Source organism: Pseudomonas sp. GW823-FHT02C05, from assembly GCF_058797595.1.
On the sequence record NZ_JBXAJU010000004.1, the window covers coordinates 505,470 to 553,636 of the forward strand.

Annotated in this window: 42 protein-coding genes (1 of these 42 only partly in view); 18 read left to right on the forward strand and 24 right to left on the reverse strand. The window is 65.1% G+C overall.

Annotation, left to right across the window (positions count from 1 at the left end):
* Window positions 1–433, forward strand: partial view of an aminoacyl-tRNA deacylase and HDOD domain-containing protein gene (locus AC1RGE_RS23765; RefSeq protein WP_011064240.1) — the final stretch only. 968 nt of this gene lie to the left of the window's left edge; only the last 433 of its 1,401 coding nucleotides appear in the window; the start codon falls outside the window, past its left edge; its stop codon occupies window positions 431–433.
* A 58-nt stretch (window positions 434–491) separates the two neighbouring features.
* Here the strand turns inward: AC1RGE_RS23765 and AC1RGE_RS23770 are convergent, their stop codons facing one another.
* The 13 genes from AC1RGE_RS23770 to tagH all read right to left on the reverse strand — a co-directional run bounded on the left by AC1RGE_RS23770 (window position 492) and on the right by tagH (window position 18,363).
* Window positions 492–875, reverse strand: a complete 384-nt coding sequence (locus AC1RGE_RS23770) for a hypothetical protein (RefSeq protein WP_015637475.1) — start codon at window positions 873–875, stop codon at window positions 492–494.
* 140 nt (window positions 876–1,015) lie between these two features.
* Complete coding sequence (tagQ, locus tag AC1RGE_RS23775) at window positions 1,016–1,945, reverse strand: type VI secretion system-associated lipoprotein TagQ (RefSeq protein WP_011064242.1); 930 nt, start codon at window positions 1,943–1,945, stop codon at window positions 1,016–1,018.
* An 83-nt stretch (window positions 1,946–2,028) separates the two neighbouring features.
* The gene (locus AC1RGE_RS23780; protein ID WP_230493612.1) at window positions 2,029–3,711 is read right to left on the reverse strand and encodes a formylglycine-generating enzyme family protein; all 1,683 of its coding nucleotides are present in this window, start codon (window positions 3,709–3,711) and stop codon (window positions 2,029–2,031) included.
* A gap of 22 nt (window positions 3,712–3,733) precedes the next feature.
* Window positions 3,734–4,936 carry an ABC transporter permease gene (locus AC1RGE_RS23785; RefSeq protein WP_015637478.1) on the reverse strand — a complete coding sequence of 401 codons (1,203 nt, stop codon included), beginning with the start codon at window positions 4,934–4,936 and terminating at the stop codon, window positions 3,734–3,736.
* The gene (locus AC1RGE_RS23790; protein ID WP_011064245.1) at window positions 4,936–5,652 is read right to left on the reverse strand and encodes an ABC transporter ATP-binding protein; all 717 of its coding nucleotides are present in this window, start codon (window positions 5,650–5,652) and stop codon (window positions 4,936–4,938) included. The genes AC1RGE_RS23785 and AC1RGE_RS23790 overlap by 1 nt, the downstream gene beginning before the upstream one ends.
* The gene (locus AC1RGE_RS23795; RefSeq protein WP_053160442.1) at window positions 5,652–8,735 is read right to left on the reverse strand and encodes a serine/threonine-protein kinase; all 3,084 of its coding nucleotides are present in this window, start codon (window positions 8,733–8,735) and stop codon (window positions 5,652–5,654) included. Before AC1RGE_RS23795 ends, AC1RGE_RS23790 begins: the two co-directional genes overlap by 1 nt.
* A 2-nt stretch (window positions 8,736–8,737) precedes the next feature.
* On the reverse strand, window positions 8,738–9,472 hold the full coding sequence (locus tag AC1RGE_RS23800; RefSeq protein ID WP_053160444.1) for a PP2C family protein-serine/threonine phosphatase: 735 nt from the start codon (window positions 9,470–9,472) through the stop codon (window positions 8,738–8,740).
* Entirely contained in the window at window positions 9,473–10,126 is a 654-nt protein-coding gene (gene tagF / locus AC1RGE_RS23805; protein WP_011064248.1) for a type VI secretion system-associated protein TagF, read from the reverse strand.
* The gene (gene tssM / locus AC1RGE_RS23810) at window positions 10,123–13,629 is read right to left on the reverse strand and encodes a type VI secretion system membrane subunit TssM (protein WP_053160448.1); all 3,507 of its coding nucleotides are present in this window, start codon (window positions 13,627–13,629) and stop codon (window positions 10,123–10,125) included. Before tssM ends, tagF begins: the two co-directional genes overlap by 4 nt.
* Entirely contained in the window at window positions 13,626–14,951 is a 1,326-nt protein-coding gene (locus AC1RGE_RS23815) for a DotU family type VI secretion system protein (protein ID WP_011064250.1), read from the reverse strand. The genes tssM and AC1RGE_RS23815 overlap by 4 nt, the downstream gene beginning before the upstream one ends.
* 6 nt (window positions 14,952–14,957) lie before the next feature.
* Window positions 14,958–16,292, reverse strand: a complete 1,335-nt coding sequence (tssK, locus tag AC1RGE_RS23820; protein ID WP_011064251.1) for a type VI secretion system baseplate subunit TssK — start codon at window positions 16,290–16,292, stop codon at window positions 14,958–14,960.
* 15 nt (window positions 16,293–16,307) lie between these two features.
* On the reverse strand, window positions 16,308–16,814 hold the full coding sequence (gene tssJ / locus AC1RGE_RS23825) for a type VI secretion system lipoprotein TssJ (protein WP_011064252.1): 507 nt from the start codon (window positions 16,812–16,814) through the stop codon (window positions 16,308–16,310).
* Between the two features lie 64 nt (window positions 16,815–16,878).
* Window positions 16,879–18,363 carry a type VI secretion system-associated FHA domain protein TagH gene (gene tagH, locus AC1RGE_RS23830; protein ID WP_011064253.1) on the reverse strand — a complete coding sequence of 495 codons (1,485 nt, stop codon included), beginning with the start codon at window positions 18,361–18,363 and terminating at the stop codon, window positions 16,879–16,881.
* A 392-nt stretch (window positions 18,364–18,755) separates the two neighbouring features.
* Between tagH and tssA the strand changes: the two genes are divergently transcribed.
* The 12 genes from tssA (at window position 18,756) to AC1RGE_RS23890 (ending at window position 36,329) form a co-directional block, all read left to right on the forward strand.
* Window positions 18,756–19,775, forward strand: coding sequence for a type VI secretion system protein TssA (gene tssA / locus AC1RGE_RS23835; RefSeq protein ID WP_041752688.1), 1,020 nt, complete (start codon window positions 18,756–18,758; stop codon window positions 19,773–19,775).
* A gap of 81 nt (window positions 19,776–19,856) precedes the next feature.
* Window positions 19,857–20,372: a type VI secretion system contractile sheath small subunit gene (gene tssB, locus AC1RGE_RS23840; RefSeq protein WP_011064255.1), complete on the forward strand. Its 516-nt coding sequence runs from the start codon at window positions 19,857–19,859 to the stop codon at window positions 20,370–20,372.
* Window positions 20,373–20,388: 16 nt separating this feature from the next.
* Window positions 20,389–21,882 carry a type VI secretion system contractile sheath large subunit gene (gene tssC / locus AC1RGE_RS23845; protein WP_011064256.1) on the forward strand — a complete coding sequence of 498 codons (1,494 nt, stop codon included), beginning with the start codon at window positions 20,389–20,391 and terminating at the stop codon, window positions 21,880–21,882.
* Between the two features lie 118 nt (window positions 21,883–22,000).
* Window positions 22,001–22,489 carry an Hcp family type VI secretion system effector gene (locus tag AC1RGE_RS23850; protein ID WP_011064257.1) on the forward strand — a complete coding sequence of 163 codons (489 nt, stop codon included), beginning with the start codon at window positions 22,001–22,003 and terminating at the stop codon, window positions 22,487–22,489.
* Window positions 22,490–22,649: 160 nt separating this feature from the next.
* Window positions 22,650–23,165 carry a type VI secretion system baseplate subunit TssE gene (tssE, locus tag AC1RGE_RS23855; RefSeq protein ID WP_011064258.1) on the forward strand — a complete coding sequence of 172 codons (516 nt, stop codon included), beginning with the start codon at window positions 22,650–22,652 and terminating at the stop codon, window positions 23,163–23,165.
* Entirely contained in the window at window positions 23,162–25,021 is a 1,860-nt protein-coding gene (gene tssF / locus AC1RGE_RS23860) for a type VI secretion system baseplate subunit TssF (protein ID WP_011064259.1), read from the forward strand. The genes tssE and tssF overlap by 4 nt, the downstream gene beginning before the upstream one ends.
* Complete coding sequence (gene tssG, locus AC1RGE_RS23865) at window positions 24,985–26,037, forward strand: type VI secretion system baseplate subunit TssG (RefSeq protein WP_011064260.1); 1,053 nt, start codon at window positions 24,985–24,987, stop codon at window positions 26,035–26,037. Before tssF ends, tssG begins: the two co-directional genes overlap by 37 nt.
* Complete coding sequence (gene tssH, locus AC1RGE_RS23870) at window positions 26,030–28,705, forward strand: type VI secretion system ATPase TssH (protein WP_011064261.1); 2,676 nt, start codon at window positions 26,030–26,032, stop codon at window positions 28,703–28,705. Before tssG ends, tssH begins: the two co-directional genes overlap by 8 nt.
* 130 nt (window positions 28,706–28,835) lie before the next feature.
* Window positions 28,836–30,773: a type VI secretion system Vgr family protein gene (locus AC1RGE_RS23875; RefSeq protein WP_011064262.1), complete on the forward strand. Its 1,938-nt coding sequence runs from the start codon at window positions 28,836–28,838 to the stop codon at window positions 30,771–30,773.
* 18 nt (window positions 30,774–30,791) lie between these two features.
* The gene (locus AC1RGE_RS23880) at window positions 30,792–31,217 is read left to right on the forward strand and encodes a DcrB-related protein (RefSeq protein WP_011064263.1); all 426 of its coding nucleotides are present in this window, start codon (window positions 30,792–30,794) and stop codon (window positions 31,215–31,217) included.
* Window positions 31,218–31,226: 9 nt separating this feature from the next.
* On the forward strand, window positions 31,227–35,687 hold the full coding sequence (locus tag AC1RGE_RS23885; RefSeq protein ID WP_492585113.1) for an RHS repeat-associated core domain-containing protein: 4,461 nt from the start codon (window positions 31,227–31,229) through the stop codon (window positions 35,685–35,687).
* A gap of 15 nt (window positions 35,688–35,702) precedes the next feature.
* Complete coding sequence (locus AC1RGE_RS23890) at window positions 35,703–36,329, forward strand: hypothetical protein (RefSeq protein WP_019093145.1); 627 nt, start codon at window positions 35,703–35,705, stop codon at window positions 36,327–36,329.
* Between the two features lie 19 nt (window positions 36,330–36,348).
* Here the strand turns inward: AC1RGE_RS23890 and AC1RGE_RS23895 are convergent, their stop codons facing one another.
* From AC1RGE_RS23895 to AC1RGE_RS23925, 7 genes are all read right to left on the reverse strand, one after another.
* Window positions 36,349–36,612, reverse strand: coding sequence for a hypothetical protein (locus AC1RGE_RS23895; RefSeq protein ID WP_072443441.1), 264 nt, complete (start codon window positions 36,610–36,612; stop codon window positions 36,349–36,351).
* A 53-nt stretch (window positions 36,613–36,665) separates the two neighbouring features.
* A complete protein-coding gene (locus AC1RGE_RS23900) occupies window positions 36,666–37,100 on the reverse strand; it encodes a DcrB-related protein (RefSeq protein WP_011064267.1) in 435 nt (144 codons plus the stop codon).
* Window positions 37,101–37,211: 111 nt separating this feature from the next.
* The gene (locus AC1RGE_RS23905; RefSeq protein WP_041120416.1) at window positions 37,212–37,583 is read right to left on the reverse strand and encodes a hypothetical protein; all 372 of its coding nucleotides are present in this window, start codon (window positions 37,581–37,583) and stop codon (window positions 37,212–37,214) included.
* On the reverse strand, window positions 37,571–38,095 hold the full coding sequence (locus AC1RGE_RS23910; RefSeq protein WP_123397702.1) for a hypothetical protein: 525 nt from the start codon (window positions 38,093–38,095) through the stop codon (window positions 37,571–37,573). Before AC1RGE_RS23910 ends, AC1RGE_RS23905 begins: the two co-directional genes overlap by 13 nt.
* Window positions 38,096–38,259: 164 nt before the next feature.
* Complete coding sequence (locus tag AC1RGE_RS23915; protein WP_011064269.1) at window positions 38,260–38,535, reverse strand: HU family DNA-binding protein; 276 nt, start codon at window positions 38,533–38,535, stop codon at window positions 38,260–38,262.
* Window positions 38,536–38,724: 189 nt separating this feature from the next.
* Entirely contained in the window at window positions 38,725–39,873 is a 1,149-nt protein-coding gene (locus tag AC1RGE_RS23920; protein ID WP_492585115.1) for an NAD(P)/FAD-dependent oxidoreductase, read from the reverse strand.
* A 42-nt stretch (window positions 39,874–39,915) separates the two neighbouring features.
* Window positions 39,916–40,083: a rubredoxin gene (locus tag AC1RGE_RS23925; RefSeq protein ID WP_011064271.1), complete on the reverse strand. Its 168-nt coding sequence runs from the start codon at window positions 40,081–40,083 to the stop codon at window positions 39,916–39,918.
* A gap of 215 nt (window positions 40,084–40,298) precedes the next feature.
* Between AC1RGE_RS23925 and AC1RGE_RS23930 the strand changes: the two genes are divergently transcribed.
* Window positions 40,299–40,862: a chorismate--pyruvate lyase family protein gene (locus AC1RGE_RS23930; RefSeq protein WP_041120419.1), complete on the forward strand. Its 564-nt coding sequence runs from the start codon at window positions 40,299–40,301 to the stop codon at window positions 40,860–40,862.
* On the forward strand, window positions 40,862–41,752 hold the full coding sequence (gene ubiA, locus AC1RGE_RS23935; protein WP_492585117.1) for a 4-hydroxybenzoate octaprenyltransferase: 891 nt from the start codon (window positions 40,862–40,864) through the stop codon (window positions 41,750–41,752). Before AC1RGE_RS23930 ends, ubiA begins: the two co-directional genes overlap by 1 nt.
* A 116-nt stretch (window positions 41,753–41,868) precedes the next feature.
* Here the strand turns inward: ubiA and AC1RGE_RS23940 are convergent, their stop codons facing one another.
* Window positions 41,869–42,252: a COG4315 family predicted lipoprotein gene (locus AC1RGE_RS23940; protein ID WP_011064274.1), complete on the reverse strand. Its 384-nt coding sequence runs from the start codon at window positions 42,250–42,252 to the stop codon at window positions 41,869–41,871.
* 151 nt (window positions 42,253–42,403) lie between these two features.
* Between AC1RGE_RS23940 and phoB the strand changes: the two genes are divergently transcribed.
* The 3 genes from phoB to AC1RGE_RS23955 all read left to right on the forward strand — a co-directional run bounded on the left by phoB (window position 42,404) and on the right by AC1RGE_RS23955 (window position 45,972).
* Window positions 42,404–43,093, forward strand: coding sequence for a phosphate regulon transcriptional regulator PhoB (gene phoB / locus AC1RGE_RS23945; RefSeq protein WP_003177195.1), 690 nt, complete (start codon window positions 42,404–42,406; stop codon window positions 43,091–43,093).
* A 128-nt stretch (window positions 43,094–43,221) separates the two neighbouring features.
* Window positions 43,222–44,514, forward strand: a complete 1,293-nt coding sequence (gene phoR / locus AC1RGE_RS23950; RefSeq protein ID WP_186355251.1) for a phosphate regulon sensor histidine kinase PhoR — start codon at window positions 43,222–43,224, stop codon at window positions 44,512–44,514.
* Between the two features lie 117 nt (window positions 44,515–44,631).
* The gene (locus tag AC1RGE_RS23955; protein WP_011064276.1) at window positions 44,632–45,972 is read left to right on the forward strand and encodes a hemolysin family protein; all 1,341 of its coding nucleotides are present in this window, start codon (window positions 44,632–44,634) and stop codon (window positions 45,970–45,972) included.
* Window positions 45,973–46,009: 37 nt separating this feature from the next.
* On the opposite strand, the gene AC1RGE_RS23960 is transcribed toward AC1RGE_RS23955, so the two are convergent.
* From AC1RGE_RS23960 to AC1RGE_RS23970, 3 genes are all read right to left on the reverse strand, one after another.
* Entirely contained in the window at window positions 46,010–46,906 is an 897-nt protein-coding gene (locus AC1RGE_RS23960; protein WP_492585118.1) for a peptidoglycan DD-metalloendopeptidase family protein, read from the reverse strand.
* Window positions 46,907–46,967: 61 nt separating this feature from the next.
* The gene (locus AC1RGE_RS23965) at window positions 46,968–47,282 is read right to left on the reverse strand and encodes a helix-turn-helix domain-containing protein (RefSeq protein ID WP_011064278.1); all 315 of its coding nucleotides are present in this window, start codon (window positions 47,280–47,282) and stop codon (window positions 46,968–46,970) included.
* Window positions 47,275–47,610, reverse strand: coding sequence for a type II toxin-antitoxin system RelE/ParE family toxin (locus AC1RGE_RS23970; RefSeq protein WP_011064279.1), 336 nt, complete (start codon window positions 47,608–47,610; stop codon window positions 47,275–47,277). The genes AC1RGE_RS23965 and AC1RGE_RS23970 overlap by 8 nt, the downstream gene beginning before the upstream one ends.
* Window positions 47,611–48,167 lie beyond the last annotated feature (557 nt).

Consider the following 48,167-nt stretch of genomic DNA (forward strand, 5'->3'; position numbering starts at 1 on the left):
GCTGCACAACTTCGGCTACCTGCTGCTGGCCCACGTGTTCCCGCCGCACTTCTCGCTGATCTGCCGGCATTTGGAGGTCAACCCGCACCTGTGCCACAGCTATGTCGAACAGCACCTGCTGGGTATCAGCCGCGAACAGATCGGCGCCTGGCTGATGCGCTACTGGGACATGCCGGAAGAGCTGTGCACCGCCCTGCGCTTCCAGCACGACCCGAGCTACGACGGCGCCTATGCCGAGTACCCGAACCTGGTGTGCCTGGCCGTGCGCCTGCTGCGCAGCCGGGGCATCGGCTCCGGGCCCCACGAGGATATCCCCGACGCCCTGCTGGAACGCCTGGGCCTGACCCGGGACAAGGCGGACGACGTGGTGAGCAAGGTGTTGGAAGCCGAAGTACTGCTGCGGGAACTGGCTTCGCAGTTCAGCCAGGCCTGAGCCCATTCGCCGGCCAGCCCACTCCTGCAGGAGGCGGCTTGCCGGCGAAGTTTCCCGGTCAAGCCTTGGGCTTGGCCTTTTTCGGTTTCAGGTACTTGGTCAGCCCCTGGAACCAGATCACCAGGGCCGGGTTGCCCTTGATCTGGATCGACTTGTCCTGAATACCGGTCATGAATGCCAACTGCTTGTTCTTCGCCTGCAGGGTGGCGAAGCCGTAGGCGGCATCCTTGAAGGCGATGGCGAATGCCGGCTCGGGATAGAACCCCGAACGGCTGGTGACGCGCTGATCCTTGACGAAAAAATGCCGAGCAACCTTGCCGTCGAGCGTCTGCAGCTGGAACACCAGCTCCTTGTCACCCAACTGTTGCTGGAAAGCAGGATTGTTGCGGCTGGCTTTGCCCATCAACAGGCCAAGCACCCAGAGAAGAAAACGGAATTTCATGCACGGCGCCTCAGTGGAATTATTGGATGGCCGGCGCAGTTTAACCTGTAACTCGAAGAGCGCCAGCCGATCTGTTCGATTGCTCGGAGATCGGCTGGCGTTCAACGCTTATCGCGACATCTTGTCAGACAATCGCCAACTCAGACGTTAGGGCAAGGCACCGGTGCCCAGTCACCCAGGTCCGGGTTCTTGCACATGCTGTTGACCTGGGTCTGGCCGGTGGTCGCGACCTTGTTGCTCTCGGCCTGCTTGATCTTGGCATCCTGGATCGACCTCTCGGTGCTCACCGCTTCCTGAGGCACGGTCGGCAGCTTGGGCTGCTTGACCTTCTGTGGCTGTTTTCTCTTGCCACCGGTGGTCACCGTGGTGGTATCGGCGGTGGCGACTTTCACCACGTCGGTACGCTGCACGCCCACTTGCTGCAGATCCTGCTCGTAGGCCTGGTTGTACTTGCTCAGGTCTTCGCTGGCACGGCCGTTCACCGCGGTGATCAGGTCGTTGGACTCCTTCAGGCCGCTGACGATTTCCGCCAGGCGCTTGCGCCCTTCCACGTCATTGATGGTGTTGGCCTTGCGGGAGCTGATCAGGCTGTCGAAGGCGCGCTGGTAGCAGGTCTGGGAAGCGCGGGCATAGGCCGTGCTGCGGTCGATGTCGGCCGCGCTCTTGTTGACGTCGGCAGCGTAGGAAGCGATGCGCTGGTTGTCGTCGGCGATCTGCTTCTGGCGCTCGGTGTAGTAACCGGCTGCGCCACCGGCCAGGGCACCGCCTGCGGCACCGATGGCGGCGTTGCGGCCACGGTGGTCGCCGTCACCGGTCAGGGCACCGAGCAAAGCGCCGCCGGCAGCGCCCAGGGCAGCACCGGTGACCACCGACTTGGTCATGTCCGAATCCGTGGCGCGCAGGTGCTGCACCGGCTCGTAGCAGCTCGGGTAGTACTCGACCTTGGTGGTCGAGGCGACCTTGGACACCGGAGAGGTCGCGCAACCGGTCAATACGGTGCTGAACCCGGCGGCAACCAACAGCAGGTGACGCTTGGACGTTGAAGCAAATGGGTTGCGGGAAAAAAGCATGTTCGTGATCTCGATTAAGTTTGACCAACTCGGCGCGACGCAATGTCGTCCGAGATCCTCCAGGCTCGACAGACAGCGGCCGGTCATGACTTCTGACCGGTCGATGCGAGCAGTTCCTTCAAAATCGTCGCCGGGTCGGCTCGCCGTTGCTGGCGATAATTCCCGACATGGCGAACGAATAACGTAGCGCGCGTCACCAGGCTCTTGCCGAGCACCGGCTTGCGATTGAGCTCTTCCTTGATTCGTTGAAATTGCGCCTGGATCACCGCGTCGGTGTAACGGGTGCCCGTGGCCAGGTTGTCGATGTAGATCGCCACCGCCCCGTCCAGCGCGCTGCGGCCGTTGTCGATGGCTTCGGCGAACAGCTTGGCGCTGGGCTCGTCCTTGGCATCGATGGCCTGCTGCTGGCTCTTCTTCAGGTTGGTCAGGCGGATGTTGTAGTTGTTGATGGTCTCGGCCACCAGGGCCGACGACTGGATCAGGTTGCCGGCCGCCTCCTCGCGCTGCTGGGCGATCAGCGAGACGTTGCGCTTGAGCTCTTCGTTGACCAGCCCCAGCTCCGCCTGCAGGCGCGGGTCGACGCTGGCGGCGATGATGGCGTCCAGGCGCTTGGTGGGGTCCTGGGCGTCGTCGATGGCATCGGTCAGGGACGCCAGGCGGCCTTCCTTCTGCCACTGGGCGAACAGCTCCTTGTAGCGCGAACGGGGCGCCGACAGCGCGCCGATGGCCACCCGGAAACCGGTGGTTTCGTTGCTCTGCTCAGTGCCGTCGGCGCCAAACAGCGGGTACTCGCGGCGCATCCCGGTGAACAGCGTGCCTTCGCCTTCCAGGTAGTTGCCGCCCTTGACCACGAAACCGCCGTAGGTGCCCTGGCGGCGCCCGGCGCGCACCAGCTGGAAGGACTCCTGGACCATCTCGGCGGCGTTGCCGATCACGTCGAACATGCCGATGGGGTTGGGCAGCTTGGTGCCGATGGGCATCAGGCGCGCGGCCTGGCCGGTGCCGCCGGCCACCTGGTTGAACACCGCCCAGTCCGCCAGCGGGCCGTCGTCTTCGCTGCCCTCCACGCGCCGCGGGAACAGGCGGCCTTCCAGCTCCTGGCGGCTGACCGCCTGGCCACCGCGGGCGGCGTATTCCCACTCCACCTCGGTGGGCAGGCGCACAAAGCCCAGGCCACCGTCTTCCGAGGAACTGCCACGGCCGCTGACCGGCAGCAGGTCGCGGTGGTTCTTCATCAGCCAGGCGCTGTACACCGCGGCAAAGCGCTCGGCCTCGAAGCGCGACAGCTTGACCTTGGGCAGGCGCCCCTGCAGGCCCTCCGGCGCCTCACAGGCCGGGGCCGGATCACCGCTGGCCAGGGACTGGGCCTGGGCCATGACCTGAGCGTACTGGCGGGCAGTGACCTCGTACTTGCCGATGAAATACAGCATTGGCTTGAGGGGCACCCCGGCGCCACTTTTCGGCAGCGCCGGGCCAATGGTCTTGCCCCAGGCGCCAGGCAGGTCCTTGAGGGTGAACTGGCCGTTGATGTAGTCCCGGCGATAGCCGGAAATGAACGACTGCTGGTAACCGCTCTCGCCCTCGCTGAAGGGGTAGCCGAGGTTCACCTCACGGTCGTCCAGGGTGCCCTGGGCCAGCACGTAGACGTAGCGGAACACCATCTCGCCGTCGCAGGGCAGCGGCAGACTGACGTCGTCCGGCAACGGCTTGGGGTTGTCCATCTTGTTCGCCGGTTCTTCGGCCCACACGGCCCCGGCCAGGGTCATGGCCAGCACGGTGCTGATCAACTTATACATCGCGAATTCCTTCACAGGCTTCTATGCGCGACACCCGCCAGCCGCCCAGCGCGGCGGCCAGGGTACTGACGCCCAGCGTCGCCAACAGGGCCAGCCCGTAATGGGCCGGCAGCAGGTGGCTGGCGTATTCGCCGGGCGCCTGCATGAACAAATGATTCAGCCCGGCCTGGGCCAGGCCATACAGGGCGCCGCTCAACAGCGCGGCAAAACCGGCGCTGTACAGCGCCTGGGCCACCACGAACAGCAGCAGCGCACCGGTGGAAAACCCCAGCAGGCGCAACACCGACAGCTCCCGGCGCTTGCGCTCCACCGCCGCCAGGGCCCCGGCGAAGATCGCCGCAAAGGCACCCGCCAGGGCCAGCCCGGCGATCACCCAGAAGACGATGGCCAGGTTGCGGCTCAAGGACTGCACCTGGGCTATGGTCTGGGCCTGGGTCGACACCAGCAGGCCGCGCTCGGCGAAATACAGACGCAATGGCTCGACATCCCCCAGGTCGCGGGCATACAGGCGAAACGCCGGGTAAACCCGCTGCCCGGCAGTTGCCTGGGCATCGCCGAGCCAGCCCAGGGCCGCCACAGCGCGTCCGTCGCGGTAGTCCTCGGCGGCCTCCAGCAGCGCCAGCGGGGCGAACAGCGCGTCCCGGGCAAAGGCCTCCAGAGGCAGAACGCCCTCCACCTGGACCCGGGTCCGCTGTACCTCGCTGCGCCCCGCCACCTGCCGGCCAAAGGTCGCCTGCAACCAGTCCCCCGGCTGCACCCCAAGCTTCTCGGCGGCGGTGCGGCTGAGCAGCACGCCACTCATGCCCCGGGGCGCCGGCAAGCGCCCGAGCAAGGGGTCGCCGGCCGCGGTGGGGAGCATTTCCACGGTCAGGCCGATATCCCCCGTGCCCCGGGACAGGTCCGCGGTGGCGGCGATCTGCCGGGTACGCGGCAAGGCAAAGGCCACGTCCGGACGCTGCCCCAACTGGGCGATGAAGTCGGCGCTGAAGCGCCCGCCGCCCAGGGGAATGATCTCGCGCACCGCCGGGTCCTTTTCCAGGCGCTCGGTGAGGCTGCTCACCAGCCCGAACTTGAGCCCGAACAGCACCAGCAAGGGGGCGATCACCGCCACCAGGGCCAGCACCGAACAGGCCGACAGCCAGCTGTCGGCCCGGTAGTCCTGCCAGGCCAGTGCCGCGGTCAGGGAGGCGCGCATCAGCAGGCCTCCCCAAGCGTGGCAGTGACTCCGCCATCGGCGTCGCGCTGGCAGGCGATGCGTCGTACCTGCAAGCCGTTGGCCCGGGCCAGGGGTTCGTCGTGGGTGGCGATCACACAGCACACCCCCTGGTCCCGCGACTGCTGCACCAGCAGTTGCATCACCCGCTGAGCGTTCAAGGGGTCCAGGGCCGCTGTCGGCTCGTCCGCCAGCAATACCTGAGGGTTGTGGGCCAGGGCCCGGGCGCAGCTGACCCGCTGGCGCTGGCCCACCGACAGCGCGGCGGGTTTCTTGTGCAACTGGTCGGCGATCTCCAGGCGCTCGGCCAGGCGCCGGGGAATGCCCTCGTCCGCCAGCCCCAACAACTGCCGGGGCAGGCTGATATTCGCGCGCACGTCGAGAAAGCCCAGCAGGCCGCCGGTCTGCAGCACATAACCCAGGTGCCGGCTGCGCAACTGCGCCAGCGCGCTGTGGCCGTCGCCGCGCCAGATCCCGGCAATGTCGATGGCATCCCTGGCCGGGGAGAACTCGAAGCGCGCCGCCGAATCCGGGGCCAGCACCAGCGCCAGCAGGTCCAGCAGCGTGCTCTTGCCGCAACCGCTGGGGCCGACCACCGCCAGTTGATCACCGGCACGCAGTTGCAGCCTGGGGATCACCAGGCTGTAGCGTTGGCGACCCTCGCCGCGGCTCTTGTGCACCTGCGCCAGATTGAGCATCACGGCAGGGTCGACAACGGAACGCGGTACAGGGCATCACCCGGCTCGGCATCACCGAAGCGCACCCAGTTGGCCAGATCGTTATGGAAGGTTTCGTAGAGGCGGATCTTCGAATCCAGCTCGTCGATGAAGTCTTCCTGCTCGGCCACGCTCAGGGACAGCCACAGGTCCTGGGTCATGTTCAGCGACTTGCTGCGGTACGGCAGGCCTTCCAGGTATTCCCCCAGCACGCCGCCGTCGGCCAGGTTGCCGCCCTTGCGCAGGGCCGACGGGTCGCGGCTCATGTAGGCACTGGCGCTGGCGATTTCCTGGAAGAAATCCTTGGGCGAGGTCTGGGTCTTGCGCGCCGCGTCGACGATCAGTTTCAGCGACTGCTGCAAGTCGTTGAGTTGCAGCTTGGTGAGCATCACACAGACCTGGAACGCCGGCAGCGCCGGGTTGGTCAGGTCGCGGTCGGCGGTCCAGGCGCTGACCAGCTGGGGCGCCTGGCTGGCGGACTTGCGGCCGAGGAAATCCATGTGCATGGCGTAGCCGATGGCCGCCGACTTCTGCGCGATGCTCGGCGCCGCCGCCAGCACCGGGACTTCCTGGCTCTGGTTGCTGCGCACCTGATGCACCAGGTCGGCGAACACCGTGCCGATCTCGTCGACCCGCTCGCCGAACTTGCCCACATCGCCGCCGGGCACCGGAATGTACAGGTCGCCGATCTTCGGGTTGGCGTCGGCGGTCAGCACCCGGTACTGGGTTTCCGCCTGGGCGTGGTTCTTCTTGCCGGCATCGGTACGCAGGTGCAGGGCGTAGATCTTGATCTGCTTGCCCAGGGCTGCCTGGCGCACTTCCGCCTCGTTCATCTGGGTGCGGCTGTAAGGGTCGTTCTTGCGCAGCGCCCCGGCATCGCTGACCAGCAGGATCAGGCGGCCGCCATAGCCCTTCCAGTCCATGCCCTCCACGGCCTGCATCACGCCGGCAAAGGCGTCTTCGTTGAACGAATGGCTGGAGACGCTGGTGGCCTTGACCTGGCTCACCAGCTCCTGGAAGCGCTGGGGATCGCGACCCTGGTCCAGGGTCACCAGGGTCTTGGTCACGTACTCCAGGCCCGGGGTCTTGCTGGTGTTGTTGCGAAAGCCCACCAGGCCGAAGCTGACGCTGTCCAGCTCGCCGCGCTGGGCGATCTTGCTTTGCAGCTCGTGCACCACATCGCGCACCTGGTCGATGTAGGGCTGCATCGACACCGAGGTGTCCACCACCAGCACCACCGCAGTGCGGAAGGCATCGCCGGCCGCCGGAGGAGTATTGGCCGGCAGGCGCTTGCCGCTACTGTCACTGATGCTCTGCGGGCTGTTGCCCGGGTCGATGGAAGCCACATTGAGCAACTGCACCGGCTGGCCGTTGTCGTCGAAACTCTCCTTGGAATCGAAGATCGGCAGCAGGTAGAACTGGTCCTGTGGCACCGCGCTGGCGTTGGGTTCCAGGGCCAGCACCTGCTGTTCGTCCTGGGGATTCTTCTGTGCCTTGAGCAGCAGGTTCTTGGCCGCCGCAGGGTCCGCCAACAAACGCTCCAGCTCGCTGGCCTGACGCACGAACATCACCGGTGCACGACCGGAACGCTCGGTGAATTTCAGCACCAGGCTCTGCTTCCAGTCGCTGACCTGTTCGGCCGGCAACCAGCCGGCGCTGCGACCGTCACTGGCGGCCCCCAGGCGCAGCCAGGAGTGGCCGTCGAGGTTCTTGCGCTGATACACGTAGAGCACCGAGAACGCCGGCACCGCCTGGCCCGGCGCAGCCCCAGGCTCACTGGAGAAACTCGCCCCTGGCTTGCTCAGCACCCGCTGGAACAGGGTTTTCTTGCCCGGCATCAGCAGCGGTCGCTGGCCGCCGTCGACATCCGCGGCCACCGGCTGACTGGCCGGGGGCGCCACCACCGCAGGCGTGGTGCCGGCTGTCGAGGCGGTCTTGGGTTCTGGCGCCGGGCTGTCGCCCGACAGCCACCAATAACCGGCGCCCGCCACTGCCAGGGCCACCGCCACGGCGACCCCAGCCAGGGCCAGCACCGGGCCGCGCCGCTGTTCGGAAGGCCCGCTGCCGGCTGGCGGCAGATTGGCCGTGCGCGGCGGCGCGGGCGGCTCCTCGGGCGGCTCGCGGCGCGGCGCCGGTCGGGGCGCCTGCTGCGGGATCTCGATGGACACCGGGGTCAGCCCGGCCAGGTCGTTGCCCTGAGGTACAGGCTGCGACGCAGCCTGGGGTGGCAGCGGCAAGGGCTGGATCAGCGTCGCTTCCACCTCGGCGGTGGCGGCCGGCAGGTTGTCCAGGGCCGCCAGCAAGGCGGCGGCATCCGGGTAGCGCTCGGCCGGGTCCTTGGCCAGCAGCTTGCGCAGGATGTGCTGGTAGCGACCGTGGTGCAGCGGCAGCTCCGGCAGCGGCTCGGTCAGGTGGGCCAGGGCCGTGGACAGCGCGTCGGTGCCGTTGTAAGGCAGCTCGCCCACCAGGATTTCATACAGCACCACCCCCAGGGCATAGAGGTCGGCGCGGCCGTCGATGTCCTGGCCACGAGCCTGTTCGGGGCTCATGTAGCTCGGGGTGCCCACGGCAAAACCGGCCTGGGTGAACTGGGTGCGGTCGTCCAGGGACTTGGCGATGCCGAAGTCCGAGAGCACCGCGGTGCCGTCGGCGCGGAACAGGATGTTGGCCGGCTTCACATCGCGGTGTACCAGCCCCTGGGCATGGGCATAGCCCAGGGCCGAGGCGATCTGGCGGATATAGGTCAGGCCCTGCTCCGGGGTCAGCCCGGCGGCGATGCGCTCTTTCAGCGTGCCGTTGGGCAGGTACTCCATGGCCATGTAGTACAGCTCGCCGACATTGCCGATGTCGTGGATGGTCACGGTGTGCGGGTGCGACAGCCGCGCCAGGGTCTTGCCCTCGCGCAGGAAGCGCTCGCAGAAGCTCGGGTCGGCGGCCAGCGCCGCGGCCATCACCTTGAGTGCCACCTTGCGTTCCAGGGAACGCTGGGTCGCCAGGTACACGCTGGCCATGGCGCCTTCGCCAATTTCGCCCTGGATGTCAAAGCCGGGAATCAGAATGTCCATGGTCAGTGTCCTGCGGCCTTGATCACGATGGCGGTGATGTTGTCCGGAGCGCCCCGGGTCAGGCCCAGGTGGATCAGGCTGCGCACCACGTCATTGGGCTCGCTGTGGCTGAGCACGTCACGCAGCTCAAAGTCCTCGGCGGTCTTGTTCAGGCCGTCGCTGCACAGCAGGAAGGTGTCGCCGTCCTGCACCTGCAGGTCGACCTGGGACAGCTCCAGCTGGGCCTCGACGCCAATCGCCCGGGTCACGATGTTGGCCCGCGGGTGCACCCGCGCCTCGGCCTCGCTGAGCAGGCCGCTGTCCTGCAGGTCCTGGACGTAGCTGTGGTCCCGGGAAATGCCTTCCAACTGTTCGTCCCGCAACCGGTACAGGCGGCTGTCGCCGGCCCACAGGCACACGGCCCGTGCCCCGCGTACCGCCAGCAGCACCACGGTGCTGCCCATCATGGTCACCCCACGGTTGGCGGTTTCCTCGCGCACCGCGGCGTTGACCGCGGCCAGGCCGTTGCGCAGCGCGGCGACATAGTCGTCCAGGCTGTCGGCGGCCGGAACCGCCCGCAGGCTGTCGACGATCAGGCTGCTGACATAGTCCCCGGCGGCGTGCCCGCCCATACCGTCGGCCACCAGCCACAGGCCGGTCTCCGGGGCTTCGAGCCAGGCGTCTTCATTGATTTTCCGCACCATGCCGACATGGCTGTAGCTGGCGGACTGGTAGGACAGTTGCGGCGCTGAACGCATTTAGACGGCACCCTCTTGTCCGAGCAAAAATTGCGCAAATTCACTGGCCGGCGGCAGGCCCTGGCAGCGCAACAGCATTGGGCTGATGTACTGCGAACCGCGCCCCCACCAGGCACTCGATCCCGCGCAGGCCTGGGCCGCGAGTACCGCGCCCCGGGCCTGTGGATCGCTGACGTAAAACCGCTGCAGGCCGGCGTAGTGGCTGCCTTCGATCCGGCTGGCCGGGCTTGGCGCGCCCAGGGCCTGCAAGCCCTCTTCCAGGGCTTCGAAACTGGCGCCCTCTTCCAGGGTCGCCAGCAACAGCTCTTCCACCTGTTCGAACCACTGCTCCGGGCCGCCGACCAACGAAGCCAGGTCAGCCTCGGGCTCCAGCAGCGCAGCCACGGTCAGGGGGAAATAGCGCCCCACCCGGTCGATGCTCGGCATCACCACCCCGACCGCCGCCTGGGGCCCGCAGACCCCGGGGGCCAGGGCGAAGCGCCACAACGGGCTGATCAGGTAGGCGTTCAGCCACTGCTCGCCCAGGGCGTTCTGGCTGGCCAGCAGCCCCGCCGCCAGCCAACTGTCCCAGGGGCCGATGAAACTCTGTGGCAGGCCACGGCTGACAAAATCGCCGCGGCTGGCCAACTTGCCGTACAGGCCGGGCGCCGTCATAGCCGCTCCGGCAGGCTGAAGCCACTGAGCACCCGGCTCTTGAACGGGTTGAAGGCGCTGCTGGCCCGCAGCTCGTAGGAAATGCTCGCACCGTCCACCCGTAGCCGCAGGTTGAAGCGGTCCGGCGAATTGGTGGCGGTCAGATCCGACTGCTCCAGCAGGCGGAACCAGGCCCAGGGGCCATCCAGGGTGATCCCGGAACGCCCGGTGGCCGAAGGCGGCATGATCGACAGGCGCACCACGCCGATACTCCCCGGGTTGGGCCATTGCATGGCCACCGGCCGGCTCGGGCCGTGGTCGTAGCTCAGTTGCTGGCCGTCCAGGTCGAGGAGGAACTGGCTGATATTGGCGTCCATCGCCACCGGTTTGAGTTCGAAACGCACGGCCGGCTGGGTACCGCCACTGGAGCGGAAGAAGGCATCGCGAATGTTCGAAGCGCGCTGGAAGGTCTGCAGCACGCCTGGGGAAATCCCCAGCTTCTGCGCCGCGCCTGGCTGCCAGCTCCAGGTGGTGGTCGAGGTGTTGACGTAGGGCTGCAGGTACTTGCGGAAGTAGTTGTCCATCACCCCGCCGGTGCCGAAGAACTGGCCGAAATCTTCCAGGGTCGCGTCCCGGGAACTGCCCGGCGACATCGGGTAACGGCCGCTCAGGGACTGGCGATAGACGTTCACCACTTCGCTGACCCAGGCCGCGTTCAGCTGGTTGCGCACCCCGCCCATCATGGTGTTGGTGGTGGAGCCCACCACCGACTTGACCAGCCCCTGGACCACCGGAGGCTGGCGCTCGGCGGTCAGGCTGACCCGCGCCGCAGCGGCGCTGGCCTGGTTCTTGGCCTCGCCCAGCAGCGCGTCGCCGCTGGCCCCGACCATGGCGCTGACCTGCACGTACAGGGCGTTCATGTCCGCCAGCAGGCCGTCGATGGCCGCCGGCTCGCCCTCGCCCTTGCTCACCAGGCTGTTGAGTTCGGCGAAGTGCGCGCTCACCGGGTCTTCGCTGCTGGCCACGGCAGCCGGGTTGGCCGACTGTTCCTGGCCCAGCAGGGTACCCAGGCGTTGCTTGAGCTGGTCCACACCGCCCTCGACCTTCTGGCCCTGGGCCGCCAGCAGGCGTTCTTCCTGTTGCAGGTCGGTTTCCTTGGCCACGGCCACCAACAGTTTCTTCAGCGGCGAAGTGGGCCCGGACAGAATCCGCAGCACGTCGGCGGCCTGGGCCACGCTGGTGATCGGCACGAAGTCGATGTCCGCCAGCAAGGCGTCCCACTGGCGCAGGTAATCCTGGAAGTACAGGCGGCGCACGTCGGCGGCAAGGCTGGCGACGTTCTGCTGGTCGGCCTGATCGCGACCCAGCACCCACTGTTCTTCCGCCAGGGTGCCTGCCTGGTTGAGGCTGGCCAGGAGGAAGCCCTGGCGGTAGCCCTTGGCGGTGAACAGCCCGCTCAGGGGCTCGCTCAACGGCTTGCCGCTCTTGCGGGTGAACACCAGCGCGGCGTCACGGCCACCGGCCTCGCTGAGGCGAAAGTCCGGCACGCCGTCCGGCAGCTTGGCGCGCTTGACCCGGTCATACACCCGCTGGGCCACCGGCAGCTGCTGCAGCTGGCGGCGCAGGTCGTCGATCAGGCGCTGGTCCAGGCGTGCGTTGGGCGGATGCTTCTCGAACAGCGCCTGCAGGTGGCCGGTCAGGGCCTGGCGTTGCTCGGGCGGCAGGTCGCGGGCCAGGGTGTGATCCCAGTCCAGGGTGATCCAGGCCTTGATGAAGTCCGGGTCGTAGTGCTCGCTGTCCGCCAGCATCAGGTAGGCCTTGAGCCCCTCGTAGAGGAAGTCCGAGTTGCCGCCGCTGTGCAGTTGCTCTTCGATGCGGGTCATCAACCGTGGAGCGAACACCGCCACCAGCAGCTTGCGATAGACGCTGGCGGACTCGGCTTCGAGCATGTCGCCCTGGTACAGGCCCAGGCCTTCGGCCCAGCCCGGGGCGTCGCCGGCCAGGTGGCGGGTGGCGTTGAGCAGCGGCAGCACCGCCAGCACATCGCGCTGGGCCGGGCTGAGGTTCTGCACGTCCTGGCGCACCGGGCCGACGCGCTGGTCGACCTGGGCAATGTAGGCCTGGTTGGCCCTGTAGCTGATGATCCACAAGGTACTGACCACCAGCACCAGGGCTACGGTGCCAGCCAGGGCGCCACGGGCGATCCATTTGCGCCGGCGCTCGACCTTGGGGTTGACCCCCACCAGCCCGCGCTCGGCAAAGGCCACGGCACTGAACAGCTTCTCGATGAAGTAGCTGCGCCCGGTGCCGGTCTGCCGCGCCAGGTGCTGGCGGTCCAGGTTCATGCTCTGGGCCATGGCGCCGATCAGGCGGTCGATCGGGCTGCCTTCCTGGGTGCCGCTGGTGAAGTACACCCCGCGCAGCAGTACCCGCTCTTCGAAGGCATTGGGCTTGAACACCCCTTCCAGGAAGCTCTGCAAGGATTCCTTGAGCGCTGCGAACTGCTGCGGAAAGCCGTAGATCAGGTCGCGCCGCGCCGGGTCGCGTTCCTGCTGCAGGCGTTCCACCAGGCGCTCGTTGAGCCGCTGCTCCAGGGCCGCCAGTTCCGCCGGCAGGTGGGCCAGGGGGCTGTCACCGCTCTTGCCGTCGTCCAGGGCGAAGGTCATCCCCCAGACCTGGGCCCGCTCTTCCTTGCTCAGGGAGTCGAAGAACTCCATGAAACCCGGCACCAGATCGAGCTTGGTGAGCATCAGGTAGATCGGGAAGCGCACTCCCAGCTGGGTGTACAGCTCCTGGATCCGCAGGCGGATCGCTGCGGCGTGGGCAGCGCGCTCCGCTTCGCTGCCGAGCAGCAGGTCGGAGAGGCTGATGGCAACGAAGGCGCCATCGATCGGCCGCCGCGAGCGCTGGGTTTTCAGCAGGTCGAGAAAGCCCAGCCAGGCTGCCTTGTCCACCGTGGCGTGGCTGTCCTGAGTGGTGTAGCGGCCGGCGGTATCGAGCAGCACGGCCTGGTCGGTGAACCACCAGTCGCAGTTGCGGGTGCCGCCCACGCCGCGTACGGCACCGGCGCCCAACTGGGCGGCCAGGGGGAAATGCAGGCCGGAATTGACCAGTGCGGTGGTCTTGCCGGAACCCGGCGGACCGATGATCACGTACCACGGCAGCTCGTAGAGATTGCGTCGCTCGTCACCGCCGAGCTTGGCCTTCTTCAGCAGCGCCAGGGCTTCGTCCATGCGCTGGCGCAGGGCGGCCAGTTCCTCGGCAGTGGCCACGCTGTCCGGGTCCGGCGGGGTGTCGGCGGCCAGGCTCTGCAAGACCTTGGCCGCATTCCGACGGGCCTGGATGATGCAAAACACCCGGTAGCCGATCCATAGCGCGAAGATGAAAATGATCAGCGCCCAACGCCGGCCTTCCGGTACCAGGAACTCCAGCAACGGGCCAATGAACCAGATGATCAGGCTCAGGGCGATCAGCCCCAGCAGCGGGATCACCCAGCGAATCACAAAACTGAAAAACGCCTTCACTCGACCCCCTCCGCCAATACGCTGATTTCTACCCGACGATTACGTGCCCGCCCTTCGGCGGTGGCATTGGTTGCCAATGGCTCGGTGTCGCTGCGGCCTTCGGCGCTGAAGCGCTCCGGCTGCCCGGTCTTCGCCGCAAGGATCTGCAGCACCGATTCGGCGCGCGCCTGGGACAGCTTCCAGTTCGACGGGAAGCGCAAGGTGGCGATCGGTCGGTTGTCGCTGTGGCCGGTGATCCGTACCTGGCCCTTGACCTTGCGCACGGCGTCGGCGATGCGCAGCATCAGCGGCTGGTAGTCGTCGAGGATGCTGGCGCTGGCCGAGGCGAACAGCTCGTCGCCACGGATGGTCACCACCGAACGGTCGACGGCATCTTCCACCGCCACCCGCCCGGCCTTGATGTCCTCGGCGAGGAAGCCCGCCAGGCGCGGACGCTCGACAATCTTCGGCTGGATCACCGGGCGGTCCAGGGTCTGCACCGGGATCTCGCCCAGGGCATGGATGTTCTTGAACACCGGCTCGGCGTCCGCCGCCAGTTTCAGGCGCAGGCCGAACAGCAGCGCCAGGAGCAGGGCCACGCCGATGGCGATGCCGACCCAGGGCGGCATGAACTGGGCCAGCCGGTCACGGGCCACGGTGACCCCGCGCCAGTGTGGCGACAGCTCGCGCTCGTGCTCGCCACGGGCGCTGCGGATGGTGGCCGCAGTGCGCTCGCGCAGGGCCTCGAGCTGGCTGCGACCATCGATCATCACCCGGTAGCGGCCTTCGAAACCCAGGCACATGCACAGGTACAACAGCTCCAGCAGGTACAGGCGCTCGCGCGGGCTTTGCAGGCAGTGCTCCAGCAGCTGGAAGACCTTCTCGCCGCCCCAGGCCTCGTTGTGCACGGTGATCAGCAGGCTCTGCTTGCCCCAGTCGCTGGTGCTGCCCCAGGGCGTGCTCAGCACGGCTTCATCCAGGGCAGTACAGAGCGCATAGCGCGCCAGCAGCACGTCGTTGCGCGGCACGCCGGCGGCTTCCGCGCGCTCCTCGAACTGGCGCAGGTAGGCCAGCAGTTGCGCCCGCAGGCTGGCCGGCGCCGGGTGCGCCAGGGTGCTGCGCAGCCTTGTGAGCAAGGCCAGCAGTGGGCCCGCGGCGCTTTCCAGGGGGTTCAGGCCACGGGCCTGGCCGGCCGGCAGCGGCGCCGCCGGCATGGCCAACGACGGCGCGGGCGCAGCAGCTGGGCGCCCGGGCTCGGGAGCACGGCCACCGGGGCGCGGCATGAATTGGGTACGGTCGTTGGGCGGGGACGGCTGCCCTGGCGAATCGTCGAAAGGATGCATCGCGACTTATCCTCGAATGGCCCAGAAGGCCAGGTTCAAGCCCGGGAATTCTCCCGCGACGTGGAACGCGAAGCCGCCGGAGTGAACCAGTTGTTTCCAGTGCTCGCTGCCACGGTCCAGCTCGTAGTAGGTCGAGCCTGCGTGGTACGGCAGTTGCCGCGGCGCCACCGGCAGCGGCAGCAGGCCGATGCCCGGCAGCTGCAGGTTGACCAGGTCGCGGATGTGCTCCACCGAACCCACCTTGCTCTGCTGGGCGAAGCGCCCGCGCAGGGTTTCGCCCGGCACGTCGGCACGCACCACCAGGATGAAGCTGGCGTTCTCCAGCAGGGTGCGGTCGGCCAGCATCGCCACGTGTACGCCGTAGGCTTTCTCGACGATGGGGATCGGCGTTGCCTTGCTGTCGATCAGCATCGACAGCGCTTCACGCAGGGCCTGCATCACCGGGGCGAAACTCATGGCCAGCTCATCGTGCTGGTACTGCGGGTATTGCTCAGGGCGCCGGGCGCTGTGGGTGAAGGTCGAGAACTCGCCGGCCAGGCTCACCAGCTCGCTGAACAGGCGCTCGGGGTGCAGCGGGCTGATCTGGCTCAGGTGGTTGACCAGGGGCTGGGCGCGGTTCACCAGCTGCAGGAGCATGAAGTCGGCGATTTCCGAAGCGCCCCCCGCGCCCGATGCCACCACGCGCCCGGCCAGGGCCTCGCCGCGCTGGTGCAGCAGGCCCAGCAGCTCGCTGCGAAAGGCGCTCAACGGCTTGGACGCGGCCACGTCCAGCACCGGCGGAATGTAGCTGTCGTCCAGCACCAGAGCACGGTCGGCGCGTTTCTCCTTGACCCGCACCACGCCAATGGCGGCGTAGTCGCTGAGGCCGTCCTGGGCGGTGAGCAGGCGCAGGGCCCGAGAGCCCACGGCCACCGGCGCGCGGTTCTCGAACGGTGCGTTGTCGTCACGCACCTCGCGCACCTGGCTCAGGTAGCGGGCACCGCCCAGCTCTTCGCCTTCGTCCACGGTGTCCCGGGCGCCGGCGCGCTTGAGGGGCAGCGCCAGGTACACCAGGCCGTCACGCAGGTTGTCGTCGATGCACAGCGGGCTGGGCGCCAGGTCGTCATGGGGAATGTTGAACGGCGTGCCGTCGGGCAGCAGGCCACGGGCGCTGACGATGGCCAGCTTGCCCTGGGCCAGCAGGCCCTGATCGATACGCAGCTCGGAGAACCCCCAGGCTCCCGTCGACAGCGGGCGGCTGCGGGCGTCGATGAGGTTTTCCAGGTAACGGTCATGCTGCTGGAAGTGCTGGGTTCCAATGAACATGCCTTCCGACCAGACCACGCGATTGTTCCAGGACATGGTTGCTCCGATTGCCTATTGGGCAGGGCTGGATGGGGATGCCACGAGCTCGGCGCTGACCGCGCGGACGTCGAGGACGATCTGATATTGGTTGCTCAGGCGCTGCGCGGTGTTGACCCCGACCCGCCACAGGGCCTGGTCCACTTCGCGATAGCCCACCAGCAGGCCGACCTGACGGGTGGCCGGGTCCAGGGTGCGCTTGAGGGTGAACTGGTCGCCGGGCTTGACCAGCACTTCATCCTGGTCGATCAGGTCCGGGCCGAGGGTAGCCGGCGCCCGCTCCGCCAGGGCGAAGTAGTCGGCGCGCATGAAGGTGGCCGGATTCTTCAGCTCGAAGATCCGTACCCGCACCGGCGTGCTCTGGCCATCAGGCCCGGGGTTGAGCCCGCTGACCGCCTGGAAATGCAGCTCCACAGTCGTGGCGCCGGGCGCTTCCTTGGCCGGTTCGCCGGGAGGTGGTGTGTCCTTGGCACAGGCCGCCAGTACCAGCATGGCAACCAATGTCAGCAATCGTTGAATCATCCTGCGTCCTCAATGACGTATCAGCTGTCCGTGTATCCGTGTTTTTCGGGTGTTCCAGGCGCGCTCAGGAACGGCGCAGCCGGTGGGTGTGTTCTTCATAGGCGCGGCTGAACTCACGACCGAAGAGGTCCTGGAAATCGTCCTGGGCCTCTTGGGAAATCTGTTTGTAGAGTGCAGTGAACTGCTGCCAGTTCTGCGCCTGGCGCGAGCCGCTGAACAGGTTGCCCAGGCCGCCGGGGCGAGCCATGCGGGCTTCCAGTTCAGTGGGCTCGAAGCGCCCCAGCAGGTGCTTGATGGCCGCTTCCACACCGGCCATGACCGCCAGCTGGTGGGCCCGCAGGTCATCGAAGCTGTCCTGCACGGCCTGATCCGGAGCCATGAATGCCTGGTTGCTGTGGCGCAGCAGCAGGAGCATGGCCTCGTCCACATTGGGGGCGAACTTCAGCGGGTTGTTTTCCACCGGGCGGATCATCGTCTGCTGCATGCGGAACTCGCCCTTGAGGCTGCTGCGGGCACGCAACACATCGATCAGGCCCTCGACCATCAACCGGTAGCTGCGACCCAGGCTTTCCATCTGGGCCTGGGCCTGCTGCGGCTCGATACGCAGTTGATCGAGCCCGGCCCCGCGCAGGAAGGCCTGGAGCAGATCCCCCTGTGGGGCGACCGGGGCCGGCGCGGGCGTGACAACAGGAGCCAGCTCCACTTCGGAAACCACCGGTGCCACGGGCGCCTGGGCGATCGGCTGCGGCTGCGGCTGCGGCTGCGGCTGCGGCTGCGCGGGTTCTGCCGCGAACGAGGCCTGGTGGGCAATCGGCGCGGCGGCAACCACCGGCGGGGCAACCACGGGCGGCGCACTGGGCACTGGCGCAGGGCTTGCGGGCGTCGAGCCGAACAGGTCCCAGTCCTCCGGAATCACCGCCCCGCCCTGGGGCGCCGATGGCTCAGGTGGTGCCACGGGCTGGGGCACCGCGGTGGGGGTCGGCGGGCGAAAATCGTGCTGCTCGGCCGGCACGTGGTCCGGCTGGGTGGCCGGCGGGGTCGCGCTGGGGGCGAGAAAGTCGAACAGATCGGGAAAGGTGTCCTGGGCCGAGGCACCCTGGAAGTGCGCCACCGGGGCCATGGAAATCGGTTCGATAGGGGTCGGCGACGCCGCCTGACGCCCCATCAGCGCCTCGAAACTATTGGAGCTGTCCCCGGAAAAGGGTTCAGCCCCCGGACGGTTCAGACTGAAATCGATGCGCGCACTGATTTCATAATCGCCAATGCGAATAACCTCGCCATCTTCCAGAGGCTCGCTGCTACCCCGGCGCATACGAATACCGGCACGGACTAACTCCACACCATTAGTACTGTTATCGGTCAAATAATAACGGCCATCCTTGTATTGGATGACACAGTGCCGCGCGGAAACTAAGCGTTCGGGATCAGGAAGTACCCAGTCATTATCGGAACTGCGGCCAATTGCCATCATTCCCTGGTCCATTAGTTTTTCAGGGCATTGACCAGGGGTAATCTTGTGATAACTAGTGATAGTCAAACACAGCGACATCGCGCCTCCTTGCTGTACTTCCGCGTGCGAACCGGCGAAGGGAAAAAAGTTCCGTGAAAAAATGAAAAGTCCGCAAAAAATCCTTTAAACAGCGCCGTTCACAGCATGATCGCTTAACTTAAACTACACGCATGACAAAAGCTTTTCGTACCGCCCCGATCTGACTCGCCGGTCAAGGAGCTATAAGGCGACATAACACTGTCATGCGGGGCGAATAGCTTACCTTGACAAGGCACAACTACTACACCAAAAATGCACAACTTCTTGAACACGGATGATGGCTCACTAGTATCAACGAGTCCATATAAACCAAGAAATGTGCGCGAGTTCACAAACAAACTAGTGCATTAATTGCCTGACTGTCCTGCAGGCTGATAGGGAGATCAAACCAGGTGGATGTACCGATGTTGCTCGCCGCGGTTTCAGCAACTTCGCCTTGTGGCGAAGACCTGGAATATGACGCGGATTTCTTGCACTTGGAGCGGGCCGCACAGGGCCAGCCCGAGCGCAGCATGGGCGACTCGATCCTGCCGGCCGAGCCGCCGGACTGGCGCAGCATCCAGCAACAGAGCCTGGACCTGCTGGCGCGCAGCAAAGACCTGCGCATCACCCACTTCCTCCTGCAGAGCACCCTGGCCCTCGAAGGCCTGCCGGGCCTGGCCACCAGCCTCGAACTGATCGACGGCCTGCTCCGGGATTACTGGGCGGACCTGCATCCGCGCCTGGACGCCGACGACGACAACGACCCCACGGTGCGTATCAACGCCCTGGCCGGCCTGGCGTCCGACACCACCATCGGCCTGCTCCGCGAAGCCATCCTGACCCGTTCCCGGACCTTCGGCCCGGTGAGCCTGCGAGCCGCGCTGAACGCCGCCGGCCTGCAGCACTTTTCCGGCGAGAGCCTGGGCTCCGACCACCTGGCCGGCGCCCTGCAAGACAGCGACCCCGAGCACCTGGATGCGATTCGCAGCGCCTTGAACGCAGCCCGCTCGGCGGCCGAAAGCATCGAGAAACAGGTCAGCGAACAAGTAGGCTCGGCCAGCGGTGTAGACCTCACGGCCCTCAAGCAACCCCTGCGCTTGGCGCTGCAGGTGCTGGGTCAGCACGCCCCGCAAGGCGCGCAGAACGCGGTCGAGGAACACGCCGATGGGCCGTCCACCGAAGAGCCCGGTGCACCCGCAGCGCCAGCCCCGGTACGGATTTCCGGCGAGATCAGCAGCCGCGAAGACGTGCTGCGCAGCCTTGACCGGCTGCTGGCCTACTACAGCCGCCACGAGCCTTCGAGCCCGTTGCCGGTGCTGCTCAACCGGGCCAAGAACCTGGTCAACGCCGACTTCGCGGCCATCGTGCGCAATCTGATTCCCGACGGCATGTCCCAATTTGAAAACCTGCGCGGCCCTGAATCCGACTAACCCCGGAACAACCGAGCAGTATCGTCAGCGGCAACCACCGACCGACGCCAACACCGTCGCAGCAGCGACCAGGAGCACAACGTGGCGAAGCAAAGTTCTCAAAAGTTCATCGCGCGCAACCGCGCGCCCCGGGTGCAGATCGAGTACGACGTCGAACTCTACGGCGCCGAGAAAAAGGTCCAGCTGCCCTTCGTCATGGGCGTGATGGCCGACCTCGCCGGCAAGCCCGTGGAGCCCCTGGCGGCCGTGGCCGATCGCAAGTTCCTGGAAATCGACGTCGATAACTTCGACTCGCGCCTCAAGGCCATGCAGCCTCGGGTGGCCTTCCACGTGCCCAACGAACTGACCGGCGAAGGCAACCTGAGCCTGGACATCACCTTCGAGAGCATGGACGACTTCAGCCCGGCGGCCGTGGCGCGCAAGGTCGATTCGTTGAACCAGTTGCTGGAAGCCCGCACCCAGCTGGCCAACCTGCTGACCTACATGGACGGCAAGACCGGCGCCGAAGAAATCATCATGAAAGCCATCAAGGATCCGGCGTTGCTCCAGGCCCTGGCCAGTGCGCCAAAGCCTGCTGACTCCGAGCCGAACGCGTAAATCAGGACCAACGATCATGACCGAATTGATGCGTGACAATCAGGCGCAACCCGGCGCCACCGAGCAGGCCAGCGAATTCGCATCGCTGCTGCTGCAGGAATTCAAGCCCAAGACCGAGCGTGCTCGCGAAGCCGTGGAAACCGCGGTGCGGACCCTGGCCGAACAGGCCCTGGCGCAGACCGACCTGGTGTCCAACGACGCCATCAAGTCGATCGAGTCGATCATCGCCGCCATCGACGCCAAGCTCACCGCCCAGGTCAACCAGGTGATCCATCACCCGGAATTCCAGAAGCTGGAAAGCGCCTGGCGCGGCCTGCACTACCTGGTGAACAACACCGAGACCGACGAGCAGCTCAAGATCCGCGTGCTCAACATCTCCAAGCCGGAGCTGCACAAGACCCTGAAGAAATTCAAGGGCACGGCCTGGGACCAGAGCCCGCTCTTCAAGAAGATGTACGAAGAGGAATACGGCCAGTTCGGCGGCGAGCCCTACGGCTGCCTGGTGGGCGACTACTACTTCGACCAGTCGCCACCGGATGTCGAGCTGCTGGGCGAGCTGTCCAAGGTTTGCGCCGCCATGCACTCGCCGTTCATCGCCGCGGCTTCGCCGACCGTGATGGGCATGGGCTCGTGGCAGGAACTGTCGAACCCGCGCGACCTGACCAAGATCTTCACCACCCCGGAATACGCCGGCTGGCGCTCGCTGCGTGAATCGGAAGACTCGCGCTACATCGGCCTGACCATGCCGCGCTTCCTGGCGCGCCTGCCATACGGCGCCAAGACCGACCCGGTGGAAGCCTTCGCCTTCGAGGAAAACACCGACGGCGCCGACAGCTCCAAGTACACCTGGGCCAACGCCGCCTACGCCATGGCCGTGAACATCAACCGTTCGTTCAAGCATTTCGGCTGGTGCTCGCGGATCCGCGGCGTGGAGTCCGGTGGCGAGGTGGAAAACCTCCCGGCCCACACCTTCCCCACCGACGACGGTGGCGTGGACATGAAGTGCCCGACCGAGATCGCCATCTCCGACCGTCGTGAAGCGGAACTGGCGAAGAACGGCTTCATGCCACTGCTGCACAAGAAGAACACCGACTTCGCCGCCTTCATCGGCGCCCAGTCGCTGCAGAAGCCGGCCGAATACGACGACCCGGACGCCACCGCCAACGCCAACCTGGCCGCGCGCCTGCCGTACCTGTTCGCCACTTGCCGCTTCGCTCACTACTTGAAGTGCATCGTGCGCGACAAGATCGGCTCCTTCAAAGAGAAGGACGAGATGCAGCGCTGGCTGCAGGACTGGATCCTCAACTACGTCGACGGTGACCCGGCGCACTCCACCGAAACCACCAAGGCCCAGCACCCACTGGCCGCGGCAGAGGTGGTGGTCGAGGAAGTCGAAGGCAACCCCGGCTACTACAACTCGAAGTTCTTCCTGCGCCCGCACTACCAGCTCGAAGGGCTGACCGTGTCGTTGCGCCTGGTATCCAAACTGCCGTCCGCCAAGGGCGCCTAACCCATAACCGACTCAAACCTGCGGCCGCAGCCACAGGCCGCGCGAGGTCCCCAGGGCCTCGCGCAGCGGCGACAGAAGCTGAATCAACATCGTGGCAAGTGCCACACAGGGAGAAAACATGGCTGTTGATATTTTCATCAAGATCGGTGACATCAAGGGCGAGTCCATGGACAAAGCCCACAAGGACGAAATCGACGTGTTGAACTGGAGCTGGGGCATGTCCCAGTCCGGCAACATGCACGTTGGCGGTGGCGGCGGCGCGGGCAAGGTGAACATCCAGGACCTGTCGCTGACCAAGTACGTGGACAAGGCATCGCCGAACCTGATGATGCATTGCTCCAGCGGCAAGCACATCGACAAGGTGCGCCTGACCGTGCGCAAGGCCGGCGGCGAAAGCCAGGTCGAGTACATGATCATCGACCTGGAAGAAGTGCTGATCACTTCGCTGAGCACCGGCGGTTCGGGCAGCGATGACCGCCTGACCGAAAACATCACCCTGAACTTCGCTCAGGTGATGGTCGAGTACCAGCCGCAGAAAGCCGACGGCACCAAGGACGGCGGCCCGATCAAGTACGGCTGGAACATCCGCTCCAACACCAAGCGCTGATCCGCTTCGGTCGCCGCCCCGTGGCGGCGACCGGCCCGGCCCTCGCGTTGCGCCTGGCGCAACGCGAGGGCGGTTGGCCAGGACCGCGTCCTCGTGAGTCTTTGGTTATGCCCCTTTTCGTGACGTCATGCCTGCGCAATCCGATCCTGGAGCGAACCCCTTGGTAACCGACATCGCCGCCCGCGATCGCTTGCAACCCTCCCTGCTGGATCGTCTGACCGACGATGAACCCGGCAACCTGAAAGAAAGCCCGGACAAACGCGTGCTGTCCCTGAGCCAGCTCAAGGCCTCGGTACTGCGCGACCTGGCCTGGCTGCTCAACACCACTTCCCTGCTGGAAGCCGACGCCACCCTGCACACCCCCGCCGGTACTTCGGTGGTCAACTACGGCCTGCCGGCCCTGGCCGGGTACAGCGCTTCGAGCATCGATATCCCGGCCCTGGAGGCGCTGATCCACCAGGCCATCGCCACCTTTGAGCCGCGCATCCTGCGCAGCACCCTGCGGGTACGCGCACGCACCGCGCCCGGGGAAATGAACCACAACGCCCTGAGCTTCGAGATCGAAGGCGACCTCTGGGCCCAGCCGATGCCCCTGCGCCTGCTGCTGCAAACCGACATGGACCTGGAATCGGGCCACGTACGAGTGGTGCACGCCGACTCCCGGAGGCGCTCATGAACCCGCGCCTGCTGGAGCTGTACAACCAGGAACTGCACCACGTGCGCGAAAGCGCCGCGGAGTTCGCCAAGGAATTCCCGAAGATCGCCAGCCGCCTGACCCTGTCGGGCATGGACTGCGCCGACCCCTATGTCGAGCGCCTGCTGGAGGGCTTCGCCTACCTGACTGCCCGGGTGCAGCTCAAGCTCGACGCCGAGTACCCGACCTTCACCCACAACCTGCTGGAGATCGCCTACCCGCACTACCTGGCACCGACCCCATCGATGACCGTGGTGCAGTTGCAGGCCGATCCCGACGAAGGTTCCCTGAGCAGCGGCTTCACCCTGGAGCGCGACACCAGCCTGCGCGCCGCCCTGGGCCGCGATACCCAGACCTGCTGCGAATACCGCACCGCGCACTCGGTGACCCTGTGGCCACTGCAAGTGGCCCAGGCCGAATACTTCGGCAACCCGTCGGCAGTGCTCGGGCGCCTGGCCGCCAGCGAGCCCAGGGCCAAGGCCGGGCTGCGCCTGACCCTGCGCACCGGCGCCGAACTGCCGTTCAACAGCCTGGCCCTGGACGAGTTGCCGCTGTACCTGAACGGCAATGACGAACAGCCGTTCCGCCTCTACGAACAACTGCTGGGCAACGTCTGCGCGGTGTTCGCCCGGGCCCCGGGCGGCGACTGGGTCGAGCGCCTGCCCCCGGACGCCCTGCGCTCGCGCGGTTTCGACGACCGCGACGCGGCGCTGCCGGTGGTGCCCCAGGCCTTCCAGGGCTACCGCCTGCTGCAGGAATACTTCGCCCTGCCCAACCGCTTCCTGTTCGTCGAATTCGCCCAGCTGGGGCGCGCGGTCCAGCGCTGCGCCGGCCAGGAGCTGGAGCTGATCGTGCTCTTCGAGCGCTTCGACCAGAGCCTGGAAGGCAGCGTCGGCACCGCTCAGTTCGTGCCCTTCTGCACCCCGGCGATCAACCTGTTTCCCAAGCGCCTGGACCGTATCCACCTGTCCGACCGGGTCAACGAGCACCATGTGATCGCCGACCGCACCCGACCGATGGATTTCGAGGTCCACTCGCTGACCGCCATCAGCGGCCACGGCACCGGCCCGGAACAGCCGTTCCTGCCGTTCTACGCCGTGCGCGATCCATCCCGCTACGGCCGCGACCAGTCCTACTACATCGTCCGGCGCGAGCCGCGGGTGCTGTCCAGCGACCAGCGTCGCAACGGCCCGCGCTCCACCTACATCGGCAGCGAATCCTTCGTCAGCCTGGTGGACAGCCAGCAGGCGCCCTATCGCCACGACCTGCGCCAGCTCGGGGTCAGCGCGCTGTGCACCAACCGCGACCTGCCACTGTTCATGAACACCGGCAACGGCAAGACCGACTTCACCCTGGCCGACAGCGCCCCGGTACAGGCCATCCGCTGCCTGGCGGGCCCGAGCCGGCCGCGCCCCAGCCATGCCCACGACGGCAAGGCCTGGCGCCTGATCAGCCAGCTGTCGCTGAACTACCTGTCCCTGAGCGAACAGGGCCAGGGCGCGGCGGCCCTGCGCGAACTGCTGCGGTTGTACGGCGACAGCAACGACGCGGCCCTGCAGTTGCAGATCGAGGGCCTGCGGGAAGTCAGCAGCAAGGCGGTGACCCGGCGCCTGCCGATGCCCGGGCCGATCGTCTTCGGCCGGGGCCTGGAGATCACCCTGGAGTTCGATGAAAACGCGTTCCGCGGCACCGGGGTGTTTCTGCTCGGCGCGGTATTCGAGCGCTTCCTGGCACGTTATGTGTCGATCAACAGTTTTACCGAGACGGTGATCCGTACCACCGAACGCGGCGAGATCATGCGATGGAAAGCCAAGCCCGGACGTCGTCCGACTCTTTGAATACGCTGACGGCGATGCACGCCGAGCCCTGGGAGTACGACTTCTTCCAGGCCCTGCGGCGTATCGAATGCCTGTCGCCGCAACTGCCGCGCTTCGGTCACTCCGTGCGCCTGGCGGACGATCCGCTGCGCCTGGGACAGCAGGCCGACTGCAGCTTCGCCCCGGCCACCCTGGCCTCGGTCACCCCCGGCAGCGACGGCGCCGCGACCCGCCTGGAGCAGTTCTTCTTCGGCCTCGGCGGGCCCAACGGGCCGCTGCCGCTGCACATCACCGAATACGTGCGCGAGCGCCAGCGCAACAACGCCGACAGCACCAGCAAGCGCTTTCTCGATGTGTTCCACCACCGCCTGCTGAGCCTGTTCTATCGGGCCTGGGCCGAAGCCCGGCCGACGGTGAGCCACGATCGCCCGGACGACGACTACTGGTCGGCGCGGCTGGCGGCGCTGTCGGGCCGGGGCATGCCCAGCCTGCTCAAGCAGGGTCTGATAGCCGACACCGCCAAGCTGCATTACAGCGGCCACCTGGCGGCCCAGACCCGCTACCCGGACGGCTTGCGGGCGATCATCAGCGAGTATTTCGGCCTGCCGGTGCAGATCGAGGAATATGTCGGCCAGTGGCTGGAGTTGCCCGAACGCAGCCGGGTCGGGGTGCAATCCCATCAGCTGGGGGTGGATTTCTGCCTGGGCAGCCACGTCTGGGACCGCCAGCACAAGTTCCGCATCCGCCTCGGCCCGATGAAACTGGACGATTACCTGGGGATGCTGCCCGACGGCCAGCAATTCCAGGAACTGGTGGCCTGGGCCGCCGAATACCTGGGCTTCGAGCTGGACTGGGACCTGAACCTGGTCCTGCTCAAGGACGAAGTACCCAAGCTGCAACTCAACGGCCGCCAGCGCCTGGGTTTCAACACCTGGCTCGGCCAACCCGGCAGCGATGCCAAGGATCTAATACTGGCCCGGCACTACGCCGACCTGGCCACTACCTCACGTACACCAAGGAGCACAGAGCATGGGTGAAATCAGTCGCGCGGCGCTGTTCGGCAAACTCAACAGCGTTGCCTACAAAGCCATCGAAGCCGCCACGGTCTTCTGCAAATTGCGGGGCAACCCCTATGTGGAACTGGCCCACTGGTTTCACCAGTTGCTGCAACTTACGGACTCGGACCTGCACCGCATCATCCGCCAGTTCAACCTGGAGCCGGCGCGCCTGGCCAAGGACCTGACCGAGGCCCTGGACCGCCTGCCCCGGGGCTCGACCTCGATCACCGACCTGTCGTCCCACGTCGAGGAGGCGGTGGAGCGCGGTTGGGTCTACGGCAGCCTGATGTTCGGCGAAAGCCAGGTGCGCACCGGCTACCTGGTGATCGGCATCCTCAAGACCCCGAGCCTGCGCCATGCATTGCTGGGGCTGTCCCGCGAGTTCGACAAGATCAAGGTCGAGACCCTGTGCGAGCGCTTTGACGAATACATCGGCGACTCGCCGGAAAACGCCCTGAGCGCCAGCGACGGCTTCAGTGCCGGTGCGGTGCCCGGCGAAGCCAGCGGCGCCATGGCCCCCAGCGCCCTGGGCAAGCAGGAAGCCCTCAAGCGCTTCACCGTCGACCTCACCGAACAGGCCCGCAGCGGCAAGCTCGACCCCATCGTCGGCCGTGACGAAGAGATCCGCCAACTGGTGGACATCCTCATGCGCCGCCGGCAGAACAACCCGATCCTCACCGGTGAAGCCGGGGTGGGCAAGACCGCGGTGGTGGAAGGTTTCGCCCTGCGCATCGTCGCCGGCGACGTGCCGCCGGCGCTCAAGGACGTTGAACTGCGCAGCCTCGACGTCGGCCTGCTGCAGGCCGGCGCCAGCATGAAGGGCGAGTTCGAACAGCGCCTGCGCCAGGTCATCGAGGACGTCCAGGCCTCGCCCAAGCCGATCATCCTGTTCATCGACGAAGCCCACACCCTGGTGGGCGCCGGTGGCGCCGCCGGCACCGGCGACGCGGCCAACCTGCTCAAGCCGGCCCTGGCCCGTGGCACCCTGCGCACCGTGGCCGCCACCACCTGGGCCGAGTACAAGAAGCACATCGAGAAAGACCCGGCCCTGACCCGGCGCTTCCAGGTGGTGCAAGTAGCCGAACCTTCGGAAGACAAGGCGCTGCTGATGATGCGCGGCGTGGCCTCGACCATGGAACAGCACCATCAGGTGCAGATCCTCGACGAAGCCCTGGAGGCCTCGGTCAAACTGTCCCATCGCTACATTCCCGCGCGCCAGTTGCCGGACAAATCCGTCAGCCTGCTGGATACCGCTTGCGCCCGCGTCGCCATCAGCCTGCACGCCGTGCCGGCCGAGGTGGACGATAGCCGCCGGCGCATCGAGGCCCTGGAAACCGAGCTGCAGATCATCGCCCGGGAACAGGCGATCGGCGTTGCCATTGGCAACCGCCAGGTCAACAGCGAGAACCTCCTGACTGCCGAGCGCGAGCGCCTGGCCGAGCTGGAAAGTCGCTGGGCACAAGAGAAGACCCTGGTGGACGAACTGCTGGCAACCCGCGCCCAATTGCGGGAAAACGTCGGCCTGGTGGACAGCGACGTCGGCGACGACAGCCACGGCCTGCGGGAAAAACTGGTGGACCTGCAACAGCGCCTCAGCACCCTGCAAGGCGAGACCCCGCTGATCCTGCCGACCGTGGACTACCAGGCCGTGGCCTCGGTGGTCGCCGACTGGACCGGCATTCCAGTGGGGCGCATGGCCCGCAACGAGCTGGAAACCGTGCTCAACCTGGACCAGCACCTGAAGAAACGCATCATCGGCCAGGACCACGCCCTGCAGATGATCGCCAAGCGCATCCAGACCTCCCGCGCCGGCCTCGACAACCCGAACAAGCCGATTGGCGTGTTCATGCTGGCCGGCACTTCCGGGGTGGGCAAGACCGAAACCGCCCTGGCCCTGGCCGAAGCCATGTATGGCGGTGAGCAGAACGTCATCACCATCAACATGAGCGAGTTCCAGGAAGCCCACACCGTGTCCACCCTCAAGGGCGCCCCGCCGGGCTATGTCGGCTACGGCGAAGGTGGCGTGCTCACCGAAGCGGTACGGCGCAAGCCCTACAGCGTGGTGCTGCTGGACGAAGTGGAAAAGGCCCACCCGGACGTGCACGAGATCTTCTTCCAGGTATTCGACAAGGGCGTCATGGAAGACGGCGAAGGCCGCATGATCGACTTCAAGAACACCCTGATCCTGCTCACCACCAACGCCGGCACCGAGCTGATCGCCAACGTCTGCAAGAACCCGCAGGCGGTGCCCGAGCCGGAGGAAATCGCCAAGGCCCTGCGCCAGCCACTGCTGGAGATCTTCCCGCCGGCACTGCTGGGGCGCCTGGTGACCATTCCCTACTACCCGCTGAGCGACGAGATGCTCAAGGCCATCACCCGCCTGCAACTGGGGCGGATCAAGAAGCGCGTGGAAAGCACCCACAAGGTGGATTTCGATTTCGACGACGAGGTCATCGACCTGATCGTCTCGCGCTGCACCGAGACCGAAAGCGGCGGGCGGATGATCGACGCCATCCTGACCAACAGCCTGCTGCCGGACATGAGCCGCGAGTTCCTCAACCGCATGCTCGAAGGCCGCGCCCTGGCCGGGGTGCGCATCAGCCAGCGCGACAACGAACTGCACTACGACTTCAGCGAGCCGGCCTGACCCCACGCCCTGCGCAGGAGCCGGCTTGCCAGCGAAGCGACCGCCACGGTGATGGACCTGGCGCCTTCGCGAGCACGCTCGCTCCTGCAGGGGGCTGACCTGGCACACCACGCATTCAACGAGACTGACGATGTTATTTCAGCAATCCACACGACTGGCACAGGTCAACTGCCCCCTGGGCCCGGACGTCCTGCTGCTCAAGAGCCTGGGCGGCGGCGAGGAGCTGGGGCGGCTGTTCGACTACCAGCTGCAACTGGCCTCCAGTGACGCCAACATCGACCTCAACCAGTTGCTGGGCAAGCCCATGGGCCTCAGCGTACAGCTGGACGGCGGCGGCCAGCGGTACTTCCACGGCATCGTCGCGCGCTGCAGCCAGAACATCGACACCGGCCAGTTCGCCAGCTACGAGGTGACGCTGCGCCCCTGGCTGTGGCTGCTGAGCCGCACCTCCGACTGCCGGATCTTCCAGAACCTGAGCATCCCGCAGATCATCAAGCAGGTGTTCCGCGACCTGGGCTTTTCCGATTTCGAAGACGCCCTGAGCCGCCCCTACCGGGAGTGGGAGTACTGCGTGCAGTACCGCGAGACCAGCTTCGATTTCGTCAGCCGGCTGATGGAACAGGAAGGTATCTACTACTTCTTCCGCCACGAGAAGGACCGCCACGTGGTGGTGCTGGCCGACGCCTATGGCGCTCACAGCAGCGTGCCCGGCTACGCCTCGGTGCCCTACTACCCGCGAGACGAGCAGCAGCGCGAGCGCGACCACATGTTCGACTGGCACCTGGCCCAGGAGGTGCAGCCCGGCTCGCTGGAGCTCAACGACTATGATTTCCAGCGCCCCAGCGCCCGGATCGACGTGCGCTCGGCCATGCCGCGGCCCCACAGCGCCGGCGACTACCCGCTCTACGACTACCCCGGCACCTACGTGCAGAGCAGCGACGGCGAGCACTATGCCCAGACCCGCATCGAGGCCCTGCAAAGCCTGCATGAGCGCATCGAGCTCAGCGGCAACGCCCGGGGGTTGGGGGTGGGCAACCTGTTCAGCCTCACCGGCTTCAGCCGCCAGGACCAGAACCGCGAATACCTGATCGTCAGCATCCGCTACTACCTGGTCCAGGAAAGCCTGGAGAGCGGCGCTGGCGGCGGCTCGGCGCAGTTCGAGAGCCACCTGACCTGCATCGACGCCCAGCAGAGCTTCCGCCCCCTGGCCACCACCCACAAGCCCATGGTCCAGGGCCCGCAGACCGCGCGAGTGGTGGGCCCGGCCGGGGAAGAGATCTGGACCGACCAGTACGGCCGGGTCAAGGTGCACTTCCACTGGGACCGCCACGACCAGTCCAACGAAAACAGCTCGTGCTGGATTCGCGTGTCCCAGGCCTGGGCCGGGAAGAACTGGGGCTCGATGCAGATCCCGCGCATCGGCCAGGAAGTCATCGTCAGCTTCCTGGAAGGCGATCCCGATCGCCCGATCATCACCGGCCGGGTCTACAACGCCGAACAGACCGTGCCCTACGACCTGCCCGCCAACGCCACCCAGAGCGGCATGAAGAGCCGTTCGAGCAAGGGCGGCAGCCCGGCCAACTTCAATGAAATCCGCATGGAAGACAAAAAGGGCGCGGAGCAGCTGTACATCCACGCCGAGCGCAACCAGGACATCGTGGTCGAGGTCAACGAAAGCCATTCGGTGGGCAACAACCGCAACAAGAGCATCGGCCACGACGAGTACGTGACCATCGGCAACAAGCGCACGCGCATCGTTCAGCACGTGGATGAGCTGCGGGTCGGCGAGAAGAAGCTCGACAGCGTCGGCCAGAGCTATGTGATCGAGGTCGGCGAGCGCCTGCGCCTGGTATGCGGGGCCAGCATCCTGGAGCTCAACGCCAGCGGCCAGATCAACCTGTGCGGGGTCAACATCAGCGTGCATGCCTCGGCCGATGCCCAGATCAATACCGGTGGCGTGCTGCACCTGAACAACGGCGGCGGCCCGGGCACCACCACCGAGGGCCAGGGTGTGCAGGGCGCCATCAGCGCCAAGGCCAAAGCCCCCTTTTCCGCCCCCAAAGGCTAATGAACGGATGCCCATGCCATGACCTATCGCCTCAATGAATTGCAGTTCCAGCTGCCTGCCGGCGAACTGCAGGACGCCTCGATCAACATCCTCAAGTTCCCGGCCCTGGGCACTTCGCTGATCGTCAGCCGCAGCCTGCTGGGAGACGGCGAAACCCTGGAGAGCAACCTGGCCAGCCAGCTGCAGCGGCTGGAGCAGCAAGTCCAGGACCTGCGCTGCCAGGCTCCGCAACCGGTGCAGCTGGGCCCGGCCCAGGACATCCAGGGCCTGGAGCTGCGCAGCCAGTTCAACAAGGGCAAAGAACAGGTGTTCCAGTTCCAGCTGGCCCTGGTGCTGCCCGGCACCCGACAGATGCTCGCCATGAGCTACGTCAAGGCACAGAAGCTCGGCGACGCGGAAGCCGCCCATTGGGCGCAGATCAAGAACACCCTGGTGCTGGGCTGAGGCAGGGCCATGTCTGACGCACTGTGGGCCGCCCGCCTGGGTGACGGGCTGGAACACACCTCGATGATGGCCGACATTCTCGGCGGTGTGCTGGAGGTGGCGGCCAACGTTGCCATCGGCGCCCTGGCGACCATGGCAGTAGCCGCGGCGGCAGGCATCACCGTGGCCACCGGCGGCCTCGGCGCCTGTGTGCTGGGGCTGGTGGTGGGCGTCGTCGTCGGTGTGGTCATGAGCAAGACCGGAGCCGACAAGGGCCTGAGCAATTTATGCGAGGGCATCGCCAACGCCCTGTTCCCGCCCTCGATCCAGGCCACCATCGCCAGCGGCTCGAAAAAGGTCCTGACCAACAATAAGCCGGCGGCCCGCGCGGCCGGCATCGCACCGCCGACACAGATCAGCGGCGACGGCGCCGAAGAAGGCGAAGCCACCGACACCCCGTCGGCAACGCCCGAGGAAGGGCCCGGTTTCCTCGACATGGCCAAGGAGTTTTTCTCGCAGATGTGGCGGCCCACCGTGGCCTCCCCGGCGCCAGGCTCCCAGACCAAGGAACTGGACCTGGTGACCTGCACCAAGCACCCGCCGATGCCGGTGCAGTATCTGGCTGAAGGCTCGGAAAAGGTCAGCATCGACGGCCAGCCGGCAGTACGCAGCGGCGACCGCAGCACCTGCGATGCCAAGGTAGTGTCGGCCGGGCCTATCTCACCGAACGTGACCATCGGCGGTGGCTCGGTGGTGGTGCGCGAGATCCGTAGCGGCAAGACCCCGGGGGTGGGCCTGGCGGTGACCGTGCTGATGATGCTCAAGGGCGGCAAGGGCAAGTTCCTCAGCAACCTGCCGTGCATGCTGATGGCGGGGGTCAATTCCTTTGTCGTCAGCCAGGCCACCAATGCTTTGACCCAGGCCGTCGTCGCCTCGACCCACCCGGTGCATGCAGCCACCGGGGCCAAGGTGCTCGGAGCCGACGACGATCTGGATTTCACCCTGCCCGGGCTGATGCCCATCGAATGGCAACGCTTCTACAACAGCCGCGACGAACGTCGTGACGGCCTGCTCGGAGCCGGCTGGAGCTTGCCTTACGAGATCAGCGTCCAGATCGAGCCCCACCCCGAAGGGGGCGAGCGCCTGCTCTACATTGATGAGCAAGGACGCCGCATCGACATGGGCTCCATTGCCCTGGGTGCAGGAGCCTTCAGCCCCGGTGAAGGCTTGAGCGTGCGACGCAACGAGAACGGACAGTTGCTGATCGAAAGCAGCGACGGTATCTACCGTCTGTTCGAGCCGCTGCCGGGCGACTCCTCGCGGCTGCGCCTGAGCCAGCTGGGGGACCGCAACGACAACCGTCTGCACCTGGAGTACGACTCGTCCGGACGCCTCTGGCTGCTGCGTGACACCTTTGAACAGGCGCAGCTCGAACTGAGCTACAGCACGCTCTGGCCCGGTCGGATTGCCCAGGTCGAACGGCTGTACCCCGACCAGCAACGGGAAGTGCTGGTCAGCTACGACTACGATGCGGCAGGAGACCTGGCACAGGTGCGCGATAGCGAAGGCCAGGTACAGCGTCGCTTCGCTTATGACGCCGGCCACCGGATGATTGAACATCAATTGGCCACCGGGCTGCACTGCTTCTATCAATGGACACAATTTGCCGACCAGCAGTGGCGAGTGACCCGTCACTGGACCGACGAAGGCGATAGCTATCAGTACGACTATGATCTGGAGGCGGGAATCACCCAGGTCACCGACAGCCTGCAACGCCTCAGCCGCCGCCGCTGGAACAGCCAGTTGCAGATCGTCGAGTACACCGACAACCTCAACCAGACATGGGCCTTCGAGTGGAACGATGAGCGCCAACTGCTCAGCGCCACCGACCCCTTGGGAGGACGCTATGCCTACAGCTACGACGAAACCGGCAACCTGATAGCCGAGACCGATCCTCTGGGGCACAGCCATTCGACCTTGTGGCTGGAGCACTGGTCGCTGCCACAGACCCTGACCGATCCCGCCGGAGAAAGCTGGCACCTGCGCTACGATCCCCGGGGCAACTGTATCGCCGAAGTAGACCCGCTGGGCCAGGTGACCCAGTACCGCCATGACGCGCACGGCCAGGTGGTGGAGATCATCGATGCCGCGGGAAGAAGCCGGAAGATGCGCTGGAACTCGTCCGGGCAATTGCTTGAACACCTGGACTGCTCGGGCTATCCAACCCGCTTCGAATACGATCGACGCGGCAACGTGAAAGCCATCATCGATGCCCTTGGCGAGCACACCCGGTTCCATTACGACTGCCAGGGACGGTTGCTGAGCAGCCAACTGGCCGATGGGCGCGCCGAGCATTTTCAACGCAGCAGCAACGGCCAGCTACAGGGCTACACCGACCCTTCCGGCTACACCACGCTCTACCAGTACAACCGGCGCGGGCAGATACGCCAGCGCATCGACGCTCACGGCCGACAGGTCCGGTTCGACTATGACGCGTACGGACGGCTGCTGGCGCTCACCAACGAGAACGGCGAAAGCTATCGCTTTGCCTGGGACGCCGGCAACCGCCTGAGCGAACAGCAGGACCTCGACGGCAGTGCCAAACGCTATGGCTATGACCTGCTGAACAACGTCGTCGAACTCCAGTCCCACCCCGCCCCTTATGGCACCGGGCTGAGCGCCGTGCCCGCGCAACCTATCGCGCCGATCATCCACCGGTTCGAGCGCGATGCCGTGGGGCGGCTGCTGGCCAAAATCACAGACGATGGCCGCAGCCAATACACCTACGACCCCTTGAACCAACTGACCGCCGCCAGCTTTACCGACAACCTCGGCAACCAGCAGGCACTGAGTTTCAGCTACGACGCCCTGGGCCAATTACTCGAAGAACACACCGTGGCCGGCAGCCTGATCCATCGATACGACGAACTGGGCAATTTGACTCAGACCCAGCTACCGGACAAGCGTTGGCTCAACCGGCTCTATTACGGCAGCGGCCATCTGCACCAGATCAATCTCGATGGCCAGGTAGTCAGCGACTTTCAACGTGACCGCCTGCACCGTGAGGTGCTGCGTACCCAGGGTCAGATCAGCACTCGCAGCGAATACGACCGTTGTGGCCGCCTGCGCGCACGCCTGCAGCACTCCAGCCTGCTGGCAAACACCTTGCCAACAGCCCCGGAGCGACACCTGGAGTACGACGATAGCGATAATCTGGTGGGCCTGGCCGAGCGACATGCCACCGGGCAACATCGGCAACTGTTCCATTACGACGCGACCGGGCGAATCATTGCCAGCCAGGACGGCCTGCAGGGCCAGAAAGAAACCTTCGCCTATGACGCCGCCGCCAATTTGCTTGATGGCCCGAAGACGGGCGCCGGGCTGGTGGTGCACAACAAATTGCTGACCTACCAGGACAAGCGCTACCGCTATGATGCCTTCGGGCGAATGATTGAAAAACGCAGTGGTCGGCGAGGCGTGCAACGTTTTGCCTACGACGCCGAACACCGGTTGATCGAAGTGCGCAATCAGACCTCCAGCGGCGAAACCCTGGTCAGGATGCGCTACGACGTCTTGGGTCGCCGCATCAGCAAGAGCGAGTACGACAGCCAGGGCAACCTTCTGGGTGAAACGCGATTCGTCTGGGATGGCCTGCGGCTGCTGCAGGAACAGCGTAATCAACAGACCAGCCTCTATGTCTATGAAGACCTGGGACATGCGCCCCTGGCGCGGGTCGACGGCCTCGGCGCGCAGCAGAAGATCCGCTACTACCACAACGACCTGAATGGCCTGCCTCAACAGCTTTGCGAGCCTGACGGCCATAGCGTCTGGCAGGCCCGCTATCAGGTCTGGGGCAATACTGTCGAAGAAATACGCGAGCCCTACTACATCGAGGAACAGAATCTCAGGTTCCAGGGCCAGTACCTGGACCGCGAGACTGGATTGCACTTCAACACGTTCCGTTTCTACGACCCGGATATCGGGCGCTTCACCACGCCGGACCCCATCGGCCTGGCCGGAGGCTTGAACCTTTATCAGTACGCTCCCAACCCAATCGGTTGGATCGATCCGCTGGGCTGGATCTGCAAATCGGCCTACAGCGGCAGAAGGGGCACTACAAAAGCCAAAGCTGACCTCGAGAGGAACGGTTTCACTGTGGTAGGTGAAGAATTGACCATGAAGGTCAAACACCCTGTCACCCAGAAGTCCTATCGCATCAGGGCAGATATCATCGCCAAGGACAAAGCCGGTAACTACCACGTGTTCGAAGTCAAAAATGGCAGCGGCAAACTGACCAAGAACCAACAGGGATCGGGAATGTTCGACATGAGCAATCCGGCCAATACGAACGGTGGCCTGGGCGGTGGCCTGATCAAACCGTCGGGCGCTACCCAGGGCCAGTTCGAAGTTGCGACCAAAACCGCCAGAGGTACCCAGTTCGGTGGCAATGGCGCACAGCATTCGGCCACCTTCTGGCTTCTTCGCTATTGAACGAGTAATCGAGAAATGAAAGCAGACACCAAGGAATTGCGCAGCAACTTTGAAAAGGCGCTCCAGCTTTTTTTGAAGAGCGAGCTCTCGGGTTACCCCGGAGTAAAAGTCACCAAGAACAAAGTGGTGGTTGCACAGAAAGAATCGGGCGCCGTGGCGACCCTGCATTTCGAATACCTGGCCAACACCCGCGCCTACGAAATCCTCATCTTCGTCGAACACCCGGCCCTGCAGGCCGAGATCGACCAGATAAACCCGCCCTACCCGTCCAACCTGGCCAATCCGAAATTTATCTACAGCTTGTCGACGGTCAGTGAAAAAGCTGCCTGCCCGCTACTGCCCGTGACAGAGCAAGGTATTGAAAATACCTGCCAGGTGATTCTGCGCCAGCTCCAGGATGTTCACCTGCCTATTCTGTTCAACCTCTTCAACGTCAGCCCCGCGCTGGTGAGCGATGTCATAGACAGGCCAAAGTATTACTCCTATCCGGTCCCACTGATTTTCATCGCCTTGAAAACCAACAAAATCAAACCGGACGACGAAACGCTAGCGAAGATCATGAGCGAGCAGACCCTGGGCTACACCGGTCATCAGGACCTGAAAGAGTCGTTCAACAAGCAACTACTGGCAGCACTGAACTGAGCGCCTGTTGGAGGCCGGGTCAAATCGCCGAGCCGCGATTCTTGCCCGGCCTGATGATCAGCAACGCGTCCAGCTCGCGCTTTCTGGCGCGGCTGACGAACGCCAGCGCGGCCTGCAGATCCTGTTCGAACTGTTCGAAGGTCGCGCGCTCGATGGCGTAGTACTCCTCGTAGTCGACCACCCCAAGGCTCACCGGAAAGGTCAGGTAGTACTGGCCGGTGGATTCCTCGATGCCCATCGAGAACATCTCCTCGCGACTGACGAACAGATCGTTGAACTTCATGCGGTTCCTAGAGTTCGGCTACCGGGCAATGCGCCTCAGGGCAGGTTGACCGATCAGGCTTTCGAAGGCTGCGGCTTGAGGCTCTGCATGGCCTGTTTCCAGGCCGGCTCATGATGCACCAGGTCGTTGACCGTGGTGGTCAGGGTGGTGATCAGCACGGCCGGCTTACGCTCGATGAAGACCTGGCGCAGCATCAGCTCGCGCCCTTCGCGTTTCCAGCTGTAGTCCAGCAGCACGGCGGCATGGCCTTGCATGTCGAAGTCCCAGCGCTTGATCAGGTTGAAACCTGGCAGTTGCTGCTCCGCAGCATTCAGCTGCGCGGCGACATAATCGGCAAAGGCGGCGTCGCCCTGGCTCGGGTCGCGGCTGATGACGAAGCTGGCTTCCTGGGCACCGCCAACGGCTGGCAGCTTGAAGATATTGATGCTCTGGTCCTGCCAGGCGTCAGGAATATCGAGATCGGCTTCTTGAATGCGGTAGGTGGACAAGAGTTTGGCGTTCCATGCTGAAAGGGTGATTCGGAGAGTGGCAAATATTCAGGCAACGGCCGGCAACAATCAAGGAACCACTCGGCAACTCTGCGCAGCGGCCGTGGCCCCTCAACGCGCTTCCAGGCAGGACGCGTAGGCACGGGCGAAGCCTTGATCGAACTTGAGGGCCTGGGGCTCTTCGGGGTCGATGCTGACGTTCCACAGGGCCTGCTGCGGCACGTCGTAGCGGACCCAGCCGATGATCCCGCTGCCGGAGGTTTCGTAGAACAGCTGCAGGCTCAGCTGGTCGCCATCGTCGCGGTCGATCAGCAGCTTGAGGTGCTCCGGGGTGGTGAAGTCGCGGTAGGGAAAATCGCTGCTGCGCACCAGTTCGGTGAGGTAGCCGTAGCAACCCTTGCCCGGGTTCGATTCATCCGCCAGGGCGGGCGTGGCCGCGCAGGCGATCAGCAGGCCCAGGCCTGCCAGGTTCAGGTACCGCATGATTGCCCCTTGAGGGTGAGGGTTTCGACCTGGTCGTTCATCTCGATGCGCGCCACCACCTGGCGGTCGTGAGACTCCTGGTACTCGCTGAAATTGTTGCGCTTGAGGATGTTCAGGGTGACCCGGATATGAGCGCCGGTGTTCTGGTACTCGCTGCGTTCCGGGCCCTGGGCGGCGCCGGTGAGTTCCACCAGCTGGCCGGCGGTCTTGAGGTAAAGAAAGCGCTGGTCCACTTCCACCAGCAGGCGCGGAGCCTTGGGCGCTACGCTGTAGTCCTCGCGGGCCAGGGAATAGCCGCAGAGCCAGGCGCCGGAGCTGTCGTATTTCTGGCTGTGGAACCAGCTGAGGGCCTCGCGATAGCCGATCTGCTCCAGTCGCGAGTCGTTGCCGGCAGCGGCCGATGACAGGCCAAGGCTGAACAGGCAGCCCACGATCAGGGCAACTAAACCGGGGCTTGCCAGGCCGTGCAGCAGGGCGGCCCATGAAAGGGGGCTGTCAGTGGGGCGGGTCATCCTTGGCCTTAGATCAAAAATCGAACGATCGCGCATCCTAGCCACGCCAAAGCGGCTTCGCAAGAACATCTGCGGGCAAACGGCAGGCAAAAAAATAGGCACCCGATGCGCTCGGCGTGCCTATTTCCCCTGCGTGCTCCCGCTGCCGGGAGCCCGCTCAATGCTTATGGGTTGACGCTGTCTTTCAGCGACTTGCCCGGTTTGAATGCCACGGTGTTGCTGGCCTTGATCTTTACCGGCTCGCCGGTCTGCGGGTTCTTGCCGGTGCGGGCGCCACGGTGGCGTTGCAGGAAGGTGCCAAAACCAACCAGGGTGACACTGTCTTTGCGGTGCAGAGCCCCGGTGATCTCTTCAAGAATGGCGTTGAGCACGCGATTGGCCTGCTCTTTGGTCAGGTCCGCTTTTTCAGCAATGGCTGCGGCGAGTTCTGGTTTACGCATAGTGTGAAGCCTCTTTGACGGTTTTTTGTTGTTATGTCCGTGCTGTTCACGGGAACAGCGCCCAAGGCGCCGCAGGCTCTACGCTGCGGCAGACGGGTGTGAGGATGGCACGCGCTTGAGAGTGGCGCCAGTCTCCCCGCGACCTTTGTGAGGGCAAGAACCGGGTTATTCCGACAGAACGACCGGTATTTAAGCCAGCAACGCAGGAAGTTCCTTGTTCAGGGCCAGTTTTTCCATCACCGCGGCCCCGGTCAGGGCGTAGCCCAGCAACTGGCCTTCGGCGTTGCGGCACAGGACCTTGATGTCGGCCCCCTGCCCTTCTGCAGTCCATACGCCTTCGGCGCCACGGGGCGGCGGCGACACCACCAGGGGGCAGACCGGAGTCTTGACGGTGATCGGCATCGGCCCGTAGCTGACCGCCGTCGGCTTGCCCGCCAGAGTCTGCGCCAGCGCCCGGGCGCAGCTCATCAGCGGCATCACGTACAGCAGGTTGAGACCGTCGACCTCGGCGCAATCGCCCAGGGCATAGATATTGGCGTGGGAGGTTTTCAGCTCGCGGTCCACCACCACTCCGCGATTGACCACCAGCCCGGCGGCAGCCGCCAGGTCGATGCGCGGGCGCAGGCCGATGGCCGAGACCACAAGGTCGCAGGCGATCACCTGGCCATCGGACAGGTGGGCTTCCAGACCGTCGGCGCTGCGCTGCAGGCGGTTGAGCACCGGGCCCAGGTGGAAGCGTGCGCCCAGGCTCTCCAGCCCGGCCTGGACCGCCGCCGCTGCGGCCGGGTGCAGCAGGGTCGGCATCACCTGCTCGCAAGGTGCCACCAGGTCCACGCTGTAGCCGCCGAGGATCAGGTCATTGGCGAACTCGCAGCCGATCAGCCCGGCGCCCAGCAGCAGCACCCGACGCTTGCCGGCCGCGGCGCTGCGAAAGCGCGCGTAGTCTTCCAGGTCATTGATGGGGAAAATCAGCTCGGATGCGTCGCCCTGCACCAGCACCCGCACGGTTTCCGCGCCCCAGGCCAGGATCAGGTCGCGATAGGCCACCGCTTCCTCGCCGATCCACAGGCGCTTGTGGCCCGGGTCGATGCCGCTGATGCGGGTGTGGGTGCGGACCTCGGCCTTGAGCTGCTCGGCCATGGCGCCAGGCTCGGCCATGCTCAGGCCGTCGGCGTCCTTGTTCTTGCCGAAGCCGGTGGACAGCATCGGCTTGGAGTAGGAACGGCCATCGTCGGCAGTGATCAACAGCAGCGGAGTCTCGCTGTCGAGCTTGCGAAACTCCCGGGCCAGGTTGTAACCCGCCAGGCCCGTCCCCACGATCACTACCGGTGCGCTCATTCCCTGCTCCTTGTTATTGGTTGTTCAAGCCACAAAAGTCGATCAAGCGATCTCGATCATTTCGAAATCCATCTTGCCCACGCCGCAGTCCGGGCAGAGCCAGTCCGCGGGTACATCTTCCCAACGGGTACCCGGCAAAATACCGTCGTCCGGCCAGCCTTCCGCTTCGTTGTAAATCAGGCCGCAGACCACACATTGCCACTTTTTCATTGATGCATTTCCTCAAGGGTTCAGGCTTCGCCGGTGGGTCGGTCGATGGATCGACTCTAGAAGGCCACGCTGATCAGCGTCCGGCACTGGGGTTTTTTACTGATCACTACCGGCAGATGCAAGCACGTTCGTGCCGCCGGGCGTCCTGGATCAATCAAAACCGGCGATCGCCATGCTAAGCTCGCCGCCTCATTTGCTGCCAATACTGACCCACTGTGCCGCACTCAATGCCCCCCGCCCCGGCCCCCACCTGGCTGGTGCAAAGCCGTTTGTCCCCCTTCCCCGGCGCAGCCGTTGCCAACTGGCTGTTCGATGAAGGGTCGCTGACCCGGCGCCTGACCCGGCTGTCCCACAACGCCTTCAGCGTCACCCCGCTGGTGCAAGAGTGGCAAACCCTGCGCAACGACGAATGCGCCGCCCTGGGCCTGCCCGAACAGAGCGAAGGCTGGGTGCGCGAGGTGTACTTGCGCGGGCACGGCCAGGCCTGGGTGTTCGCCCGTAGCGTCGCCGCCCGCAGCGCCCTGCTCGAAGGCGGCCTGAATATCGACGAACTGGGCAGCCGCTCCCTGGGCGAGTTGCTGTTCTGCGACCAGGCCTTTACCCGCCAGCCCATCGAAGTCTGCCGCTACCCCCGGCACTGGCTGCCCGCCGCCGTTGCCGACAACGGCCTGTGGGGCCGTCGCTCACGCTTTGACCGCGGGCCCCTGAGCCTGCTGGTGGCGGAAATCTTCCTGCCCAGCCTGTGGACCGCCATAGACGCCCGACCGGAGGCCTGCTGATGTACCTGAGCCTGCTCAAATCCCTCAATCGCCTGCACCCGCGGGCCTGGGACTTCCTGCAACTGACGCGCATGGACAAGCCCATCGGCATCTATCTGCTGCTATGGCCAACCCTGGTGGCGCTGTGGATCGCCGCCGAGGGCCAGCCGTCCCTGAGCCATGTGCTGATCTTCACCTTCGGGGTGGTGCTGACCCGCGCCGGCGGCTGCGCCATCAACGACTTCGCCGACCGCAAGGTGGACGGCCAGGTCACGCGCACCGACCAGCGGCCCCTGGCCACCGGCAAAGTCAGCGCCAAGGAGGCCCTGATACTGTTCGCGGTGCTGATGGGCGCCGCCTTCCTGCTGGTGCTGTGCACCAACGCCACCACGGTCTGGCTGTCGTTCGGCGCCCTGGCCCTGGCCGCCTGCTACCCCTTCATGAAGCGCTACACCTATTACCCGCAGGTGGTACTGGGGGCGGCGTATTCCTGGGGCATCCTGATGACCTTCACCGCGCAGAACGGCGAACTGCCGGCCACCGCGTGGCTGCTGTACATCGCCAACCTGCTGTGGACCGTGGGCTACGACACTTACTACGCCATGACCGACCGTGACGATGACCTGAAAATCGGGGTCAAGTCCACGGCGATCCTGTTCGGCGATGCCGACCGGGTGATCATTCTCACCCTGCAGGGCTTGTCCCTGGGCTGCCTGCTGCTGGCCGGGGCACGGTTCAATCTGGGGGGCTGGTTCCACCTGGGGCTGGCGGTGGCGGCGGCGTGTTTCGCCTGGGAGTTCTGGTACACCCGGGATCGCGACCGGATGAAGTGCTTCAAGGCCTTCCTGCATAACCACTGGGCGGGCCTGGCGATCTTTGTCGGGGTGGTGCTGGATTACGCGTTGCGCTAGACCGTCAAGCAAGGCCCTATGGGCCTTTTCGCAGCTTTGCCAGGGCTCGGCAGCGGCTACAGAGATCGGTGTAGCCGCTGCCGCAAGCTGCCAATGGCCCGGAGGGCGGCGGGAGGTCAGTCGGATTTCGCGACCTTCCAGGCGCCGTCCATCTTGCCTTCGCCGGTCATGTCACCGGCCTTCTTGTCCATCACGAAGCCGTACAGCGGCTTGCCGTCGTAGGCCCACTGCATCTTGCCGTCGTCACGCTTGATCACCGTCCACTTGCCCATGGCCTTGTCACTGCCCTCGGCCATCAGCGGCGGCCAGTTGGCAGCGCATTTGTCATTGCACATGGACTTGCCGTCGGCATCCTTGGCAAAGGTGTAGAGGGTCATGCCCTTGTGGTCCACCAGCACGCCGTCCTTGCTCATTGCCGGGTCGGCGGCCATGGCGAATGTCGGCAGGGCCAGGACAGCGCCTACCAGCAGGACTTTCAACGATTGCTTGAACAGAGTCATGGAAACCTTCTTTTGTGGTTGTCAGGAATCGGACTCAAAGCTTAGTCCACGAAGCAGCACCCCGCCCCGCGACCTGAAATACTGTCACACGACTGCAATAATTCCGTTATCTAATGCGGCGCAAGACAGTTAAATGACAAGAGGTTCAAGCATGGTTGGCAGAAGCATTCTGATCGTTGACGACGAAGCGCCTATTCGCGAAATGATCGCCGTTGCGTTGGAAATGGCCGGCTATGACTGCATGGAGGCAGAGAACTCTCAGCAGGCCCATGCCATCATCGTCGACCGCAAGCCGGACCTGATCCTGCTGGACTGGATGCTGCCCGGCACTTCCGGCATCGAGCTGGCGCGGCGCCTCAAGCGCGATGAGCTGACCGGGGACATCCCGATCATCATGCTCACCGCCAAGGGTGAAGAGGACAACAAGATCCAGGGCCTGGAAGTCGGCGCCGACGACTACATCACCAAGCCGTTCTCCCCCCGCGAACTGGTGGCCCGCCTCAAGGCCGTGCTGCGCCGTGCCGGCCCTACCGATGGCGAGGCGCCAATCGAAGTCGGCGGCCTGCTGCTGGACCCCATCAGCCACCGGGTGACCATCGACGGCAAGCCCGCGGAAATGGGCCCTACCGAATATCGCCTGCTGCAGTTCTTCATGACCCACCAGGAGCGTGCCTACACCCGTGGCCAGCTGCTGGACCAGGTCTGGGGTGGCAATGTGTACGTCGAGGAACGCACCGTGGATGTGCATATCCGCCGGCTGCGCAAGGCCCTGGGCGATGCCTACGAGAATCTGGTACAAACCGTGCGCGGCACCGGCTATCGTTTTTCCACCAAGGCCTGACGGCAGCGGCAAGCGACAAGCGGCACGCCGATGAGTGACCGCTTCAACACTTGCAGCTTGGAGCTGCGCCACCCTCCACGGACGTGTTTCAAGTGAATCAAAACTGGCATGGCACCCTGATTCGCCACATGTTGCTGTTGATCACCGGCTGCCTGCTGGTGGGCCTGATCAGCGGCTACTACGGCTGGAGCCTGGCCGCCGGCCTGGGCATCTACCTGGCCTGGACCCTCAAGCAGTTGCTGCGCCTGCACGAATGGCTGCGCCTGCATCAACCCGACGAAGCGCCCCCCGACGGTTATGGCCTGTGGGGCGAGGTGTTCGACAGCATCTACCACCTGCAACGCCGCGATCAGCGGGTACGCGGGCGCCTGCAGGCGGTGATCGACCGGGTCCAGGAGTCCACCGCGGCCCTTAAGGACGCGGTGATCATGCTCGACAGCGACGGCAACCTGGAATGGTGGAACCGCGCCGCCGAGACCCTGCTGGGGCTCAAGACGCCCCAGGACAGCGGCCAGCCGGTGACCAACCTGGTGCGCCATCCGCGCTTCAAGGAATACTTCGAGCAGGACAGCTACGCCGAGCCGCTGGAAATCCCCTCCCCGGCCAACGACCGGGTACGCATCCAGCTCTACATCACCCGCTACGGCAACAACGAGCACCTGATGCTGGTGCGCGACGTGACCCGCATCCACCAGCTGGAACAGATGCGCAAGGACTTCATCGCCAACGTCTCCCACGAGCTGCGCACGCCGCTGACGGTGATCTGCGGCTACCTGGAGACCCTGCTGGACAACGTCGAGGAAGTGAACCCGCGCTGGAGCCGCGCCCTGCAGCAGATGCAGCAGCAAGGCGGGCGCATGCAGACCCTGCTCAACGACCTGCTGTTGCTGGCCAAGCTGGAGGCCACGGACTACCCGTCGGACAACCAGCCGGTGCCCATCGACGTGCTGCTGCAATCGATCAAGAGCGACGCCCAGGCGCTGTCCGGGGAGCGCAACCAGCGCATCACCCTGGAAGCCGACGCGTCGGTACAACTCAAGGGCAGCGAAGCGGAGCTGCGCAGCGCCTTCTCCAACCTGGTGTTCAACGCGGTGAAATACACCCCGGCCGAAGGCAATATTCGCATTCGCTGGTGGGGCGACGAACAGGGCGCGCACCTGAGCGTGCAGGACTCGGGGATCGGCATCGACAACAAGCACCTGCCGCGCCTCACCGAGCGCTTCTACCGGGTGGATTCGAGCCGCAACTCCAACACCGGCGGCACCGGCCTGGGCCTGGCCATCGTCAAGCATGTGCTGCTGCGCCACCGTGCGCGCCTGGAGATCAGCAGCGTGCTGGGCCACGGCAGCACCTTCACCTGCCATTTCGTTCCGGCCCAAGTGAAGAAAAACCGCACCCAGAGCCTGACCGACCAGCGCTGACAGCCACTCGCCCCTAGGCAATTGCCCTGTCAGCCGCTACATTGCGTAACTTGTGCCTGCCTTTCAGGCACCGCATTTCCTTCCTTTTCGAATACACGGAACCCGCAAAACTCCATCATGGACCCTTCCCCTGGTTTTACCCTCGCGTCTCTTTTCGCCGACTTCGGCATGATTCTTTTTGCTCTGATCCTGGTCCTGCTCAACGGCTTTTTCGTTGCGGCGGAGTTCGCCATGGTCAAGCTGCGCTCGACCCGGGTCGAGGCCATTGCCCACAAGAACGGCTGGCGCGGGCAGATCCTGCGCACCGTGCACAGCCAGCTCGACGCCTACCTCTCGGCCTGCCAACTGGGCATCACCCTGGCCTCCCTGGGCCTGGGCTGGGTCGGTGAGCCGGCCTTCGCCCATCTGCTGGAGCCGCTGCTGGGCGCCCTGGGCGTGAGCTCTCCGGAAGTGATCCGCGGCGTGTCGTTCTTCACCGCGTTCTTCATCATTTCCTACCTGCACATCGTGGTCGGCGAGCTGGCGCCCAAATCCTGGGCGATCCGCAAGCCGGAGCTGCTGTCGCTGTGGACGGCGGTGCCGCTGTACCTGTTCTACTGGCTGATGTACCCGGCCATCTACCTGCTCAACGCCAGCGCCAACACCATCTTGCGCATCGCCGGGCAGGGCGAGCCCGGCCCGCACCATGAACACCACTACAGCCGAGAAGAACTCAAACTGATCCTGCACTCCAGCCGCGGCCAGGACCCCAGCGACCAGGGCATGCGCGTACTGGCCTCGGCGGTGGAAATGGGCGAACTGGAAGTGGTGGACTGGGCCAATTCCCGGGAAGACCTGATCAGCGTCGAGTTCAACGCGCCGCTCAAGGAAATCCTCGCCCTGTTCCGCCGCCACAAGTTCAGCCGCTACCCGGTCTACGACAGCGAGCGCAACGAATTCGTCGGCCTGCTGCACATCAAGGACCTGCTGCTGGAACTGGCGGCCCTGGACCACATTCCCGAGTCGTTCAACCTGGCCGAGCTGACCCGCCCGCTGGAGCGCGTATCCCGGCACATGCCGCTGTCGCAGTTGCTGGAGCAGTTCCGCAAGGGCGGCTCGCACTTCGCCCTGGTGGAAGAAGCCGACGGCAAGGTCATTGGCTACCTGACCATGGAAGACGTGCTTGAAGTGCTGGTGGGCGATATCCAGGACGAACACCGCAAGACCGAGCGCGGCATCCTGGCCTACCAGCCGGGCAAGCTGCTGGTGCGCGGTGACACCCCGCTGTTCAAGGTGGAACGCCTGCTGGGCATCGACCTGGACCATATCGAGGCCGAAACCCTCGCCGGCCTGGTGTACGAAACCCTGAAACGGGTGCCGGAAGAGGAAGAAGTACTGGAGGTCGAAGGCCTGCGCATCATCATCAAGAAGATGAAGGGACCGAAGATCATCCTGGCCAAGGTGCTGATGCTGGATTGACGGCCCTTTCGCCGCCAAGCCGGCTCCTACGGGCAGGTTATTGGTTGCCCAGGGCAAAATTCGGCAAATCCCCCAGGGGCTGGTTGAACTGATAGGGAATCGACACCAGCCCCAACCCGGTATTGCGCTGCACCACGAAATGCAGGTGCGGCCCACTGCTGTTGCCGGTGTTGCCCGACAGCCCCAGGGCGCTGCCCACCGCCACTCGCTGGCCCTCCCGCACGCTGACCGAACCCTGCTTGAGGTGCAGGTACACGCCCATGGTGCCGTCGTCGTGCAGCACCCGGACGAAATTGCCCGCCGGGTTATTGCCCCGCCCGTTCTGGGCGTTCTCGGTCTTCACCACCACCCCGCCCCGGGCGGCAATGATCGGCGTCCCCACCGGCATGGCGATATCCATCGCATAGCGGCTCTTGGGGCTGAAATGGCTGTATTGGCCATTGGCGCCCTGGGTCAGGCGAAACGGCCCGCCACGCCAGGGCAGCGGGTAGCGATAGGCCTGGGTGGCGCCTGCCGGATCCCCCAGGGAATAACGGAACCTGGGGGCATAGCTCAGAGGCTGGTCGGCGCGAATCGCCGTGAGCAGCGCCAGGCGCTGCCTGCTGCGGGCCGGCAGCACCTGGCGGATCGGCTGCCCCGGAGCGCCGCTGACATTGTTCAACCCGGCAAAGCTCAATTCCACTTCCACCGGGGCATACAGGTCATTGCGCACATACACCGCATCCAGCCCCCTGTGCTTCTGGATATCCAGGCGCACCTGGCGCTCAAGGTGCTCCACCATGCGGTCGCGGAACACGAACTCCTGGGCCCCCGGCGAAGGCCGGTCGCTGTAGGAGACCACGCCATTGGCGTCGATGGACTTGTACACAGTCATCGCCGCCAGCGACGTGGCGGCTAAAGACAATCCACAGAAAAACAGCAGGCGCACAAACATTCGGCAGCTTCTTGGCAGAGGGTGGAATCACGCTAGCAGCCTGATATGGAGCTTGTATGAATCAGGCGGGCGCCAGGGGTTCAATGCCGCCAGCGTCGAAGTGGATGTCCACCCCCAGTTGCGCCGCCTCGCAGAGGTTGACCAGCGCATCGAGGGAGAACTTGTTGATCTTGCCGCTGAGCACATCGTTGAGCCGGGGCTGGGTGATATTGAGGCGCCTGGCCGCCTCCTTCTGCGACACCCCCCAGGCCTGCACGGTCTTGCCCAGTTCCAGCATCAGCTTGGCCCGCAGGCGCATGTTGGCGGCCTCCTGGGGAGTGGCTTCAAGGGCATCCCAGACACTGGCAAAGCGCTGGTTGATCGGTTGGTCAGTCATGGCGTGAACCTGTTTCCTGATATCTGGCACGAGCCAGCTCTATATCCCGCGCCTCGGTCTTGCGGGTGGTCTTGCGCACCGCGTGCAACACATAAATGGCCGCGGCCCGCCGGACCACATAGAACAACCGAAACGCCCCTGAATCCTCATGGATCCTGATCTCGAAAACGCCCGGGCCAATGGTTTTCACCGACCTGCAATCGTAGGGCTGTTCACCCTGCTGCAGCAGATCCAGCTGGAAACCGGCGGCCCGACGGGCATCTTCAGGGAACGCCCTGAGATCCCGCAGCGCGCTCCCGACAAACACCACATCCTTGTGCCTGGGCATCGAACCTCTCCTGTTAATGACCAGGAACAAGGCTAATCAACACGGCCACGACCCGCCGCGCCGGGTTGTTTCAAGGCATGGCCGCAAGGGGTGAACAACAGAGCGCGCCACCTGAAATCTATATCCAAACAGATATAAATCAAGCGCAAAGAAATTAATCTGACGTACGGCGGAAAGTACCGAGGGGGGCGGAGCACGCCTTGTGGCTTGAGGGTTACGGCCTATGTTGCGAGTTGCTCGCTCGATAGCGGGATGACGCAGCAGCCCGCCTCGGCGGCCGGCAAAAGCCCGCAGTGGGAAAGTGTTTTCAGCAGATTTCCGCTGCCTCCCATCACCGCAGGAACCGGCTTGCCGGCGAAGAGGCCTTCAAGCCTTGTGCTGCCCTTGTGGGCGCCTTCGCTGGCAAGCCAGCTCCTACACAGCAAGAGGGTGTTCTCGCGGCTTACGCACCTGCCGCCGTAGGAGCCGGCTTGCCGGCAAAGAGGCCTTCAAGCCTTGTGCTGCCCTTGTGGGCGCCTTCGCTGGCAAGCCAGCTCCTACACAGCAAGAGGGTGTTC

Excerpts from the sequence above, each read along its gene's own strand:
- tssF (WP_011064259.1), top strand. The coding sequence starts at position 23,162 with ATGAACCCGCGCCTGCTGGAGCTGTACAACCAGGAACTGCACCACGTG.
- tssG (WP_011064260.1), top strand. The coding sequence starts at position 24,985 with ATGGAAAGCCAAGCCCGGACGTCGTCCGACTCTTTGAATACGCTGACG.
- AC1RGE_RS23780 (WP_230493612.1), bottom strand. The coding sequence starts at position 3,711 with ATGACCCTGGCCGGGGCCGTGTGGGCCGAAGAACCGGCGAACAAGATG.
- AC1RGE_RS23955 (WP_011064276.1), top strand. The coding sequence starts at position 44,632 with ATGGACCCTTCCCCTGGTTTTACCCTCGCGTCTCTTTTCGCCGACTTC.
- AC1RGE_RS23875 (WP_011064262.1), top strand. The coding sequence starts at position 28,836 with ATGTTATTTCAGCAATCCACACGACTGGCACAGGTCAACTGCCCCCTG.
- AC1RGE_RS23815 (WP_011064250.1), bottom strand. The coding sequence starts at position 14,951 with ATGCATCCTTTCGACGATTCGCCAGGGCAGCCGTCCCCGCCCAACGAC.
- AC1RGE_RS23890 (WP_019093145.1), top strand. The coding sequence starts at position 35,703 with ATGAAAGCAGACACCAAGGAATTGCGCAGCAACTTTGAAAAGGCGCTC.
- AC1RGE_RS23895 (WP_072443441.1), bottom strand. The coding sequence starts at position 36,612 with ATGAAGTTCAACGATCTGTTCGTCAGTCGCGAGGAGATGTTCTCGATG.
- phoR (WP_186355251.1), top strand. The coding sequence starts at position 43,222 with ATGTTGCTGTTGATCACCGGCTGCCTGCTGGTGGGCCTGATCAGCGGC.
- tagQ (WP_011064242.1), bottom strand. The coding sequence starts at position 1,945 with ATGCTTTTTTCCCGCAACCCATTTGCTTCAACGTCCAAGCGTCACCTG.
- AC1RGE_RS23770 (WP_015637475.1), bottom strand. The coding sequence starts at position 875 with ATGAAATTCCGTTTTCTTCTCTGGGTGCTTGGCCTGTTGATGGGCAAA.
- AC1RGE_RS23920 (WP_492585115.1), bottom strand. The coding sequence starts at position 39,873 with ATGAGCGCACCGGTAGTGATCGTGGGGACGGGCCTGGCGGGTTACAAC.
- AC1RGE_RS23790 (WP_011064245.1), bottom strand. The coding sequence starts at position 5,652 with ATGCTCAATCTGGCGCAGGTGCACAAGAGCCGCGGCGAGGGTCGCCAA.
- tagH (WP_011064253.1), bottom strand. The coding sequence starts at position 18,363 with ATGTCGCTGTGTTTGACTATCACTAGTTATCACAAGATTACCCCTGGT.
- AC1RGE_RS23905 (WP_041120416.1), bottom strand. The coding sequence starts at position 37,583 with ATGCGGTACCTGAACCTGGCAGGCCTGGGCCTGCTGATCGCCTGCGCG.
- ubiA (WP_492585117.1), top strand. The coding sequence starts at position 40,862 with ATGTACCTGAGCCTGCTCAAATCCCTCAATCGCCTGCACCCGCGGGCC.
- AC1RGE_RS23800 (WP_053160444.1), bottom strand. The coding sequence starts at position 9,472 with ATGCGTTCAGCGCCGCAACTGTCCTACCAGTCCGCCAGCTACAGCCAT.
- AC1RGE_RS23795 (WP_053160442.1), bottom strand. The coding sequence starts at position 8,735 with ATGGACATTCTGATTCCCGGCTTTGACATCCAGGGCGAAATTGGCGAA.
- tagF (WP_011064248.1), bottom strand. The coding sequence starts at position 10,126 with ATGACGGCGCCCGGCCTGTACGGCAAGTTGGCCAGCCGCGGCGATTTT.
- AC1RGE_RS23965 (WP_011064278.1), bottom strand. The coding sequence starts at position 47,282 with ATGACTGACCAACCGATCAACCAGCGCTTTGCCAGTGTCTGGGATGCC.
- tssK (WP_011064251.1), bottom strand. The coding sequence starts at position 16,292 with ATGTCCTGGAACAATCGCGTGGTCTGGTCGGAAGGCATGTTCATTGGA.
- AC1RGE_RS23910 (WP_123397702.1), bottom strand. The coding sequence starts at position 38,095 with ATGACCCGCCCCACTGACAGCCCCCTTTCATGGGCCGCCCTGCTGCAC.
- AC1RGE_RS23885 (WP_492585113.1), top strand. The coding sequence starts at position 31,227 with ATGTCTGACGCACTGTGGGCCGCCCGCCTGGGTGACGGGCTGGAACAC.
- AC1RGE_RS23850 (WP_011064257.1), top strand. The coding sequence starts at position 22,001 with ATGGCTGTTGATATTTTCATCAAGATCGGTGACATCAAGGGCGAGTCC.
- AC1RGE_RS23880 (WP_011064263.1), top strand. The coding sequence starts at position 30,792 with ATGACCTATCGCCTCAATGAATTGCAGTTCCAGCTGCCTGCCGGCGAA.
- AC1RGE_RS23970 (WP_011064279.1), bottom strand. The coding sequence starts at position 47,610 with ATGCCCAGGCACAAGGATGTGGTGTTTGTCGGGAGCGCGCTGCGGGAT.
- phoB (WP_003177195.1), top strand. The coding sequence starts at position 42,404 with ATGGTTGGCAGAAGCATTCTGATCGTTGACGACGAAGCGCCTATTCGC.
- tssC (WP_011064256.1), top strand. The coding sequence starts at position 20,389 with ATGACCGAATTGATGCGTGACAATCAGGCGCAACCCGGCGCCACCGAG.
- AC1RGE_RS23960 (WP_492585118.1), bottom strand. The coding sequence starts at position 46,906 with ATGTTTGTGCGCCTGCTGTTTTTCTGTGGATTGTCTTTAGCCGCCACG.
- AC1RGE_RS23925 (WP_011064271.1), bottom strand. The coding sequence starts at position 40,083 with ATGAAAAAGTGGCAATGTGTGGTCTGCGGCCTGATTTACAACGAAGCG.
- AC1RGE_RS23915 (WP_011064269.1), bottom strand. The coding sequence starts at position 38,535 with ATGCGTAAACCAGAACTCGCCGCAGCCATTGCTGAAAAAGCGGACCTG.
- AC1RGE_RS23940 (WP_011064274.1), bottom strand. The coding sequence starts at position 42,252 with ATGACTCTGTTCAAGCAATCGTTGAAAGTCCTGCTGGTAGGCGCTGTC.
- AC1RGE_RS23785 (WP_015637478.1), bottom strand. The coding sequence starts at position 4,936 with ATGCGCGCCTCCCTGACCGCGGCACTGGCCTGGCAGGACTACCGGGCC.
- tssH (WP_011064261.1), top strand. The coding sequence starts at position 26,030 with ATGGGTGAAATCAGTCGCGCGGCGCTGTTCGGCAAACTCAACAGCGTT.
- tssJ (WP_011064252.1), bottom strand. The coding sequence starts at position 16,814 with ATGATTCAACGATTGCTGACATTGGTTGCCATGCTGGTACTGGCGGCC.